This is a genomic window from Chryseobacterium sp. BGA-UO-ETr-SB22 (genome assembly GCF_059567885.1).
The window spans coordinates 1,672,338-1,730,008 of the sequence record NZ_JCAQOV010000005.1 but is presented as its reverse complement, the minus strand read 5'-3'; the positions used below and the strand labels follow the sequence as shown (position 1 = coordinate 1,730,008).

General features: G+C 35.5%; 59 protein-coding genes. 54 read left to right on the top strand and 5 right to left on the bottom strand.

Annotation, left to right across the window (positions count from 1 at the left end):
* The first annotated feature begins 317 nt into the window (after nucleotides 1-317).
* The 3 genes from AC57AW_RS15185 to AC57AW_RS15175 all read left to right on the top strand — a co-directional run bounded on the left by AC57AW_RS15185 (nucleotide 318) and on the right by AC57AW_RS15175 (nucleotide 2,453).
* On the top strand, nucleotides 318-974 hold the full coding sequence (locus tag AC57AW_RS15185; protein WP_413930255.1) for an outer membrane beta-barrel protein: 657 nt from the start codon (nucleotides 318-320) through the stop codon (nucleotides 972-974).
* Nucleotides 975-1,049: 75 nt separating this feature from the next.
* On the top strand, nucleotides 1,050-1,718 hold the full coding sequence (locus AC57AW_RS15180) for an outer membrane beta-barrel protein (RefSeq protein ID WP_496352556.1): 669 nt from the start codon (nucleotides 1,050-1,052) through the stop codon (nucleotides 1,716-1,718).
* A 72-nt stretch (nucleotides 1,719-1,790) separates the two neighbouring features.
* Nucleotides 1,791-2,453: a porin family protein gene (locus AC57AW_RS15175; RefSeq protein WP_496352555.1), complete on the top strand. Its 663-nt coding sequence runs from the start codon at nucleotides 1,791-1,793 to the stop codon at nucleotides 2,451-2,453.
* A gap of 72 nt (nucleotides 2,454-2,525) precedes the next feature.
* On the opposite strand, the gene ffh is transcribed toward AC57AW_RS15175, so the two are convergent.
* On the bottom strand, nucleotides 2,526-3,884 hold the full coding sequence (ffh, locus tag AC57AW_RS15170; RefSeq protein ID WP_318845571.1) for a signal recognition particle protein: 1,359 nt from the start codon (nucleotides 3,882-3,884) through the stop codon (nucleotides 2,526-2,528).
* 157 nt (nucleotides 3,885-4,041) lie between these two features.
* Between ffh and AC57AW_RS15165 the strand changes: the two genes are divergently transcribed.
* The 36 genes from AC57AW_RS15165 (at nucleotide 4,042) to AC57AW_RS14990 (ending at nucleotide 37,567) form a co-directional block, all read left to right on the top strand.
* The gene (locus AC57AW_RS15165) at nucleotides 4,042-4,413 is read left to right on the top strand and encodes a hypothetical protein (RefSeq protein ID WP_318845572.1); all 372 of its coding nucleotides are present in this window, start codon (nucleotides 4,042-4,044) and stop codon (nucleotides 4,411-4,413) included.
* Nucleotides 4,414-4,472: 59 nt separating this feature from the next.
* Nucleotides 4,473-5,570, top strand: coding sequence for a F0F1 ATP synthase subunit A (atpB, locus tag AC57AW_RS15160; protein WP_496352554.1), 1,098 nt, complete (start codon nucleotides 4,473-4,475; stop codon nucleotides 5,568-5,570).
* A gap of 47 nt (nucleotides 5,571-5,617) precedes the next feature.
* Nucleotides 5,618-5,812: an ATP synthase F0 subunit C gene (atpE, locus tag AC57AW_RS15155; RefSeq protein ID WP_002979108.1), complete on the top strand. Its 195-nt coding sequence runs from the start codon at nucleotides 5,618-5,620 to the stop codon at nucleotides 5,810-5,812.
* A gap of 82 nt (nucleotides 5,813-5,894) precedes the next feature.
* On the top strand, nucleotides 5,895-6,392 hold the full coding sequence (locus tag AC57AW_RS15150; RefSeq protein WP_077416951.1) for a F0F1 ATP synthase subunit B: 498 nt from the start codon (nucleotides 5,895-5,897) through the stop codon (nucleotides 6,390-6,392).
* A 2-nt stretch (nucleotides 6,393-6,394) separates the two neighbouring features.
* Nucleotides 6,395-6,934 carry an ATP synthase F1 subunit delta gene (gene atpH / locus AC57AW_RS15145; RefSeq protein WP_105682137.1) on the top strand — a complete coding sequence of 180 codons (540 nt, stop codon included), beginning with the start codon at nucleotides 6,395-6,397 and terminating at the stop codon, nucleotides 6,932-6,934.
* Between the two features lie 16 nt (nucleotides 6,935-6,950).
* Nucleotides 6,951-8,528: a F0F1 ATP synthase subunit alpha gene (gene atpA / locus AC57AW_RS15140; protein ID WP_318845574.1), complete on the top strand. Its 1,578-nt coding sequence runs from the start codon at nucleotides 6,951-6,953 to the stop codon at nucleotides 8,526-8,528.
* 86 nt (nucleotides 8,529-8,614) lie between these two features.
* On the top strand, nucleotides 8,615-9,478 hold the full coding sequence (gene atpG / locus AC57AW_RS15135; protein WP_496352553.1) for an ATP synthase F1 subunit gamma: 864 nt from the start codon (nucleotides 8,615-8,617) through the stop codon (nucleotides 9,476-9,478).
* A gap of 269 nt (nucleotides 9,479-9,747) precedes the next feature.
* Nucleotides 9,748-11,106, top strand: a complete 1,359-nt coding sequence (locus AC57AW_RS15130) for a hemolysin family protein (RefSeq protein ID WP_318845576.1) — start codon at nucleotides 9,748-9,750, stop codon at nucleotides 11,104-11,106.
* A 10-nt stretch (nucleotides 11,107-11,116) separates the two neighbouring features.
* Nucleotides 11,117-11,422 (top strand): ATP-dependent Clp protease adaptor ClpS, encoded by a 306-nt coding sequence (locus AC57AW_RS15125; RefSeq protein WP_318845577.1) that lies wholly within the window; start codon nucleotides 11,117-11,119, stop codon nucleotides 11,420-11,422.
* 209 nt (nucleotides 11,423-11,631) lie between these two features.
* Nucleotides 11,632-12,246, top strand: a complete 615-nt coding sequence (gene udk, locus AC57AW_RS15120) for a uridine kinase (RefSeq protein WP_045497309.1) — start codon at nucleotides 11,632-11,634, stop codon at nucleotides 12,244-12,246.
* A gap of 5 nt (nucleotides 12,247-12,251) precedes the next feature.
* Nucleotides 12,252-12,608: an FtsB family cell division protein gene (locus AC57AW_RS15115; protein WP_318845578.1), complete on the top strand. Its 357-nt coding sequence runs from the start codon at nucleotides 12,252-12,254 to the stop codon at nucleotides 12,606-12,608.
* A gap of 105 nt (nucleotides 12,609-12,713) precedes the next feature.
* Complete coding sequence (locus tag AC57AW_RS15110; RefSeq protein ID WP_496352552.1) at nucleotides 12,714-13,877, top strand: methylmalonyl-CoA mutase family protein; 1,164 nt, start codon at nucleotides 12,714-12,716, stop codon at nucleotides 13,875-13,877.
* Between the two features lie 13 nt (nucleotides 13,878-13,890).
* The gene (locus AC57AW_RS15105) at nucleotides 13,891-14,340 is read left to right on the top strand and encodes a hypothetical protein (RefSeq protein ID WP_496352551.1); all 450 of its coding nucleotides are present in this window, start codon (nucleotides 13,891-13,893) and stop codon (nucleotides 14,338-14,340) included.
* Nucleotides 14,341-14,349: 9 nt separating this feature from the next.
* Nucleotides 14,350-14,790: a DinB family protein gene (locus tag AC57AW_RS15100; protein WP_496352550.1), complete on the top strand. Its 441-nt coding sequence runs from the start codon at nucleotides 14,350-14,352 to the stop codon at nucleotides 14,788-14,790.
* Between the two features lie 66 nt (nucleotides 14,791-14,856).
* Complete coding sequence (locus AC57AW_RS15095; RefSeq protein WP_496352549.1) at nucleotides 14,857-15,240, top strand: GxxExxY protein; 384 nt, start codon at nucleotides 14,857-14,859, stop codon at nucleotides 15,238-15,240.
* A gap of 217 nt (nucleotides 15,241-15,457) precedes the next feature.
* Entirely contained in the window at nucleotides 15,458-16,603 is a 1,146-nt protein-coding gene (locus tag AC57AW_RS15090) for a class I SAM-dependent methyltransferase (protein WP_496352548.1), read from the top strand.
* 138 nt (nucleotides 16,604-16,741) lie between these two features.
* Complete coding sequence (locus AC57AW_RS15085) at nucleotides 16,742-17,011, top strand: hypothetical protein (RefSeq protein ID WP_496352547.1); 270 nt, start codon at nucleotides 16,742-16,744, stop codon at nucleotides 17,009-17,011.
* 157 nt (nucleotides 17,012-17,168) lie between these two features.
* Entirely contained in the window at nucleotides 17,169-18,548 is a 1,380-nt protein-coding gene (locus tag AC57AW_RS15080) for a dipeptidase (RefSeq protein WP_077416971.1), read from the top strand.
* A gap of 210 nt (nucleotides 18,549-18,758) precedes the next feature.
* A complete protein-coding gene (locus AC57AW_RS15075; protein ID WP_496352546.1) occupies nucleotides 18,759-19,679 on the top strand; it encodes a T9SS type A sorting domain-containing protein in 921 nt (306 codons plus the stop codon).
* A gap of 210 nt (nucleotides 19,680-19,889) precedes the next feature.
* Complete coding sequence (locus AC57AW_RS15070; protein WP_496352545.1) at nucleotides 19,890-20,813, top strand: T9SS type A sorting domain-containing protein; 924 nt, start codon at nucleotides 19,890-19,892, stop codon at nucleotides 20,811-20,813.
* A gap of 80 nt (nucleotides 20,814-20,893) precedes the next feature.
* Nucleotides 20,894-21,601, top strand: coding sequence for an SDR family oxidoreductase (locus AC57AW_RS15065; protein WP_496352544.1), 708 nt, complete (start codon nucleotides 20,894-20,896; stop codon nucleotides 21,599-21,601).
* Nucleotides 21,602-21,750: 149 nt separating this feature from the next.
* The gene (locus tag AC57AW_RS15060) at nucleotides 21,751-22,497 is read left to right on the top strand and encodes an electron transfer flavoprotein subunit beta/FixA family protein (protein WP_076351723.1); all 747 of its coding nucleotides are present in this window, start codon (nucleotides 21,751-21,753) and stop codon (nucleotides 22,495-22,497) included.
* Nucleotides 22,498-22,539: 42 nt separating this feature from the next.
* Nucleotides 22,540-23,487, top strand: coding sequence for an electron transfer flavoprotein subunit alpha/FixB family protein (locus AC57AW_RS15055; protein WP_496352543.1), 948 nt, complete (start codon nucleotides 22,540-22,542; stop codon nucleotides 23,485-23,487).
* A 189-nt stretch (nucleotides 23,488-23,676) separates the two neighbouring features.
* On the top strand, nucleotides 23,677-24,276 hold the full coding sequence (locus AC57AW_RS15050) for a bifunctional nuclease family protein (RefSeq protein WP_318845590.1): 600 nt from the start codon (nucleotides 23,677-23,679) through the stop codon (nucleotides 24,274-24,276).
* 22 nt (nucleotides 24,277-24,298) lie between these two features.
* Nucleotides 24,299-25,681 (top strand): nucleoside permease, encoded by a 1,383-nt coding sequence (locus tag AC57AW_RS15045; RefSeq protein WP_496352542.1) that lies wholly within the window; start codon nucleotides 24,299-24,301, stop codon nucleotides 25,679-25,681.
* A gap of 114 nt (nucleotides 25,682-25,795) precedes the next feature.
* Nucleotides 25,796-26,350 carry an RNA polymerase sigma factor gene (locus AC57AW_RS15040; RefSeq protein ID WP_496352541.1) on the top strand — a complete coding sequence of 185 codons (555 nt, stop codon included), beginning with the start codon at nucleotides 25,796-25,798 and terminating at the stop codon, nucleotides 26,348-26,350.
* On the top strand, nucleotides 26,316-27,023 hold the full coding sequence (locus tag AC57AW_RS15035) for a hypothetical protein (RefSeq protein ID WP_496352540.1): 708 nt from the start codon (nucleotides 26,316-26,318) through the stop codon (nucleotides 27,021-27,023). The genes AC57AW_RS15040 and AC57AW_RS15035 overlap by 35 nt, the downstream gene beginning before the upstream one ends.
* Before the next feature lie 78 nt (nucleotides 27,024-27,101).
* Nucleotides 27,102-28,196 (top strand): hypothetical protein, encoded by a 1,095-nt coding sequence (locus AC57AW_RS15030; RefSeq protein WP_496352539.1) that lies wholly within the window; start codon nucleotides 27,102-27,104, stop codon nucleotides 28,194-28,196.
* Between the two features lie 149 nt (nucleotides 28,197-28,345).
* Nucleotides 28,346-28,750, top strand: coding sequence for a hypothetical protein (locus AC57AW_RS15025; protein WP_496352538.1), 405 nt, complete (start codon nucleotides 28,346-28,348; stop codon nucleotides 28,748-28,750).
* Between the two features lie 2 nt (nucleotides 28,751-28,752).
* The gene (locus AC57AW_RS15020) at nucleotides 28,753-29,163 is read left to right on the top strand and encodes a hypothetical protein (RefSeq protein ID WP_496352537.1); all 411 of its coding nucleotides are present in this window, start codon (nucleotides 28,753-28,755) and stop codon (nucleotides 29,161-29,163) included.
* Nucleotides 29,164-29,221: 58 nt separating this feature from the next.
* Nucleotides 29,222-30,400 carry an acetyl-CoA C-acyltransferase gene (locus tag AC57AW_RS15015; protein WP_318845597.1) on the top strand — a complete coding sequence of 393 codons (1,179 nt, stop codon included), beginning with the start codon at nucleotides 29,222-29,224 and terminating at the stop codon, nucleotides 30,398-30,400.
* Between the two features lie 106 nt (nucleotides 30,401-30,506).
* Nucleotides 30,507-31,997, top strand: a complete 1,491-nt coding sequence (locus AC57AW_RS15010; RefSeq protein ID WP_318845598.1) for an MFS transporter — start codon at nucleotides 30,507-30,509, stop codon at nucleotides 31,995-31,997.
* A gap of 261 nt (nucleotides 31,998-32,258) precedes the next feature.
* Nucleotides 32,259-34,337, top strand: coding sequence for a M12 family metallo-peptidase (locus tag AC57AW_RS15005; RefSeq protein ID WP_496352536.1), 2,079 nt, complete (start codon nucleotides 32,259-32,261; stop codon nucleotides 34,335-34,337).
* Between the two features lie 133 nt (nucleotides 34,338-34,470).
* Complete coding sequence (locus AC57AW_RS15000) at nucleotides 34,471-35,397, top strand: mevalonate kinase family protein (protein ID WP_047425449.1); 927 nt, start codon at nucleotides 34,471-34,473, stop codon at nucleotides 35,395-35,397.
* A 10-nt stretch (nucleotides 35,398-35,407) separates the two neighbouring features.
* Nucleotides 35,408-36,337 carry a UbiA family prenyltransferase gene (locus tag AC57AW_RS14995; RefSeq protein WP_496352535.1) on the top strand — a complete coding sequence of 310 codons (930 nt, stop codon included), beginning with the start codon at nucleotides 35,408-35,410 and terminating at the stop codon, nucleotides 36,335-36,337.
* Between the two features lie 63 nt (nucleotides 36,338-36,400).
* Nucleotides 36,401-37,567 carry a proline dehydrogenase family protein gene (locus tag AC57AW_RS14990; protein WP_496352534.1) on the top strand — a complete coding sequence of 389 codons (1,167 nt, stop codon included), beginning with the start codon at nucleotides 36,401-36,403 and terminating at the stop codon, nucleotides 37,565-37,567.
* Nucleotides 37,568-38,056: 489 nt separating this feature from the next.
* Here AC57AW_RS14990 and AC57AW_RS14985 read toward each other — a convergent pair whose 3' ends face one another.
* Nucleotides 38,057-38,593: a helix-turn-helix transcriptional regulator gene (locus tag AC57AW_RS14985; protein WP_496352533.1), complete on the bottom strand. Its 537-nt coding sequence runs from the start codon at nucleotides 38,591-38,593 to the stop codon at nucleotides 38,057-38,059.
* 970 nt (nucleotides 38,594-39,563) lie between these two features.
* On the opposite strand from AC57AW_RS14985, the gene AC57AW_RS14980 reads away from it, so the two are divergent.
* Both AC57AW_RS14980 and AC57AW_RS14975 read left to right on the top strand, forming a co-directional pair.
* The gene (locus AC57AW_RS14980; RefSeq protein WP_496352532.1) at nucleotides 39,564-40,673 is read left to right on the top strand and encodes a M14 family zinc carboxypeptidase; all 1,110 of its coding nucleotides are present in this window, start codon (nucleotides 39,564-39,566) and stop codon (nucleotides 40,671-40,673) included.
* A 48-nt stretch (nucleotides 40,674-40,721) separates the two neighbouring features.
* Nucleotides 40,722-41,123, top strand: a complete 402-nt coding sequence (locus AC57AW_RS14975) for a hypothetical protein (protein WP_496352531.1) — start codon at nucleotides 40,722-40,724, stop codon at nucleotides 41,121-41,123.
* A 174-nt stretch (nucleotides 41,124-41,297) separates the two neighbouring features.
* Here AC57AW_RS14975 and AC57AW_RS14970 read toward each other — a convergent pair whose 3' ends face one another.
* Complete coding sequence (locus AC57AW_RS14970) at nucleotides 41,298-41,795, bottom strand: DUF4920 domain-containing protein (RefSeq protein ID WP_496352530.1); 498 nt, start codon at nucleotides 41,793-41,795, stop codon at nucleotides 41,298-41,300.
* Nucleotides 41,796-41,937: 142 nt separating this feature from the next.
* On the opposite strand from AC57AW_RS14970, the gene AC57AW_RS14965 reads away from it, so the two are divergent.
* The 6 genes from AC57AW_RS14965 (at nucleotide 41,938) to AC57AW_RS14940 (ending at nucleotide 49,968) form a co-directional block, all read left to right on the top strand.
* Nucleotides 41,938-43,350 carry an APC family permease gene (locus AC57AW_RS14965; protein ID WP_496352529.1) on the top strand — a complete coding sequence of 471 codons (1,413 nt, stop codon included), beginning with the start codon at nucleotides 41,938-41,940 and terminating at the stop codon, nucleotides 43,348-43,350.
* Nucleotides 43,351-43,510: 160 nt separating this feature from the next.
* Complete coding sequence (locus AC57AW_RS14960; RefSeq protein WP_047374475.1) at nucleotides 43,511-43,951, top strand: GPW/gp25 family protein; 441 nt, start codon at nucleotides 43,511-43,513, stop codon at nucleotides 43,949-43,951.
* A gap of 24 nt (nucleotides 43,952-43,975) precedes the next feature.
* On the top strand, nucleotides 43,976-45,859 hold the full coding sequence (locus AC57AW_RS14955; RefSeq protein ID WP_318845607.1) for a type VI secretion system baseplate subunit TssF: 1,884 nt from the start codon (nucleotides 43,976-43,978) through the stop codon (nucleotides 45,857-45,859).
* Between the two features lie 306 nt (nucleotides 45,860-46,165).
* Nucleotides 46,166-48,997 (top strand): excinuclease ABC subunit UvrA, encoded by a 2,832-nt coding sequence (gene uvrA, locus AC57AW_RS14950; RefSeq protein WP_496352528.1) that lies wholly within the window; start codon nucleotides 46,166-46,168, stop codon nucleotides 48,995-48,997.
* A gap of 317 nt (nucleotides 48,998-49,314) precedes the next feature.
* Nucleotides 49,315-49,719 (top strand): hypothetical protein, encoded by a 405-nt coding sequence (locus AC57AW_RS14945; protein ID WP_413958412.1) that lies wholly within the window; start codon nucleotides 49,315-49,317, stop codon nucleotides 49,717-49,719.
* Nucleotides 49,720-49,833: 114 nt separating this feature from the next.
* Nucleotides 49,834-49,968, top strand: coding sequence for a bacteriocin-like protein (locus tag AC57AW_RS14940; RefSeq protein ID WP_431609833.1), 135 nt, complete (start codon nucleotides 49,834-49,836; stop codon nucleotides 49,966-49,968).
* Between the two features lie 30 nt (nucleotides 49,969-49,998).
* On the opposite strand, the gene AC57AW_RS14935 is transcribed toward AC57AW_RS14940, so the two are convergent.
* Nucleotides 49,999-50,547 (bottom strand): nuclear transport factor 2 family protein, encoded by a 549-nt coding sequence (locus AC57AW_RS14935; protein WP_496352527.1) that lies wholly within the window; start codon nucleotides 50,545-50,547, stop codon nucleotides 49,999-50,001.
* A 191-nt stretch (nucleotides 50,548-50,738) separates the two neighbouring features.
* On the opposite strand from AC57AW_RS14935, the gene AC57AW_RS14930 reads away from it, so the two are divergent.
* From AC57AW_RS14930 to AC57AW_RS14915, 4 genes are all read left to right on the top strand, one after another.
* On the top strand, nucleotides 50,739-51,251 hold the full coding sequence (locus AC57AW_RS14930; RefSeq protein ID WP_496352526.1) for a DUF421 domain-containing protein: 513 nt from the start codon (nucleotides 50,739-50,741) through the stop codon (nucleotides 51,249-51,251).
* Between the two features lie 5 nt (nucleotides 51,252-51,256).
* Nucleotides 51,257-51,748 (top strand): GNAT family N-acetyltransferase, encoded by a 492-nt coding sequence (locus AC57AW_RS14925; protein ID WP_318845613.1) that lies wholly within the window; start codon nucleotides 51,257-51,259, stop codon nucleotides 51,746-51,748.
* A gap of 163 nt (nucleotides 51,749-51,911) precedes the next feature.
* Nucleotides 51,912-52,091 carry a quinol oxidase subunit 4 gene (locus AC57AW_RS14920; RefSeq protein ID WP_496352525.1) on the top strand — a complete coding sequence of 60 codons (180 nt, stop codon included), beginning with the start codon at nucleotides 51,912-51,914 and terminating at the stop codon, nucleotides 52,089-52,091.
* 116 nt (nucleotides 52,092-52,207) lie between these two features.
* On the top strand, nucleotides 52,208-52,429 hold the full coding sequence (locus tag AC57AW_RS14915) for a hypothetical protein (protein ID WP_318845615.1): 222 nt from the start codon (nucleotides 52,208-52,210) through the stop codon (nucleotides 52,427-52,429).
* Between the two features lie 36 nt (nucleotides 52,430-52,465).
* Here AC57AW_RS14915 and AC57AW_RS14910 read toward each other — a convergent pair whose 3' ends face one another.
* Nucleotides 52,466-52,780: a DUF4286 family protein gene (locus AC57AW_RS14910; protein WP_318845616.1), complete on the bottom strand. Its 315-nt coding sequence runs from the start codon at nucleotides 52,778-52,780 to the stop codon at nucleotides 52,466-52,468.
* Between the two features lie 149 nt (nucleotides 52,781-52,929).
* Between AC57AW_RS14910 and gyrA the strand changes: the two genes are divergently transcribed.
* From gyrA to AC57AW_RS14895, 3 genes are all read left to right on the top strand, one after another.
* Entirely contained in the window at nucleotides 52,930-55,515 is a 2,586-nt protein-coding gene (gene gyrA, locus AC57AW_RS14905) for a DNA gyrase subunit A (RefSeq protein WP_496352524.1), read from the top strand.
* A 30-nt stretch (nucleotides 55,516-55,545) separates the two neighbouring features.
* Nucleotides 55,546-56,583: a tetratricopeptide repeat protein gene (locus tag AC57AW_RS14900; protein WP_496352523.1), complete on the top strand. Its 1,038-nt coding sequence runs from the start codon at nucleotides 55,546-55,548 to the stop codon at nucleotides 56,581-56,583.
* 223 nt (nucleotides 56,584-56,806) lie between these two features.
* On the top strand, nucleotides 56,807-57,643 hold the full coding sequence (locus AC57AW_RS14895; protein WP_047429929.1) for a 1,4-dihydroxy-2-naphthoyl-CoA synthase: 837 nt from the start codon (nucleotides 56,807-56,809) through the stop codon (nucleotides 57,641-57,643).
* The last annotated feature ends 28 nt before the right edge of the window (nucleotides 57,644-57,671 follow it).

Sequence of the window (57,671 nt, the reverse complement as noted above, 5' to 3'; positions counted from 1 at the left end):
TATAAACAATTGTTTAAATTTTAAGAGTTAATAACTTTAAAATTAGTACTTTAGGTTAATTAATTTAGAGTTTTTCCAGAATCCATGGGGTTTTAGAAAAAAAGTGAAAATTTTAAAAAGTAAACATATTGGCCTCATGTTAATAAAATGGAGTTTTTTTATTCATAATATTGTGAAAAACTCAATAACCCCTCTTAACTATGATTTTTTTTTACAAAACGCTAAATTTTAACAATGATATTAATCACATTAACAAATTTTAATATTACTGGGGACCACTGTAAATTTGCCCTCAGAAAGTATTAAAATTTTTTAAAATGAAAAAAATATTATTAGCGGGTGCAGTTGCACTTTTTGGTTTATCAAACGCTCAGATTGCTAAAGGAACTACATATTTATCAGGATCTGTTGGTTATTCTCAAGTAGAATCTAACAACGGTAACGATAAAAAAGAAAACTTCAACGTATTACCTACAGTTGGATATTTCGTAAACACTAACTTAGCAATTGGATTAGGAGTTGGTTACCAAACTGAAAAAAACACCCTAACTACAACTACAACTTTAGGAAACACTACAATCGTAAACGAAGGTGTTGTTAAAACTCCTGCTTTTGTTGTTGCTCCATTCGTAAGAAAATACTGGACTTTATCTGACAAGTTATATTTCTTCGGACAATTAGCAGTGCCAATGCAGTTTGGTAAAACTGAAACTGAAAACAGTTCTGTAGCTACTAACGGAAATACAGTTGTTACAAACTCTACTTCTACTGAAGCTAAATACACTAAAATTGGTGTTACTGTGAAGCCAGGTTTAGATTATTTCTTAAACAAGAACTGGTCTATCGAAGCTACTATCGGTGAGTTCGGTTATAGCAACTACAAGCCAAAAGATGGTGATGCTACAAACAACTATAACTTCGGATTGAATTTATCTTCTGTAACTTTCGGAGTTAAATATGTATTTGCAAAATAATAAACAAAGCATATAGCAAGAAAGCCCTGAGGAACTCTTAGGGCTTTTTTTTATAAAAAAACTAATATAATAATCATGAAAAAAATCGCATTGATGGGCGCTGTCGCGCTTTTCGGTTTATCAAACGCGCAGATCGCTAAAGGAACTTCTTATCTTTCAGGACAGGTAGGGTATTTTCACAATGAAAGTCATGAGTCCGCATTCAAAAGAAAAGACGATATTATCAGAATTCTTCCTACAGCAGGTTACTTCGTTACTACCAATTTAGCCGTAGGATTAGGAATAGGGTATAAGAGTGCTGTCACAAAAAACAACATAGGAAATGATAATCTGGGTAATGTGGTGCAGACTAAAGATACAGATAACGCATTTGTAGTCGTTCCATTCGTAAGAAAATACTGGACTTTATCTGACAAATTATTTATCTTCGGACAACTGCAGGTTCCTGTAGAATTTGGTAAGGAAAAACTGGATGCAAACAGTTATATTTACTCGGGAGATCCTTTCCTTGATCCTTCTTCTTCAAGAAAAAATAGCTATACCAATGTAGGCGTTAATATCAGACCGGGTCTGGATTATTTCATAAGCAAAAACTGGTCAGTAGAAGCTACTATTGGTGAGTTTGGATATAATAGTTACAAAAGAGATATTGACGGAGCCAGAAGAGCAGGTGATTATAAAGTAGGAATCAGCTTAGCTTCTGTAACTCTTGGAGTTAAATATGTATTCGTGAAAAATAAATAAAGTATACAAACGGGTCCTGAGAGTTAATCTCAGGACTTTTTTTATCCAAAACTATTTAAATACAAGATAATCATGAAAAAAATCTTACTAGCGTCTGCAATCGCTTTATTTGCAGGTTTAAATGCACAGACTACGTTTGGTGTAAAAGCGGGTTACGCTTTATCAAAACTGAACTCTAATGAAAATGATGTTGAGTTTGGAGGAATTGAAGGAGGTTTAAAATCCAAGTCTGGGTTTTATGTTGGAGGATTGGTTGAACATAAATTCAATAATAAGTTTGCTGTTCAGGGAGAGCTGGAATATGCTAATCTTGGAGGAAAGGCAGAGGTTGCATTACCTGGCATTACAGTAACTGAAAAGATGAACCTGAACAGAATTATAATTCCTGTATCTGCAAGATATTATGCAACACCTGAACTTGGAATTTATGCAGGTCCATATGTGAGTTTTAGGACCAATAACAAAGTGAAATTTGAAATGAGCGGTCCTAATGCGGTTATGACAAACCCCGCGGGAATCAAAGAAGGAGAGAGGTATGTAGAAAAGTTCCTTGATGACTCTTTAAAATCTACAGATTTTGGTTTATTCCTAGGAGCTGATTATAATATTCATAAAGGATTATTTGTAGATGCACGCTACAGTTTTGGTCTTACGAATATGATTAAAAATCCTGTAGATGGAGAAACATTAAAAATGAATTTCTTTCAGTTAGGAATAGGGTATAAGTTTAAATAAACAGATCTTCCTATATAAATAAAAAAACTCTCAGAAATTCTGAGAGTTTTTTTATGAATGATTTTGTCTTTTTTATTTTCCCATTCCGCCCATTCCAGGCATATTTGGCATTTTGCTCATCATCTGCATCATCTGCTTTCCTTGAGGCCCCTGCATCATCTTCATCATTTTACCCATTTGATCGAATTGTTTCATCAGTTGATTCACATCTTCTACTTTTCTTCCGGCACCTTTAGCAATTCTTCCTTTTCTCTGCGTATTGATGATAGAAGGTCTTCTTCTTTCTTCAGGAGTCATAGAGTAGATAATCGCTTCAATGTGCTTGAATGCATCATCACTGATTTCTACATCTTTGATCGCTTTTCCAACGCCGGGAATCATTCCCATCAAGTCTTTCATGTTACCCATCTTCTTGATCTGGTTGATCTGCTTTAGGAAATCATCAAAACCGAATTCGTTTTTAGCGATTTTTTTGTGAAGTTTTTTAGCTTCTTCTTCGTCAAACTGCTCCTGAGCTCTTTCTACTAAGGAAACAACGTCTCCCATTCCCAGGATTCTGTCTGCCATCCTTTCCGGGTAGAAAAGATCTAAAGCTTCCATTTTTTCTCCTGTAGAGATGAATTTGATTGGTTTTTCAACAACAGAACGAATCGTTAAAGCTGCTCCACCACGGGTATCACCATCTAATTTTGTTAAAACAACCCCATCAAAGTTCAAAGCATCATTGAATGCTTTAGCCGTATTCACAGCATCCTGACCTGTCATTGAGTCAACAACGAATAACGTTTCATCCGGCTTAATGAAGTAATGAACAGATTTAATTTCGTTCATCATCTGCTCATCAATTGCCAAACGACCTGCTGTATCCACAATCACAACATCATGACCGTTTGATTTTGCAAAACTAATTGCGTTTTCAGCAATCGTAGAAGGATTTGTAGAACCTTCTTCTGTGAAAACAGGAACCCCGATTTGTCCACCCAAAACTTTTAGCTGGTCAATTGCAGCAGGACGGTAAACGTCACAAGCTACCAATAGAGGTTTTTTATTTCTTTTTGTTTGTAAATAATTAGCAAGCTTTCCTGAGAATGTAGTCTTACCAGAACCCTGAAGACCTGCAATAAGGATTACTGAAGGCTTTCCTGAAAGATTGATTCCCTCCTGAGAACCTCCCATCAGGTCTACCAATTCATCATGAACGATTTTCGTCATCAGCTGTCCAGGAGTAAGGGAAGTAAGAACGTTCTCTCCTAATGCTTTATCCTGAACTCTTTTAGTAAGATCTTTTGCAACTTTATAGTTAACGTCGGCATCTACCAATGCTCTACGGATCTCCTTTACGGTTTCCGCTACATTGATTTCGGTAATTTTTCCTCTACCGGAAATATTATGTAATGCCTTGTCTAATTTATCCTGTAAACTATTAAACATATTGATTGTAAATTATAGGTTTGCAAAAATAAGGAATTTTTAGCATATCTAAAGTGTTCGGGACGTAATATTATATAGATAAGAAAAAATGATATATATCAAATCTTATCATAATACGATAGAAAAAGTCTATTTTTGCGGTCAATTAAAATTTAGAATGAAAATCAATCCCAATATTCTTGTTGTCATTTTATTCTTTCTGACGTTCCTGGTGCATTTTTCTCTTTGGAAATTTGTTTTTCACCTGGATGAGATCGTGATCATTAAATTTTATCTTTTTCTAAGTGTCATGTTTATGATGATGATCACTATGATTATCTTAATCAATAGAGTGGTGCCGGAATTTTTAGGATTGTCTGTCATTGGTTTGATTCTTTTAAAATTCGGTTTGATGTACTTAATCAGAAAAAAACTGAACTTTGAAGTGATTCCAGGCTATAAATTTCATTTCATTATACCTTATTTTATCCTGACAGCACTACTTACATACTATGCCATCAAGCTGATTAATCATGATAAAAAACAGTAAAATAATTTATTGAAACTAGAAAAAATATCATATTTTTGCACAACGAAAAAAACCTATCAATGTTTAAGAAATTCGCAGTTTTATTCTACAGTATTTTTGTATTAAACTTAGTGTCTGCACAGCACGGCGAGGCTACTGCTGGGGCAGCTCCTGCTCAAGAGCTTTCAGAGAAAGATAAAGTGAGCAAAGAAAACAAAGAGTTCATCGATCATCACTTGTTGGATGCACATGATTTCACATTGATGGTTGATAAAGACGGTCACCACATCGGTTTCCCTCTTCCTGTTATTGTATATGACAACGGTTTTCACTCTTTCATGAGTAACAAAGAAGGGTTTATGCATGGAGAGCCTACTGAAGTAGATGGAGCTTACTATGTATTACACCATGAGAAAATCTATAAGACTGATGCTGCTGGAACTATAACTCTTGATGATCACGGTCACCCAACAAACGTAAAGCCTTTAGATCTTTCTATTACAAAGAGTGTGCTGATGATTTTATTAGTATCAATCTTTATGTTAGTTTTATTCGGAGGAATGGCTAGATCTTATAAAAAATCAGTTGTTCCTACAGGTGCAGCAAGATTTTTAGAGCCGCTAATCGTTTTTGTAAGAGATGAAGTTGCTATTCCAAACATCGGGCATAAGTATAAGAGATTTATGGGTTATTTATTAACTGTATTCTTCTTTATTCTTTTCCTTAACGTTTTAGGATTAATGCCTTTCGGAATCAATGTTACAGGTAATATTACAATGACATTCTTCCTTGCAATCCTTACGTATTTGATTACAACATTCTCAGCTAACAAAGATTACTGGAAACACATCTTCTGGATGCCGGGAGTACCAGTTCCAATGAAACTGATTATGCTTCCTATCGAATTATTAGGAACAATCACGAAGCCATTCGCATTGATGATCCGTCTTTTTGCCAACATGACTGCAGGTCACATCGTAGTAATGAGTTTGATCGGGTTGATCTATGTGTTTAAGAATGTTATTGCAGGTGTTGCATTCCCGTTCCTTACATTGGTAATTTATTTACTGGAAGTTTTAGTAGCATTCTTACAGGCTTATATCTTCACGATGTTATCCGCTTTGTTTATCGGAATGGCTGTACAGGAGCACGAGCACGAACATCATGCTGCTCACTAATTGAAATTGTAAATTAAAGTAAAACAAATTTTTTAAAATTATATATTATGGAAATCCCTAAAATTGTAGGTGCTGGTATCGTAGTACTAGGTGTAGGTATCGGTCTTGGTAAAATCGGAGCTGCTGCTCTTGAAGCTATCGCTAGACAACCTGAGCAATCTGGAAAAATCCAAACTGCGATGCTTATCGCAGCTGCACTTGTAGAAGGTGTTGCATTTGCTGCTCTATTCGCAGTAAACTAATTAAAATCAGACCATTATCTGTGACGGTTGGTTACAGGTAATGGTTCTTTAAAAAAGTAATAATTATTTATACATTTATATAATGGAATTAATTCATCAGTTTTCGTCAGGATTATTTATTATCCAGTCTGTTATTTTTCTAGCATTATTATTTTTGTTAGGTAAATTCGCTTGGAAACCTATTTTAACGTCTATCAATGACAGAGAAACATCTATCGTTGACGCTCTTAATCAAGCTAAATTAGCTAGAAAAGAAATGGAAACTTTAAAAGAGGATAACGAAAGAATCATTCGTGAAGCTAAAATAGAAAGAGATGCTATCCTTAAAGAAGCTAGAGAAATTAAAGACAGAATCGTAGGGGAAGCTAAAGATGTTGCTAAAACGGAAGGAGACAGAATGATCGAAGCTGCTAAACAGACTATCAATGCTGAGAAAAATGCTGCTATGGCAGATATCAAAACTCAAATTGGTACTTTATCTGTGAACATTGCTGAGTCTATCTTGAAACAAAAATTAGACAACAGCGAAGCTCAAAACGAATTAGTTCAAAATTATTTAAACAAATCAAACCTTAACTAAGAATGCTTACATCTAAAGTAGCTAAAAGATACGCACAAGGTTTACTTGATTTCACAAATGAGTCAGGTCAAACGGCTACTGTATTTTCTGAAATGAAAGATGTAGTAAAGATCATGAAAGAGTCTGCGGACTTAAATAAATTCTTCATGACTCCTTATATCGATTCTAAAAAGAAAATAGAAGTAGCAAACGAAATTTTCAAAGGTTTATCTGTCTCTTCTCAAAATCTGATCAGATTGGTGATTAAGCACGGACGTGAAACCCAATTGAAAAATATCGCTCAGGAATTCATCAATAAAGTAGAAGACCTTAGCGGTGTACAGAGAGTAACACTTACTACAGCAACTCCTCTTTCAAAAGAGAACCTTGATCAGATTTTAAGATCTACAAATCTTGTAAACGCTGATTCAAACTTTGATCTGAAAGTAAATGTGAAACCTGAAATTCTTGGAGGATATGTTCTAAGAGTAGGTGACCAGCAGGTAGACGCGTCTGTGAAGACAAAATTGAACCAAGTTAAAAAAGATTTCCAATTAAATTAAGAAAAACAACCATACAATGGCAGAAATAAATCCGGCAGAAGTATCTGCGATCTTAAAACAGCAATTGGCCAACTTCGATACTCAATCCAACGTTGAGGAAGTAGGTACAGTTTTAACCATCGGTGATGGTATTGCTCGTGTATACGGGTTAGAAAACGTACAATACGGAGAGTTGGTGAAATTTTCTAGTGATGTAGAAGGTATTGTACTTAACCTTGAAGAAGACAACGTAGGTGTTGCTTTACTTGGTGAAAGTAAATTAGTAAAAGAAGGTGATACAGTAAGAAGAACAAACAGAATCTCTTCTATCAAAGTAGGAGAAGGTATGTTAGGAAGAGTAGTAGATACTCTTGGTAACCCTATCGATGGTAAAGGTCCTATTACTGGGGATTTATACGAAATGCCATTAGAAAGAAAAGCTCCTGGAGTTATCTTCAGACAGCCGGTAACTGAACCTTTACAGTCAGGTATCGTTGCAATTGATGCGATGATTCCTGTAGGAAGAGGACAGAGAGAGCTTATCATTGGTGACAGACAAACAGGTAAAACTACTGTTGCAATTGATACGATCATTAACCAAAGAGAATTTTTTGATGCAGGTAATCCTGTATATTGTATATATGTTGCAATTGGTCAGAAAGCTTCTACAGTAGCACAAATCGTTAAAACACTTTCTGATAAAGGAGCTTTAGCATATACTGTAATCGTTGCGGCTAATGCATCAGATCCAGTTCCAATGCAGGTATATTCTGCAATGGCAGGAGCTTCTATCGGTGAGTTCTTCAGAGACACTGGTAGACCAGCTTTGATCGTTTATGATGATTTATCTAAACAAGCTGTTGCTTACCGTGAGCTTTCTCTACTATTGAGAAGACCACCGGGCCGTGAAGCTTATCCTGGAGACGTTTTCTATCTTCACTCAAGATTATTGGAAAGAGCTGCAAAAGTTATCGCTGATGACAATATTGCTAGCCAGATGAATGATTTACCTGAGTCTTTAAGACCAATCGTAAAAGGAGGAGGTTCATTAACGGCACTTCCAATTATCGAAACTCAGGCTGGTGACGTTTCTGCATATATTCCTACCAACGTAATCTCTATTACAGACGGACAGATCTTCTTGGAGTCTGATCTATTCAACTCAGGGGTTCGTCCTGCGATCAACGTAGGGATCTCTGTATCGAGAGTAGGAGGTAATGCTCAGATCAAATCAATGAAAAAAGTTTCTGGTACATTGAAGTTAGACCAGGCTCAATATAAAGAACTTGAAGCGTTTGCTAAGTTTGGTTCTGACCTTGATGCTTCTACTTTAGCAGTTATTTCTAAAGGAGAAAGAAACGTAGAGATCCTTAAGCAGCCGGTAAATGCACCACTTCCTGTAGACAGTCAGGTAGCAATCGTATATGCTGGAACAGAAAACTTAATGAGAAACGTTCCTATCAGAAAGATCAAAGAATTCCAACATGAGTACATCGAATTCCTAAGATCTAAGCACCCTGATACGATGGCAGCTATTAAAGCAGGTAAAATCGATAACGATATTACAGCAGTTCTTAAGCAGGCAGCTAACGATTTAGCTTCTAAATATAACTAAAAATTAGTTGATGATTGTTGGTTGATAGTTGACAGAAATATCTAAAACTAGCAGCCAACAACCGACAACCAACAACTAAACCCAATATGGCAAACTTAAAAGAAATACGAGGCAGAATTACGTCAATTTCATCTACGATGCAGATTACACGTGCTATGAAAATGGTTTCGGCAGCGAAACTTAAAAAAGCACAGGATGCAATCGTAATGTTAAGACCTTATTCTGAAAAATTACAGGAGCTTATCCAGAATGTAAATTCTAGCTCAGATCCTGATCAGATTTCTGTATATGCTCAGAAAAGAGAGGTTAAAAGAATACTATTGATCGCTGTTACTTCAAACAGAGGTCTTGCAGGAGCTTTTAACTCTTCTATCGTAAAAGAGCTTAACCTTCAGTTCCAGAACAACTCTCAATACGAGATTGAAGTTCTGCCGGTAGGTAAAAAAGTATATGATGCTGTAAGAAGAAACCGTTCTGTATATGCTAACGGAAGCTCTGTTTATGATAACCTTAACTTTGATGCAGTTGCTCATATCACTGAAGGTGTAATGACAAGTTTCAGAGAAGGGAAATTTGACGAAGTATATGTTATTTATAACAAATTCGTGAATGCAGCAACTCAGGAAGTAACTACAGAAAAACTTCTTCCGATTTCAATGCCTGAAAATACTGAACCACAGGTTGAAACAGATTATATTTTTGAACCTAACAGAGCTGAGATCCTGGATAATTTGATTCCAAAATCGATCAAAACTCAGGTTTTCAAATCAATTCTGGATTCAGTAGCATCTGAGCACGGAGCGAGAATGACTGCAATGCACAAAGCTACAGATAACGCAGAAGCGTTGAGAAATGATCTGAAGATCTTCTACAACAAAGCAAGACAGGCTGCAATTACCAATGAAATTTTGGAAATTGTTTCCGGAGCAGAAGCTTTGAAAAATTCATAAAGAATTACTTTAAGATACATTCAAAAGCACCGAAATTTTCGGTGCTTTTTTGTTGATATAAGGCTGATAATGTTATTTACTACCCAAAAAGCCTTTCTTTTGCTGAGAAATGAATGTATCCTTCACTTATTTTTTTTATTGGGAAATTACGATATCCTATCACTTCATTTTTTCTTAAAAAAAATCCTCAATCAAAATTATCTATCCCGGATTCAGGTTATTTTTATTTTACATATCTTTGTACCTAATAAAATTTATACAACCTCTAAATGGACTCGGACATAGTCAGGCTTTTGCTGGCCTTATTTCTTGTTTTACTAAATGGCTTCTTCGTAGCCGCAGAATTTTCAATTGTTAAAGTTCGTTACTCACAGATTCAGTTAAAAGCCGCAGAAGGCAATTCTATGGCTAAACAGGCAGAACATATCATCAAACATCTTGATGAATATCTTTCCGCTACACAATTAGGAATTACTTTGGCATCCCTTGCCCTTGGTTGGGTAGGAGAAAGTGCCCTGCATCATGTAGTTGAAAATACTTTCCACTCATTGAATATAGACTTGACTCAGACAACGATTACTACAATTTCAGTAGTGACAAGTTTTGTGTTAATCACTATTATGCACATCGTATTTGGTGAGCTTATCCCAAAATCAATTGCCATCAGAAAATCTGAAGCAACTACAATGGCAACTGCCGTTCCGCTGAGGGTTTTTTATACAGTTTTTAAACCATTTATCTGGTTGATGAACTCAATGTCAAATGGTTTCCTTAGATTGGTTAAAATTCACCCGGCTTCCGAGCAGGAAATTCACTCTACTGAAGAACTTCAGCTTTTGGTAAAACAAAGTGCAGACAGCGGAGAGATTGAAGAAGAAAACTATGAGATCATCAAAAATGCATTTGATTTTACAGATCATTCTGCTAAACAGATCATGGTTCCAAGGCAAAATATTACTTCTATCGATTTTGAAGAAGATGTGAATGATATTATCAATAAGATTATGGATAGCGGGTATTCCCGTATTCCTGTATATATTGACTCCATTGACAATATTATCGGGATTTTTTATACAAAAGAAATCATCAGAGAATTTGTTAAAAGAAAAGGAAATCTGGATCATGAAGACCTTAAAGATTTAATGCGTGATGCCTTTTTTGTAGTAGAAAGTAAAAAAGTATCAGACTTACTGAAAACATTCCAGCTTAAAAAGCAGCATATCGCTATCGTTATTGATGAATTTGGTGGAACTGAAGGAATTATCACATTAGAAGATATTCTGGAAGAATTGGTAGGGGAAATTCAGGATGAAGAAGATGATGAAGAAAAAATAGTTGATAAAATTTCAGACAATACCTATTGGGTGCAGGCTACACAGCCTTTGGATGAGATCAATGAATTCCTGCCTAAAAGACTTCCGCTTTCAGAAGAAAGTGAGTACAATTCATTAGCTGGATTTATTCTTTATGAGCTGGAAGACATTCCGGAAGAAAATCAGGAGTTTGAACTAGAGGACTATCAGTTCAAAATTCTGAAAATGAATAATAAGAGTGTGGAACTTGTAGAGCTGGTCTATCAGGAACCCAATGCTATAGATCATTTGGCAGATAAAATTGGAGAAGTTTAAAACAGTTAGGATGAATTTTTATAACAGCATAAAAGATTACGAAGACCCAAAACGCCAGTATGAGGAAGAAGTCCTCGTTATGGATGATACGGATGAAGTCTACAAACTGGTACTGCATAATGACGATACTCATACATTTGATTACGTAATAGACTGCCTGATCGAAATATGCAAACATACCCTGGAACAGGCTGAGCAATGTACAATCCTTGTTCACTACAAGGGCAAATGTACCGTAAAAACAGGCTCAATGGATGTTTTGAAACCTATGCATGAAAAATTAATTTCGCGTGAATTAACAAGCGAAATTGTATAAAATAAAAAACCGGCAAATTTATTGCCGGTTTTTTTATTAAATCCGAAGAGGAAAGTTCAGGAATAACAATAAATAGCAAAGACTGGCAGGCTTCCACAGGATCTTTTAATTTTTAAATGCTTTAATCTTTTAATTTCTCAATACTCTTACATTGTCATATTTTATCTAAAAGAGTATATTTGTACCAACTATAAAGAAACAAAAAAATAATGCTTGTAATAGGAATTGCCGGTGGTACAGGATCCGGCAAAACTACAGTTGTTGACAAGATACTTCAGCAGCTTGATATTGAGGGAATGAATATCCTTTCTCAGGATAATTATTATCACGACAACCAAGGTCTTACATTGACGGAAAGAGAAGCTCTGAATTATGACCATCCCAAGTCGATAGATTTTGAATTATTAATAAAACATGTGAAAGCTTTAAAGAATAATGAGCCTATTGAACAGCCCATTTACAGCTTTGTCACTCATTCCAGAACAGGAGATCATGTCACTGTAGAACCTAAAAATGTATTGGTAGTAGAAGGAATTCTGGTTCTTACCAACAAAGAATTACTGAAAGAATTTGATTTGAAGGTATTCGTTCACGCAGATTCTGACGAAAGGCTGATCAGGAGGATCAGGAGAGATACTCAGGAAAGAGGAAGAGATCTGAGCGAGGTATTACACCGTTATCAGACTACATTGAAACCAATGCACCAGGAATTCATAGAGCCGTCTAAAAATGATGCCGATCTTATTATCCCAAATATGAAGCAGAATTCCGTAGCGATTGATTTTTTAACTACCGTTATTAAAAACTCGTTGAAAAAACATTAAAAAAAATGGAAGAAAACAATCTTATCAAAGACATTCAGCCGAAATCTGAAACATTCAAACTTATACAGAAATATGTTTTGAATAAGTATACCATTACGATCTGTATGTTTTTGGTATGGATGGTTTTTTTCGATAAAACTTCATTTCTTGTAATTAACGAACTGAATGGTGAGATCAAAAAATATGAAGAGCAGCTAGACTTTTACAAAAAAGAATACGAAAAAAATGATGCTTTTTATAAAAAACTGATGAACAACAAGTCAGAGAAAGAAAAATACGCAAGAGAAAATTATTTTATGAAAAAACCGAATGAAGAGATCTTCATTTTGGTGGTAGACAGCACAAAAGTTGCTAAAAAGTAATAAAAGTTGAATAGAATGACGTTAATGATGAAAGGAATTTTTAGTTTTTAAAAATTCACTTGCGAAGCAGAATTCACCATTGACCATTCACAAATAAAAAAACTAATGTCAAATACAGATATATTTTCAAACTGGGAAAATTTAGTCAAAAAACAGCTTAAAACAGAGGATATTTACCCTGTTTTAGAAAAGCCGAATTTGGAAGGAATAGAGGTGAAGCCTTTTTACACAGAAGTTCAGAAACCTTTGGTAAATCTGCCCAGAGTTGAAGAAAGTACCCATTTGGTAGCAAGATACCATGAAAGTTTAGAAGAAGAAGTATTTGCATTTGTCCTTGATCATAATGTAGAAAATCTTGATCAGAAAACTATTTTTGTCAACAACAAAGAACTTGCAGGACACATCAGTCCTAAAGAAGAAGACCAGTATTTTTCATTGATTGATATTTTTAATGAAAAAGAAGGAAGTATAGACGACCAGCTGGCAAAAGAATTACTAGCAAAAGACTTTAAAAGAAGTATTTGTGTCGATATTTCACTGCACCAGAATGCAGGAGCAGCTATTTATCAACAGCTTGGTATTGCACTGGCAAAAGCTAAGGAATTGATAGAGGTCTATGGTGCCGAAATTTTAAATAAACTCATCTTCAGAATAGCAGTAGGAGGAAATTATTTCTTTGAAATGGCAAAGCTGAGAGCCTTTAAAATCGTTTTCAACCAGCTTTCCAAGGAATATGGGATGGATGAAGTTCCATACATCTTTGCAGAGACTTCACTGAGAAATAAAGCCGTTTCTGACAATGAAAACAACCTTATCCGCTCTACACTAGAGCTTGCTTCAGCAATGATTGGTGGAGCAGATGCTGTTTTTACCAATAATTATCTGGTAAGCAGGAGTACTGATAATTCAGAAGAGATTTCTTTCAAACAGCAGATTGTTCTGGCTTACGAAAGTATCATCAATGTATTTGAAGACGCTTCCAACGGAAGTTATTATATTGAAGATATTACAAAGCAGTTTGCAGAAAAATCATGGGCATTATTTGTTGAAATTGAAGAAGCAGGAGGTTACCTTGAATTGTTAAAACAAGGCGTTGTTCAGAAAAAGATCTATGATCATGCGGTTGAAGAACAGCAATGGATTAAAGAAGGGAAAATAAAGCTGATTGGAGTGAATTTATACCCTAAATTAGACGTTAAAAAGTCTATTGGAGATCTTTACAACGAAAAAGAAATAAAAGCCGTTCGTTGGGCTGAAATGTTTGAGTAAAACTAATTATACTGTGAAAAAAAGTATCTTACTTATCTTTTTGCTGTTTTTCGGCTTATGCTTTTCACAAACAGAAAAGGATCTGTATGGAAAATGGGGCGGAACTGATGCTGGAAGTTATGGATCATTTACCTTTTTTCCCGATGGTTATGCAAAAGTTGAGTTCAACGGATTGAATGTTGACGGAAGAAACTATGAAATACCTAACGGTCCCAATAAAGGTAAAATAGGACATGTAAAATATACGGCTGACTTTTCAAAAAACATTATTAAATTCAGCTTAATTGCTTCATACAATGATTTTAATAATAAACTTGAAGAAAGTAAATTTTTAGGCGGACTTATTAAATTTATTAATGAAAATGAATTTTTGTTGTTCCTCGACTTTGAAAATAAAAATCCGGCCGATATAGATCCCACGTCCCCAAATGTAATGACAATGCATAAAGAATCAAGTTTATAATTCCTGGTAATGAAAGAAAAACTGATTGATTTATTTGAGTACACCAATCATTTCAACCTTGAGATGATTAAAGTTATTTCTGAAAACAGAGAACTTGTCGACGATAAAACCATCAGTCTGATGAATCATACCCTTAATGCACAACAGATTTGGAATGCCAGAATACTAGGAGAAATAACTTTTGAAGTCTGGCAGATCAATCCTTTTGAATCCCTTATAGAGATTAATCATAAGAATTTTCTTAAAAGCATTGACATTATCAGTAATCTTGATTTGGATAAAAGGATAGAATATCAGAATTCAAGAGGAACAAAGTTTGAAAACAGTATTTTTGAAATGCTTTTTCATGCAGTTAATCATTCTACCTATCATAGAGGGCAAATCAATTCTCTACTTAAGCAAAACGGTATAACTCCTATATTGACGGATTATATTTTTTACAAAAGATAATTTGATTACGTGATCATTTTCAAATAAGATTTTGTGTAGATTTATGAAACACAAAACACAAATGTTATGAAAGAAAATGAGATAAGTTTTTATATCAGAAAATCTATTTTTTCTGTGTATAATGAGCTTGGACCAGGGCTTTTAGAAAAAGTTTATGAGAAAGTTTTGGCTTACGAACTGGAGAGTAATGGTTTAAAAGTGAGAACCCAAGTTCCAATGAAGATTAAATTCAGGGATATTACTATTGATTCAAGCTTTATTGCAGATATAATTGTTGAAGATAAAATTATCATAGAAGTGAAAGCCGTAACGGAAATAGCAAATATTCATCATCAACAGGTATTAACCTATCTAAAGTTAACAGGATTGAAACTAGGAATTTTGGTTAACTTTAATACTGATTATATTAGCAAAAGTATTTTTCGGAAAATAAGAGGAAATTTAGATTAGTATTCTAAAATTGACCACGGATGACACAGATTTTCACAGATGATTGCAAGTATTTTTCTAATAGTTAATAATAAAACTACTAACAATATATCTGCATTGGAATATGGAAAAAAATAAAACATAAACATCTGTGAAAATCTGTGTCATCTGTGGTTTAAAATAGAACTGAATAGAATTCAACAATAAACATAAACATCTGTGAAAATCCGTGTTATCTGTGGTTAAATTAATAAACAAAGACATTCAAAACTATATCAATGCAAATCTGAATGCAGATCTGCACACATTACTGTTGAAGAAATCTCCCTTTCCGGATGTTTCTATGCAGGAAATTGTACAGCAGATCAAAGGAAAACAGGTTGCTGAAAGAAAATTTCCTTTTCTCTTGAAAGAAGGGGTCATTTTTCCACCACAACTTAATCTGGAGCAGTCATCATCAGAAAAAACTGCCCTTTATAAATCCAAAATCTTGAAGGGAAATACATTTATTGACCTCACGAGCGGTTTTGGTATTGATGCCTATTATCTGTCTCAAAACTTTGATCATGTTACTTTGGTAGAGCAGAATACAGAGCTTTTAGAAATTGTTGAGCACAACTGGAATACCTTAGGGCGCAAGGCGAGATTTATTAATCTTAAACTTGAAGATTTTCTAACTGAAAATCAGGAACATTTTGATGTTATTTACCTTGATCCTGCCAGAAGAGATCAGCAAAAAAATAAAGTCTTTCTTTTAGAAGACTTGTCTCCCGATATTCTCGAAATTCAAGGAAAATTACGGTCTATTTCCGATCAGGTAGTCATTAAACTCTCTCCGCTCATTGATCTTAAATATCTTGTGTCAGTACTTTCAGGTATTTCAAGGATAGAGATCATTGCGCTGAGAAATGATGTAAAAGAAGTTGTTATCTTTCTATCCAATGAAAATACAGATGAGATTATGTGCAGCTGTGTGAACCTTGAGAGTGGAGAATCTGCCTTTACCTTCAAATTTGGAGAAGAAGAAAATGCGGAATCTGAATATTCTGAGCCTGAAAAATACATTTACATCCCGAATAACTCTATTTTAAAAGCGGGAGTCTTTAATTTGATTTCACAAAAATTCGGATTGAAAAAGCTGCATCCTAACAGTCATTTTTATACCTCCAATGAAAAGAATGAAGACTTTCCCGGGAGAATTTTAGAGATGGAATCTGTTGATTCTAAAAATATTAAGAAAAAAGAACAGTTTAATATCATTTCAAAAAACTACCCCTTAAAACCCGAAGAAATCAAGAAAAAGTATGGGTTGAAAGATGGGGGAGATCATTATCTTATTTTTACACAATCCAAAAAAGGGAAAATAATATTAAAATCAGTATAAAAATGTTGCCGAAAAAAGCAGGATTTCTTACTTTTGGGCAATCAAAAATTTAAACATGAAATCGCCCGCTGTTTGGATACATCAGAATAGGCTAAAATAGTGCGGTTTCATATGATCTTAAAAAAAATAATTTTACATATGAAAAAATTAGTTATATGTTTAGCGATTGCAACAGTAGCGGTAAGTTGTAAAAAAGTACCAGCTGGTGGAAACAAAGGGACTTTGAAACTGGAAGAAGGAGTAGACAGATATTCTGATGCTGAACAGGGAGAAGGACACGCACATGCAGCTGCTGCAGAGCATAAGGAAGAAGTTGCTGCAAAACCGGAAGCTGCAGCTCCTAAAACAGACAGTACTGCTGCTGCAAAACCTGCTGAAGCTGAAAAGGCTCCAAAAGCTGAACACTAATTAGAAGTACAAAATATACAAGTGCCCTGTTTTTGCAGGGCATTTTTTATTAAAAAAGATAGCTATAAGGCTCATTAACATAAGGTTTGGAAAATCCTGCCTTTTTGTTTGTCCCTGCCATGCATTTTTTTTAATTTTAACAAAATAAATTTTTACAATGCAAGAGACATTAAATTACATTAACGAAAACAAACAGCGTTTCGTGGATGAATTATTTGAGTTATTGAGAATTCCTTCTATTTCTGCAGATCCGGCGTATAAAGATGACGTTTTGAAATGTGCAGATGTAGTGGCGGCACACCTTAAAAATGCAGGAGCTGATAATGTTGAAGTTTGCCAGACCAAGGGTTATCCAATTGTTTTCGGGGAAAAGATTTTAGATAAAAGTTTACCTACGGTATTGGTGTATGGACATTATGATGTTCAGCCGGCAGATCCATTGGAATTATGGACAAAACCACCTTTTGAACCTTATATTGAGAAAACTGAACTACACCCTGAAGGAGCTATCTTTGCCAGAGGTTCTGCGGATGATAAAGGACAGTTCTTTATGCACCTGAAAGCTTTCGAAGCTATGATGAAGACCAATGCTCTTCCTTGCAACGTTAAATTTATCTTGGAAGGAGAAGAAGAAGTCGGTTCTGTAAGCTTAGGAGACTGGGTGAATGAAAATAAAGAGAAATTAACTTGCGACTGTATTTTAATTTCCGATACTCATATTTACAGCAACGAACAACCAACTGTTACAACAGGATTAAGAGGTTTAAGTTATGTAGAAGTAGAAGTGGAAGGTCCAAACAGAGACTTACACTCTGGTCTTTACGGAGGGGCAGTTCCCAACCCTATTCACGTTCTTTCAAGAATGATCGCTAATCTGATTGATGAAAATGGTCATATTACAATTGATGGGTTCTATGACAACGTAGAAACCGTTTCAGATGCAGACAGAGCTGATATGAACAAATTGAAAGACAATCCTGAAGAATTCAAAAAATCAATAGGATTAAGCAATATAGAAGGCGAAAAAGGATATACAACGTTAGAAAGAACGTCTATCCGTCCTACTTTAGACTGCAACGGAATCTGGGGTGGTTATACCGGAGAAGGCGCAAAAACTGTAATTCCTTCCAAAGCTTTTGCTAAAATTTCAATGCGTTTGGTTCCTTACCAGACTCCTCAGGAAATCACGGAAAAATTCACGAAATATTTTGAAAAAATCGCTCCGGATACAGTGAAAATTAAAGTAACGCCTCACCACGGAGGTATGCCTTACGTTTTACCAACAGATACCAAAGAATTTGCAGCTGCAAAACAGGCAATGGAATCTGCATTCGGAAAAGAAGTTCTTCCATACAGAGGAGGAGGAAGTATTCCAATTACAGCGATGTTTGAGCAGGTTTTAGGAGCTAAGTCAGTTTTGATGGGCTTTGGGTTGGATTCTGATGCAATCCACTCTCCAAACGAGCACTATGGATTATTTAATTTCTATAAAGGAATTGAAAGTATTCCGTTGTTCTTTGAAAATTATTCAAAGTAATTCAACGAAAATAAGATAGGGTAAGGTATTTCTGGAAAGAGATACCTTATTTTTTTGCTCTGAATTGAGCTATGACGTCCGTTTAGAAAGATGTTTTTACTGAGTTTAAAAATTAAATTCACTGAAAACAAAAGCGTTATTTTTTATTTGCAATAAGTTATTTCACCATTCGTTGAAAGTTTATATTTTTAATACAAAACTTGATTTACTATGAAAAAATACTACTCAATTGCATTTTTACTATTATCAGTATGCGTTTTTGCACAGCAGGCTGTATCCTTTGAATTCAATGAAGGATTTAATGTTGGAAATATCCACGGCCAGGCGGGGTGGATCAGTACTCCCACAGGAGGAGTTCCTGCAAATGTAACCCACCAGACCATCAGTGTAGATAAAGCCAGTGATGGGAACAGTTCTCTCAAAATTGTCAAAGAATCGACCTACGGAACCCAGTCTGATCCTATTATAGGAGGATTTTATAATCTGTCAGCTCCTCTGGCTTACAATAACTTTTCTGTGTCATTTGATATCAATATATCGCAGATCAACGGCTCTGATTTTGGTTTTCAGGGAGTGAATAATATTGACGATCAGTTTGTTGTGAGATTAGACTTTGATAAAACCGGACTGTTCAAGATCCTGAATACAGTATTAGGTATACCGGATTTGATTTCCATACCTTCAGCATGGCTCCCTAATATCTGGTATAGAGTGAAAGTCATAGGAACTGCCACAGATGTCAGATACTATCTTAATAATATTCTTATTTACACAGGCACAGCCGCTGGTTCAATGAATATAGATCAGCTGCGCTTTGTACATAATAATGCGTTAGGGTCAGCTTATATTGATAATATTAAAGTGAATAGTGAACTATTGGTTTTAGGGATTAAAGATTCTAAAGTTACCACCAAAGAAATATCTGTTTATCCTAATCCTGCAACTGATTTTATACATATTAATTCTCTAGGTACAGTAAAAAGTATTGAAATCTATGACGAGGCAGGAAAGCTGATAAAAACTGAAAAGAATAATAACAGGATGGATGTAAAAGGGCTGTCTGCAGGTGTATATATGGTTAATATCAAAACTGAAGGAAGGAATTTCACAGAAAAAGTAATCATCAGATAAATTATTCATTAATTCTGAGAACCTGTGTTCTTTGTAGCCTGCGACTGTATTTATGGATGATTTTTTTGAAATGATGCTTTTCTTTAGGTTTAATATCTTTATTTGTTTAGGTTAAATTATATTATGTTAATTAATTATTAGGTTTAAAATATTCGTTGATTTTGTCTTTTTTATTAAAATACATATATTTGCTCAAAACTAAAAAATATCATGAAGAAACTTTACATTTTCGCAATTTCGTTGATTTCTATATCGTCTTTTGCTCAGCAGACCATCTCTTTTGAAGCTAGTGAAGGTTTTACAACAGGAAATATTAATGGACAGCAGGGTTGGATTAGTACAAGTAATGGAGCGACACCACCAGTATATTTGACAAGCCAATTGGTATCAGCTGAAATGGCAAGCCAGGGTTCAAATAGTTTAAAAATTACACCAGATTTGCCTTATGGACCACAGCAAAGCCCTGTAATGGGTGGTTTCTATACCTTTACTACACCATTAACCTATAATAGCTTCACACAATCATTTGATGTAAGACTTACGCAAAAAAGTTCATCAAGTTCAGATTTCGTGTTCAGAACAGTGAGTACAACTGGTGCTGGAGGGATTGTTACTTATATTGATTTTTCTTACGATGGATCAATTTTAATTGCAACAGCGGGTTCAACTAACCTGGTAAATACCAACCAAACCTGGAATGCCAACACATGGTACAGAATGAAAATAGTTTCTACTGCTACAGGAATCCAGTATTTCCTGAATGATGCTCTTATCTATACAGGACAGCCATTCAGTAACAACAATATTAACAGGATGGATTTTGTGCATGATAATTATGGAGGTTCTGCTTATATTGACAATATCAAAATCAATAATGAAGCATCACTGTCTACAAGAGACGCCGTTAAAAACGATGTGAAACTATCCATCTATCCAAACCCTGCTACTGAAGTGATAAAAATAACAACTCCTGGCAAGATAAAGCATGTTGAAGTATATGATATGTCTGGAAAAAGAGTAGATGTAACCTTAAACGGTGATCAGGTGAATGTAAGAAACTTATCTTCCGGAGCCTATTTACTGAATGTAGAAACAGAGGGAAAAAACTTCACAGAGAAATTTATAAAAAAATAATTCCTGATAAATCTTAGTATCAGCAAAACGTTCCAATTGGAGCGTTTTTGTTATTTTAGAGAATTAAAATTTGGGAATCAATGTCAGAGAATAAAACAGCTTATATAACAGGAGGAACCAAAGGTATCGGTTTCGGAATTGCGAAAATTTTACTTGAAAATGGAATCTCAGTAGCATTTTCAGGAAGAAAAAGAGAAGATGTCATGAAGGCGGAAGAAGAACTTAAGCAATACTCAGAAAATGTTTTGGGAATTGTTTCTGACGTAAGAAGCCTGGAAAGCGAACAGGAAGCAGTAAAATATACCGTTGAAAAGTTCGGAAGACTGGATTATATCATTGCTAATGCAGGATTGGGGATATTCAAGCCCGTAGACGAACTCACTGCAGAAGAGTGGAATGATATGATAGAAACCAATCTCACAGGTGCTTTCTATACCTTAAAAGCCTCTGTAGAAGAACTGAAGAAGACAGAAGGTTATTATATTACCATCTCAAGTCTCGCAGGATCCAACTTCTTTGAAAACGGAACAGGATACAATGCTTCAAAATTTGGAGTGGTAGGTTTTACACAGGCTGCAATGATTGATTTAAGGAAATACAATATTAAGTCTACGGTCATTATGCCAGGTTCGGTAGCTACTCATTTTAACGGAAATATTCCGTCAGAAAAAGACAATTGGAAGATTCAGCCTGAAGATATGGGGAATCTTATATTGGATATTTTGAAGATGAATTCAAGAGTTTTGCCAAGTAAAATAGAGTTTAGGGCAACAAAACCAGCGAAGTAACTACATCTAATGTATTGAATAATAATTTAATAAGTATTATGCATGCATAATATATTTTTTATTTATATTAGCAAAAATTAATTCAAACAAAATCTCTGCATAAACTGTCATGATTTTATGCACCAAAGGGAAAAAATAAAATAGTACACATGAAAATATTAGTTTGTATTAGTAGTGTTCCGGATACTACTTCCAAAATTAACTTTACAGCAGATAAATCTGCTTTCGACAAAAACGGAATTCAGTGGGTAATCAATCCATTAGACGAATTTGCGTTGACAAAAGCAGTTAAACTTCAGGAATCTCAGGGAGCAACAGTAACAGTAATCAACGTAGGAGATGCTGGTACAGAACCTGTGATCAGAAAAGCTTTGGCAATTGGTGCTAACGATGCAGTAAGAGTAAATCTTGATCCTAAAGACAGCTATTCTACAGCAAAAGAAATTGCTGCTGTAGCTCAAAACGGAGGATATGACCTTATCCTTTGCGGAAAAGAATCTATCGACTATAATGGAGGTTCTGTTCCTGGAATGGTGGCTCAGCTATTGAACCAGCCTTTCGTAAATGCTTCAGTAGGATTGGACGTAAACGGAAGTGAAGCTACTGCAGTAAGAGAAATTGAAGGAGGAAAAGAAACTATTTCTGTAAAATTACCAGCTATCATTGCTGGTCAGAAAGGTTTGGTAGATGAAAAAGACCTTATCATCCCGAATATGAGAGGAATTATGTCTGCAAGAACAAAACCTCTACAGGTAGTAGAGCCTACTTCTTCAGAAGTAAAAGTTCAGGGAGTATCTTATGACAGCGTTCCACCAAGAGCAGCTGTGAAAATGGTTTCTCCTGACAATCTGGATGAATTGGTAAGATTACTTCACGAAGAAGCGAAAGTAATCTAATCTTTAAATTTTTCAATCTTTTTAATTTTTAAATGTAAAACAATGGCAGTATTCGTATACGCAGAAAATATAAACGGAGTTTACAAAAAAGCAGCTTTCGAAGCAGTTTCTTATGCTAAAGCTGTTGCTGATAAAGCCGGAGATACCGTTACGGCAATCTCTGTAAACCCTATAGATTCTTCAGATTTATTATATAAATATGGAGCATCAAACGTAATCAACATTAAAGACGAAGGTCTTAAAAACTTCTCAGCAAAAGCGTTCGCACAGGCTGTAAGTGAAGTAGCAGACGGAAATATCATTGTTTTCCCTCACACAACTGATGCTTCTTCAATTGCGCCAATGTTTGCGGTGATGAAGAACTATTCTTTAATCACTAACGTTTTAGAAGCTCCTGAAAGCCTTTCTCCTTTCCAGGTAAAGAGAAGAGCATTCTCAGGAAAAGGATTTATGCATGCAAAAGCTGAAGGAAACGGAGTAATTGTTACGGTTTCTCAAAACGCTTTCGGTGTTAAAGAAAATGCAGTATCAGGTTCAGAAGAAGTGAAAAACTTATCAGTAGCTAATGAAGATACTAAAGTGATTTCTCACGAGCAGAGCTCAGGTAAACTGGACCTTAAAGAAGCTGAAGTTGTAGTTTCTGCCGGTAGAGGACTGAAAGGACCTGAAAACTGGGGAATGATCGAAGATTTAGCAAACGTTTTAGGAGCAGCTACAGCATGTTCTAAACCGGTTTCTGACATCGGATGGAGACCTCACACAGAGCACGTAGGACAAACAGGTAAAGCAATTTCACCGAATCTTTACATCGCTGTAGGGATTTCAGGAGCAATTCAGCACCTTGCCGGAGTAAACTCTTCAAAAACTATCGTAGTAATCAATAGCGATCCTGAAGCACCATTCTTCAAGTCTGCTGACTATGGAGTAGTAGGAGATGCTTTCCAGATTATTCCTGCATTAACAGAGAAAATTAAAGCAATAAAAGGATAAGAAAGTGAATTGTGAATAGTCAATTCGCTTTGCTCGTCAATTTTTAATTAAATAATTCACTTGCGAAGTAAAATTCACTATTGACGTTTGACAATCATCAACAATACAGATAAAAGCTCGGCTTTCCGGGCTTTTATTTTTGCGTAAAAAAGTAAAATCACAATAAAAAATTAATCTATATTTGTAGCTATGGATTATAAACAGCTAATTATTCGCGGAATATCGTATAGCCAGACCCAGTCGGGGGCTTACGCATTGTTACTGGAGCATGAAGAAACACACATAAAATTACCTGTTGTTATAGGAAATTTCGAGGCCCAGTCTATCTCTCTCGGATTGGAAAAAGACATCCATCCACCGCGTCCTCTTACTCATGATTTATTTACAAAATTTATAGTCTCTGCCAACTATGAGCTGATTTCTGTTATTATTTATCAGATTGTAGACGGAGTATTCTTTTCAAATATCAACTTTAAAAATAAAGCGAACGAAGAAGAATTGATCCTTGATGCCAGAACTTCTGATGCTGTTGCAATGGCGGTAAGATTTGATGCACCTATATTTACAACACAGCAGGTTCTGAATGAAGCAGGGATTTTATTAGAACTGGAAGATGTTGCCAAAGAAGACCAATCTTTCTCAGAAACTGTACAGACAGAAGACAACTTAAAATCTCTTTCTATGGAAGAACTTCAGAAATTACTGGAGGATGCCGTTAAAGAAGAAGACTATGATACTGCTCTTGAAATTCAGGAAGAAATCAAGAGAAGGAAAAAGACAATTGACTAAAGAGATACTTTTTATATAAACTATGAATTTAAAATTACGACTGACCATCCTCAGTTTTCTCCAATTTTTTGTTTGGGGAGCATGGCTGATTACGATGGCAAACTTCTGGTTTGGTACAAAACATTGGGAAGGAACTCAGTTTGGAGCCGTGTTCGGAACCATGGGAATTGCTTCCATCTTTATGCCAACCATTACTGGAATTATCGCTGACCGCTGGATCAATGCGGAGCGTATCTTTTCAGTATTACACATCCTTTATGGGGTTATTCTTTTCATATTGCCTCATTCTGCAGACCCGAATTCTTTCTTTTCGGTAATGCTTGTGGCTATGTGCTTTTATATGCCTACCATTGCACTTGCGAACTCCATTTCTTATACAATCCTGAAAAATAACAATCTGGATGTAGTAAAAGACTTTCCGCCGATTCGTGTATGGGGTACCATTGGTTTTATTGTAGCAATGTGGATCACTAACCTTAGTGGCAACAAAGCTACAGAAGGGCAGTTTTATATTGGAGGTGCTGTAGCAATAATCTTAGGAATTTATGCTCTTACCTTACCAAAATGTCCACCACAAAAACTGATTGATAAAAATTCACCATTATCAGAACAACTAGGATTGAATGCATTTAAGCTTTTTGGAAACTATAAAATGGCTTTGTTCTTTTTATTTTCAATGCTTTTGGGAGCAGCACTTCAGCTTACCAATGCATATGGAGACGTTTTCTTAAGTGAATTTGCGCATTTCCCTAAGTATGCTGACTCATTTGTAGTACAGAGATCTACCATTATCATGTCAATTTCTCAGGTATCAGAAACCCTGTTTATTTTGGCGATTCCTTTTTTCCTGAAGAAATTCGGAATAAAAAAAGTAATGTTGATGTCTATGCTGGCTTGGGTATTAAGATTCGGATTCTTTGCATATGGTGTTCCGGACGGATTTGGACTTTCCCTGATCATCCTTTCATGTATTGTATACGGAATGGCATTTGATTTCTTTAATATTTCAGGATCGCTTTTCGTAGAAACAACTACCGATAAAAAAATACGCTCTTCAGCTCAGGGATTATTTATGATGATGACCAACGGTTTCGGAGCTGTTTTTGGAAGTTATATTGCAGGCTGGGCGATTGATAAATTCTTTACTCATAAATTCACAACCGCTTCAGATTTGTCCACTTATCTGGAAACTACGCCTGATAACCCTACTTTCCTTGAAATTCTGAAAAATAGTTTCAATGCAGCAGTTAATTCAGACGGAACTCTTTCATCTGTGGTGATGGTAAAAGACTGGCAGCAGATATGGCTTTCATTTGCCATTTATTCGCTGGTACTGGCTATATTCTTTGCCGTATTGTTTAAACACAAACACAACCCAGAAGATGTTTCATCAGTAAAACATTAAGTTAAAACTAACATTATTAAGATATTAAATTGCATTTTTGAAAAAAAATGCAATTTTTTTTATTTTCAGGCAACCTTTTGAGAAATACTCCGTCTTATAGATAGAAACTGAAACATGAAGAATATCGAAGAGAATTTTTTATTGGCTAAAAAACAAGATCGGAGAGGGCAGAAAGCCCTTTACGAGATGTTGGCTCCCAAAATGCTGGCCATTGCAAATTCTTATGTCAATAACCTTCATGATGCGGAAGATATCCTCCTGAATGCATTTATGAAATGCTTTACCAGAATACATGAATGCAGAGACTGGAAAAGTTTTCCGTTTTGGCTTAGAAAAATTATTGTGAATGATTCTATCACCTTTATTCGAAAGAATAAAAATATTCTCTATGCAGATGTAGAAATTGCCGATGATTATGGTGAATCAACCGATGAAGAATATCCTGAGGAAATAAATATTGAAGAAATATTTTCCCAGATGCCGGTAGGATATAGATTGATTTTTAATCTATACGTGTTTGAGGATAAAAAGCATAGTGAAATTGCTGAAATTCTTAATATCTCTGAAGGAACAAGCAAAAGCCAGTTGAGCAAGGCAAAAAAATGGCTTGCTGAATTTTTAAAAGCAAAAGAAAATGAAAAAAGAAATACTGAAACAGTTAAAATCTGATTACGAAAAGCTTGAAATAAAGCCTTCCGCAGATCTTTGGGACAGAATAGAACAAATAGACCAGGAAGAAGTGAAAAGCATTGTTATGAGCCCTAAAAAGGCTTTACAGTGGTGGAGATATGCTGCCGTAGTAGTTCTGTTGGTTTCTGTAGGAGCATTACTTTATTTTAATAGAAGTTATCCTGTCAATACAGAGAATCCGATCGTTCATACAAAACTGCCGGAAGAAGGCATAGAAATATCATTTATAAATCCGCAAATACCTACTGTTGAAAGTAAAAAAACAGTAAAAAATGCCAATCAAGAGAACGTAAAAGTAATTCCAGATGTTCCTATAGCTTACCAACACAAAGAAATCTCACAGAAAGAAGGATTAAGCAACAGTAAAGAAGAGCAGATTATAGTGGCTGATTATGAGATTAAAGCCCCGGTATTAGACAAAAATATAATTTCTATAGCAGACAAAACTTCTCCTGTAGAAAGTAAAAAGACTGAATACATCAATGCTGATGAACTCCTGCAGGGAAGAGAATTTCAAAAAAAGAGAGAAGAGAACAGGACCGATACCAGAAAATTTGGAACGCTTGATATGACTAAAATTAAAGTTAAAAGTCCCAATTCTCTTAAAATATTTGGCGTCACAGTCTACAGTGACTCACTGCAAAGCAAATAAACAATCCTCCTTTATATCACAGAAAACTGCCCCGGTACAGGGACAGTGATGAAATATGGTCTTAAAATTAATAAAAATATGAAACGAAAATTACTATTGATGGCTGCTGTAATAGCTTTTAGCTATGGATTTGGCCAGGAAACTCAGGATAACAACCTGAGTGTCTATTCAAAAAAAATTGACAGTATAGTGATGTCTGAAAAAAGCAAAATGAATGTAGAGCTGGATCAGATTGATAAGAGTTTTAAAGAAAAGAAAATCACACCTGACGAAAAGCAAAAGCAGCGCACAGCAATTGCTTCAAAATATGAGCAGATTATTAATGAAAAAATAGATTCCCAAAAGCAGGATCTTGAAATGGCAACCAAAGAACTCGTTAAAGATGCTGTTTTTAAATCTGAAGATTCCGTAAAATCTGGAAGAAATCAGCTTTGGCTGGGACTAAATGGATTTAATATGAAACTCAATGAGAAGAAAAAAAAGAATAATCCGAAAAACTATCTAGAAACCTTAGAACTTTCTGTGGGTATGGGCGGGGCGGGATTAACTTCAAAGAATAAACCTTTTGAATTTTACAGTAAGAATTCTGATATAAAAAGCAGTGTTATCAATTCCTGGCAGCTGACATTATGGTACGGTAATCAAATCGGAAGTTATACCAGTCCTTTTTTCTACCGTTTCGGATTGGGAGTGCGGTCAGACCAGCTTACCCCAAAATATGAGCAGGCATTCAAGCAGGATAAATACAACTTATTCGTTGGTGATTTTGACCGTGGAAACCTTAAAAAGAGTATGCTTTATAATACTTATCTAACCATTCCTGTAGACCTTAAATTTGTTTTAAATCCAAAATACAAAGACTATGAGGGGGTTAAGTATCTGGATAACAACAGGAATCAGTTGTGTGTTATTCTGGGTGTTTATGGAGGTGTAAAAATAGGAAGTGTGAATTATACCAAGTATTCCAATGAGTTTTCTGATAGAATTGTTGAAAGAGAAAAAGTGATGCATGGGGTGAACGATCTTGTTTTCGGAGGGAAATTGGGAATCAGTTATGCCGGGTTCAATCTGTTTGTTCAGAAAGACTTTACTCCCGCTTTCAATGACAATGCTTTGCTGAAGAAAAAATATGGACTTCAGATTGGGATAGAGATCGCAAATGTTAATTTTTAATTTGATATCAAATAGCTTTTTTCTTTATATAATAAATAAAAATATTGGATATTTTTTATAACTAACAAGCGTTCGGGTATGGAAATCCTATTTTTAAAACACACTATTTAAAAGTGTGTTTTTTTTTGTATTTTGGCACTTTAGTAAATATGAAAAATATTCAGTTATTAGGATTACTGTTAGTGATTATAGGAAGCTTTTTACCTCTGGTACATGTGCCTGTTATTGGGAACTGGAACTATTGGAAACTTGATCATTATCTGGCCATTGCATGCTGGCTATTTGCTGCATGTGCCGTTTTTGGAATTGTAAATAACAGCGCAAAAATCGTAAGGTTTTTTGGTATTCTGCTTATCCTTTTATTTGCTTTTACTTTATTCGCTGTGAAGATGCAGTCTTTGCAATACTTTAGCTTTTTACCTTTCAAATCCTGGCAGGAAACTTTTGCCGGAATTGTTAAATTGAAATGGGGCTGGGCTGTAGAATTTTTAGGCGCTTTCCTTTTGGTTCTTGCAGGAGGAAACAAGAAAGTAAATAACCGCACACAACTATAAAAATGAACTTCTTAAAAATATTTTCCGCAGGAATTTTGCTGGTGACAGCCGCACAGGCTAACGCTCAGAAAGCTGATCAGAAAAAACCGGACAATCCGGCTAAATGTGCCAATATAAAAGAAGGGAAATTTGTAAGACCCAATTATCCGGAAGGCATATGGCATATGACTATTAAAGATAATATTCAGACCGAATATTTCAATAATGGAAAAGACTATATCAAATCAACATTGGTTTTTGTTGATGACTGCAACTATAAAGCAATCATTATGGAGAAATCTGATAAAAATAATCCTGTACAGATAGGAGATGTCTTCAATAATAAAATCCTAGCAACTCAGGATAACCTTCTGAAAGTGAATATAAAAATTGAAGGAAATCAATTTGATGTGGTCTATGTAAAAGTAAAATAAATTCAATCTATAAAAATGGAACTTTTGTTCCGTTGAGTTAAAAATAAAAATTATATACATGAAAGAAGTATTCATCGTTTCCGCAGTAAGAACACCTATGGGGAGTTTTATGGGAAGTTTGTCAACGGTTCCGGCTACAAAACTGGGAGCAACTGCTGTAAAAGGAGCACTGGATAAAATCGGTTTAGATCCTAATGCTGTTCAGGAAATCTATATGGGGAATGTTCTGCAGGCAGGAGAAGGCCAGGCGCCGGCTCGTCAGGTAGCTTTAGGAGCAGGTCTTTCAATCAATACACCTTCTACTACAGTAAATAAAGTTTGTGCTTCAGGAATGAAGGCTGTAACAATGGCTGCTCAGGCAATCAAAGCTGGTGATGCAGACGTAATTGTTGCTGGAGGTATGGAAAATATGTCTTTAGTTCCTCATTATTACAATGCAAGAGTGGCTACAAAATTAGGCGATATCAAAATGCTTGATGGGATGGTACTTGACGGTCTTACAGACGTTTACAACAAAGTACATATGGGAGTTTGCGCAGAAAAATGTGCAGTAGACTATAACTTTACAAGAGAAGATCAGGATAACTTCGCTGTAGAATCTTATAAAAGATCTGCAAAAGCTTGGAGTGAAGGGAAATTCAACGAAGAAATTGTACCGGTTTCTATTCCTCAGAGAAAAGGAGAACCAGTAATCTTTGCTGAAGATGAAGAATATAAAGCAGTAAACTTCGACAGAATTTCAACTCTTCCTACAGTATTCAAAAAAGAAGAAGGAACAGTAACAGCAGCTAACGCATCTACTTTGAATGACGGTGCTTCTGCATTGATCCTTGTTTCCAAAGAAAAAATGGAAGAACTTGGGTTGAAGCCTCTTGCGAAAATCGTTTCTTACGCTGATGCAGCACATGAGCCTGAAAACTTTACAACTGCTCCGGCAAAAGCTTTACCTATCGCTCTTAAAAAAGCAGGATTAGAAGTTTCAGATATCGATTTCTTCGAATTCAACGAAGCTTTTTCAGTAGTAGGATTGGCGAACAATAAAATCTTAGGATTGGATGCTGCTAAAGTAAACGTAAACGGAGGAGCTGTAGCATTAGGACACCCACTGGGAAGTTCAGGTTCAAGAATTATCGTTACATTAATCAATGTTTTGAAGCAAAATAACGCAAAATACGGTGCAGCAGCAATCTGCAACGGAGGTGGTGGAGCTTCTGCTATCGTTATTGAAAATATCTAATATTCTGTTAAAGAATATATTACCATTAAGGAATCGATAATTTTTTTAAAAACTTATCCATTTCTTAATGGTTTTTCTATTTTTGTGCTACTAATATATATTTGAAATGTCTGAAACTGAGAACCGACAGCCTAAAAACATAAAGAATAATCCGAAGATTATGAAAGCCTGGGCTGTATATGACTGGGCAAACTCCGTGTATTCCCTGGTTATTACCTCTACCATTTTCCCTATTTATTACTCTATCCTTACCACAGCGTATGAGAAAAAAGAATATATAGCAGAAACCAAAAAATGGATTGATGTTCCCGTAAGGCATATGATCAAAATTTTTGGAGAAGAATATCAGCCGGATGCTGTATACGGGTATTCACTTACTATATCGTTCTTTATTGTAGTATTACTTTCACCGTTTTTATCTTCTTTGGCAGATACAATCGGAAACAAAAAATCCTTCCTACAGTTCTTTTGTTATTTAGGAGCTACATCATGTATGGGATTAGCCATGTTTACGGGGATGCATAACGTATTTCTGGGGCTTCTCTTCAGTATTACAGCAAGTGTCGGCTTCTGGGGAAGCCTAGTGTTTTATAACTCCTTTCTTCCGGATATTGCAACACCGGATAGGCAGGATGCACTTTCCGCAAGAGGATATGTCTATGGATATATTGGATCTGTAGTTTTAGTAGTAATTTGTTTAATCCTTATTCAGGTTTTTGCTAAAGGGGCAGCTCAGCAGTTATTATTTACAAGAATCAGTTTCTTGCTTACAGGAGCCTGGTGGTTTGGTTTTTCTCAATATACATTCAAACACCTTCCACAGTTTGGAGACGTAAAAGATAAACTTCCTAAAGATCTTGTATTATTAAACTATAAGAATATCTTCAAAAAGCATGAAGAACAGGGAGGTTTTTTTGAAGTATTGAAAGACAACCTTAGTTTCTATAAAGATATTGCGAAAGAAAGTTTCCACGAACTTTTTAAAGTAGGAGGAGAACTTTTCAAAGATAAAAACCTGAAATTCTTCCTGTCGAGTTTCTTCTTTTACAGTGTGGGAATGCAGACGATCTTCCTTATGGCAACCTTATTCGGGAAGAGTGAGATCAATCTGGCTCAGGATAAACTGATCGGAACCCTTTTGGTAATTCAGATCGAAGCCATTATCGGAGCAGTTATTTTCTCAAGGCTATCTAAGAGAATCGGAAACAAAAATGTTATTTCAATTGCTATTGTGCTGTGGATTGTTGCTTGTCTTTGGGCGTATTTCCTGAATAAAGAAAACCCAACGGTAGAATACCAGTTTTATGGAGTAGCTGCAGTGGTAGGTTTAGTAATGGGTGGTCTTCAGGCAATGTCTAGATCCACGTATTCTAAACTGCTTCCGGAGAACTCAATGGAAAACACTACGTATTTCAGTTTCTATGACGTATTGGAGAAAATTGCCATCATCATTGGAACATTCATCTTTGCAACATTGATCGAGCATTTCAATAATATGCGTATCGCGGCATTGTCTATGACCCTATTTTTTGCAGCAGGATTAGTTTTAATAAGATTCCTGAAGGTTAAAATGAGAACCGATAGAGAAACATTATAAAATTGAAAGACGTTATTTTTAACGTCTTTTTTTATTTTAATGAATAAAAAACATTTATTTGATTAATTGATTTGATTTATTTATAGAATTACCAGTAATACTAGAATATAGCTATGATTTTTCACTATGTGTTGATATTTTTTGTTTATTTGCAAAAATGACAAAATTATCAAAATCATGAAAAAGCTTCTATTAATTTGTTTTTTGCAATGTTTTATTCTTTGTTTCTCTCAAAATTTAAAACCCGTTGCCCAAAAAGTTTTGGAATTTCATAATCGAAAATCAGAACTTAAAACCTATGCCTTATTTGAGGCAGATAAATCTATAGATAAAATAACTGAATACAGAAGAGCAGCAACAGATATTACGGTGATGTCTTTGAAGCCTGCAGAACTAAAAAGATTAATCAAAGATAAACCTGATTTTCTTGAAATCTCTTTTCCTTTTGATGGTGGCAGACAGATCACTGTTGAAATGTACAGACATCAGATTTTAACCAACGATTTTAAAGTAGTTACAGATAAAGGAATAGGAGTAGAATATATGCCAGGAGTGTATTATCAGGGAATTGTAAAAGGAGATGATGCTTCTATCGTAGCTTTTAGCTTTTTTAATAATGATATTATAGGAGTTGCTTCTACCCCCGAATTAGGAAATATAGTCGTAGGAAAAGCTAAAAATTCTGAAGATTTTGTAAGCTATTCAGATTCTAAACTAACAGGATCTAATCCATTTTCCTGTGATGTAGACGGATTGAAAGAAAATCAGGTTCAGAGACCGGTTTTCAACCCTAATAATACCAGTAAAAAGAAAACAGACAACTGCGTAAGAATATATTATGAAGCAGGTTTTGGACCCTATACTCAAAATGGAAGCAATACTACCACTACTACGAACTGGGTTACCGCTATGCATAATAATGTTACAACATTGTACGCAAATGAAAATGTTAATGTAGCCTTAAGTGAAGTTTTTGTTTGGACAACCACTGATCCTTATACAGGGTCACCAAGTGCAATTCTGAATCAGTTCAGAACTACAAGAACTACTTTCAACGGAGATGTAGCACAATTATTAAGAAATCCTGCGACAACAAGTATTGCTTATGTCAACTCATTATGTACCAGTTACAAGTATTCTTATTGCGGAATGAATTTAAACTATCAGAATGTACCTACTTATTCGTGGAATATAGAAGTAATGACCCATGAACTTGGGCATAATCTAGGCTCACCACATACGCATTCTTGCTTCTGGAACGGAAATAATACAGCCATTGATGGATGTGGACCTGCATCAGGAAACAACGAAGGATGTACTGCGGCGCTTCCTCCGGCAGGTGGTGGTACCATTATGAGTTACTGCCATTTGCTAAGCAGCGTAGGGATTAATTTTGCGAATGGTTTTGGGGTACAGCCTGGAACATTGATCAGGAATACTGTAGATTCAAAAGGATGCCTTGGTACCAATTGTACAACCTCATGTCCTACATCGATCACCAATTTTACAATTAACAATATCACACAGACTTCTGCAAATGCTGCTTTTACAGATGCTCTTTCAACAACATGGAAATATAAGCTGACAACAGCAAACGGAGCGGCAGTATCTTCCGGAAATGCCAATACACCCTCTTTTAATTTTACAAATCTTCAACCGGCATCTTATTATAAACTAAGTGTAGGAACAGATTGCAGCGGGCCAAATGCATTCCAGTTATCAAAGCTTTTCCTGACTGATGGAGCATGGTGTGATGGAACTCCATTTTTAGATACCGGAGGTTCCACTGGGCAATATAAAGATAATGAAGACCTTGTAAAAACATTTTATCCTACTCCCGGCTCATCTATGACGATGACATTTACGTCATTCGATCTTGAACAGGGCTATGATTTTATGTATGTGTATAATGGACCTTCTACAGCTTCACCATTATTCGCCAATGGAAATAATCTGAGTGGAAGTACAGTTCCCGGTCCGTTTACATCAACAGATCCTTCAGGTGCCATAACAGTAAGATTTGTTTCAGATGGAGGCGTTACAGGAAACGGCTGGAATGTGAATTTCTCTTGTGGTGTTTTAGCAGTAGAAGATATCAATATCAAAAATAATGCAATAGATATCTATCCAAACCCTGCCAAAAATATGATCACTCTCTCTTCAAAAGAAAGATTAAAAGGATATAAAATCTATGATGAAGCAGGAAGGCTGGTTGCTTCCGATTCTTCTTTAAAAGGGAATAAACAGGAAATAAATCTTTCCTCAATTCAGACAGGAAACTATGTGATTACTGTAGAAACAGAGAAGCAGACCATTAATAAAAAGCTGATCAAACAGTAATTTTTAAATAAAACTTTGTAAAGCCTGATTTTATCAGGCTTTTTTTGTATATTTATATAGAAAAAATTCGGCCTGAGTTTTGCTTATATTCAGCGGAATAATTTTTAACTTTGCAAAAAGATTTATTGTCAATATGACCAACCCTTTATTTTATGCAAAAATAATCCTGTTTGGAGAATATGGAATGATTGAAGATTCCCAGGGGCTTGTAGTACCTTACAGCTTCTATAAAGGAACTTTGAAATTTTCAGATTTGAGTTCTGAATTTGAACTGAATTCCAACAGACATCTGCAGAAATACTCTGAATTTCTTACAGCACTTGATCTTTCCGACGATTTTAAGTTGGATATCGAGAGCTTCAAAAATGATATTTCTAACGGACTTTTCTTTGATTCCAATATTCCTCAGGGATATGGAGTGGGAAGTTCCGGAGCTTTGGTTGCTGCTATTTTTGAAAAATATTCAATCAGCAAACTCAACCCTGAGAATATCTCAAAAGATAATCTTAAAAAATTAAAAGCTGTTTTCGGTGAAATGGAAAGCTATTTCCATGGGAAAAGTTCAGGAATGGATCCTCTGATCTGTTATATGAATCTGCCAATCCTTATCGAAAATAAAGAAAATTTAGACAGGGTAAATATTCCTGAAGGAGAAAAAGGAAAAGGAGCTATCTTCCTTATTGATTCCGGGATAACAGGGGAAACAGGTCCTATGATTCAGATTTTCTTTGAAAAAATGAAGACAGAAGGTTTCCGAAAAACCCTGAAAGAAGAATTTATCCGTTACAACAACGCATGTATTGAATCTTTCCTTAAAAAAGATATGAATCCTTTCTTCAGAAATCTGAAAAAACTTTCTCATTGGGCTTATGAACATTTCCGTCCTATGATTCCTGAAAGTATTTTTAATATCTGGAAAAAAGGCCTGGATTCTAATGCTTATTATCTGAAACTCTGCGGAAGCGGTGGAGGCGGCTATATCTTAGGATTTACCAAAGACTATGCAAAAGCAGAAAAAATGCTTGAAGGCTTCCAAAAAGAAGTGATTTACAGATTTTAAACAGGTTGGAATGAATTCTGAAAAAGAAACTTTCCAATCTAAAAATTATGTATCAAAATCTTTATTATACAGATTTTCACAATTCGTGGGCTTTCTGCTCGGAGCGCGTTTTTTTGTAGCAGCTCTGTTAACATTTGCTCTCTATGTTTCCACTTTTTTCCTGTTCAATCAGGATGAATCTTTCAGAAATTTTGTCTTTGATTTCAAAGTACATGGTATTATTTTCTGTACAGTTCTAACCATTCTGGCGGGCGGAATCATCAATCAGTTCTATGATCTGGAAAAAGACCATGTTGTAAAACCTTTCAGAACCAGAGTTCAGAGTTTCATCAAGCAGAAATATTTTCTATACGCTTATCTCGCACTCAGTGCTATCTCTTTAGGAGTGGCCTGGATGATTTCTCATAATGTCTTTGTTTTTTTTGTAGTCTATCAGTTCTTTATGTGGTTTTACAGTCATAAATTGAGCAGAATACTTATTGTAAACAACCTTACCTTCGTCAGCCTTACCTTATATCCGTTCTTTGGAATGATGGTGTATTACGAAACCTTTTCAAAAAAGGTATTCCTGATGGCTGTTTTTCTTTTCCTTATTTTGCTGTGCATTGATATTGTGAAAGATACCCTGACCAAAAGTGTAGATAAAACGTTCGGATATACTACAATTCCTAATTATTTTAAAAGCAGGAATACAAAGCTTATCCTTACTTCTTTACTCATGGTTACCATGGCTGTTTCTATGAAACTTATTACCAAAACCGGGGTTACCGGAATCATGGCTTATTATTTTGCAGGGGGACTTTTTATCATGATAGTATGTATCTATCTTCTTATCAATGATTCCCGAAGGAGTAACTTCTTTACATTGAACATATTACGGTTTTGGGTTTTCGTAGGAATTATTGCGATGCTTTTAAACGGGATAGAGCATAAATTATAAAAAATTTCTTTAAATAAACTGAGGTTATTATTACCTTTGCGAAAATAAATTTAATAAATAGGAATGCCCATTTTTAATGATACTAAAGTTGCATTTGCAGACAAGTCTGATGCACAATTGAGAAAGGCTTACTGGATGTTTAAAATGATTGAACAGCCCGCTCTCACAAGCCTTGGAACATCTGTCCTGAATTTTACAGTACACAACAACTTTCCTTTCGTTACCGGAATTGTAAAAAATACCTTATTTGCACAGTTTTGTGGAGGAGAAACCCGCGAAGAAAGTATGAAAGTAGTAAAACAGCTGTTTAAGAGAGGAGTTGGAAGTATTTTTGATTACTCGATTGAAGGGAAAGAAGATGAAGCCACTTTTGATGCTGTTTGCAAAGAAATTAAAGATATCATTAGATTCTCAGTGGGAAATCCGGCGATTCCTTTTATCGTATTCAAACCTACAGCTTTTGGAAGAATTGATCTTTATGAAGCAGTTGGAAAAGGAGCTGAGCTTACTACCAGCCAGAAAGAAGAATGGGAAAGAGTGGTAAAAAGATTTGATGAAGTATGCCATCTTTGCCACGAAAATGATAAAAAAGTAATGGTAGATGCTGAAGAAACCTGGATGCAGGATGCAGCAGACCACCTTTGTGAAGAGATGATGGAGAAATATAACCAGCAAAAACCTATCGTTTGGAATACCATCCAGATGTACAGAACCGGAAGACTGGAGTATATGGAAGCTAATCTTCAGAGAGCAAGAGAGAAAAATTACTTCATCGGCTACAAAATTGTTCGTGGTGCTTACATGGAAAAAGAAAGAGCCAGAGCAGCAGAAAAAGGATATGCAGACCCCATTCAGCCAAGCAAAGAGGCTTCAGATAAAAACTACAATGCAGGAATTGACTTTGTCATGAATCATTTAGATAAAGTTTCTGCCTTCTTTGGTACCCATAACGAGGTTTCTTCAGAGCTGATTATGGATAAAATGAAAGCAAAATCTTTGGAAAGTGATAATCCACACGTTTATTTCGGACAGCTTTACGGTATGAGTGATAATATTACCTTCTATTTGTCTGATAAAGGCTATAATGTTGCTAAATACCTTCCATATGGACCCGTAAAGGACGTTGTGCCATATTTGACCAGAAGAGCCAGAGAAAACACCTCTGTAGCCGGACAAACCGGAAGAGAGCTGGGACTTATCAAAAATGAACTTGAAAGAAGAAAGAAATAATAATAGCGTTCTTATTATACCTATCAGGCCTGCAGATTTGCGGGCCTTTTTATTGGAATCAACTTCAATAGGCAAGTTTCGTTAATTTCTGAGGTTGCAGACTTAAGATTATAAATTAGAATTAATGATAATTTAGGCAATTATTATTTACATTAATCATATGTTAAAATAATATGATTTTTATTGCAGATTTGATTTTAAATATTTATATTTGATAGAGCCATAAAAAACCAATGCATGAAAATCTTTCCATTTACCTTTAGGATACTGCCCTGTAACAGAATCTCTCCGATACAACAAACGATAGTATTACCCTTATAAACAGCAAAATTATATAAAAACATATTGTGGATAGATAATCATCATATGATAAAAATTCTATCAGCCTGATGCCATTCAATTTCAAAAATAAAATAAAGCAATAGCTTTAGTTTTCTTCTTCAAATATTTTTTAACCTGATCATTTTCACTGATCAGGTTTTTTATTTTTTAAGGCTCAAAACTTTCAAATTTTCCATTTTCATAGAACAAAACGATACGTTTTATTTTATTAGTCTGATTACCAAGTATTTGACCTAAAATTTGATCACTTGAATTTTCTAATCGCTGAGATTCGGATATTTTTTCCGGAGCTTTATCTTGGGCCGGTATAAATGATTCTCCAGGACTTGATTTTGGAGCTTCCATTTCCGTTTCATCACTTCCAAATTCATCATCATCGTTCATCATCGTAAAAAGATCGGGTAGTGGAGTCGTTTTTATTTTCTCCTCTTCGATATGTTCTTCGTTAATTTCAGATTCAGGCAGCTGAGATTCCAGCATCTCACCTTCACCGGTAACCAGCCAGTCCCATAGAAGTTCAGGGAAACGTGATTTTATTTTTATGATAAACTCAAGAGACGGTTTGTTTCTTCCTGATGTAATATGCGAAATGGATGAACGCTGTACATCAATCTCATCAGCAAACTCAGAAGGAGTAAGTTGAGAATACTCTATAATTTTGGAAATTCTTTCATTTAAACTCATAAAAATAAGCCTTTAATTATTTTACAAATGTAACTTATATAATTTACAAATGCAAAATACAAATGTAAATAATCGGAATATTTATTTGTATACATTTGTAACAAGATAGTAATTTATTTTAAGTCAATAGATTATAGATAAATTACAATTGTATGTAGTAATGTTGATAATCTTCTATAAGGTTCTTATACATACTCTCAGATTACAATTTTGTTTCATTATTTACCTTTTATACTAGTTTAGAAATGTAAATCAGAGTGTTTTCAGGGGCTATTTTGTTCCTTAAATGACTTTCTATTTACTGTTTACATAATTAATCTGCCCAATTACTTTTCAGGAATCAAGATGCAGATAAATATCTATTTTAAGCAGTATAATGGCTGTTTTATAGTTGTTACATTGGTAAATTACTGATGTAAACACTCTGATTTTAGTCGATATAGCTCTCAATTGAAGGAAAGTTATACTCATATTAAACAACTTATTTTATTGTCTGCAAAATTGATCTTAAAAAACATAGATTGACTAAAATTCTGAAGAAGATTTTTAGTTTTCATGGCTTTTACATTTGTATAATAGAGTAAACAACAAAGTTTTCCACAATTTTTATGTTTGATAAAATAACTCTCAAATGGGCAATAATAGCCTTTTTTGCACTTCAAGTAGTATTATAAATATAATTTAAATAAACATTGTAACTAATTGAATTTAAGTGTTTTAAATATGCGTATTTAAATTATTCGCAATCCATAATTTTACCAACAGACAATTTGTCATTACAACCTGTTTAATAATGTTACAAGTGTTAATCTGTTTTGCCAGTTGAAAAGTATAAGTATTTAAACTTTGTAAATAGTAATTAAACAGTGTGTCAAATGTAAATTCCCGTATTTTGCCAATATTTACAAATGTTAATTTAAGTTTTTGCCTAAAAATGGTTAAATTTGATTCTTGTAAATTATTTCTCAAGATGAATTTTGAACAGATCTATTCTCAGACCCCCGATTTCTCTAATCGCTATATTTCCCCTGAAAAATTATTTTCTTATCTACAGACCAATCTCAGCGATTATATTCAGGAGATCGGAACATCCTATTTAGATAGGCCTATTTATCGGTTAACTATAGGAACCGGAAAAATTCAGGTATTGGCCTGGTCACAAATGCACGGAAATGAATCCAACGCTACTCATGCCATGCTGGACCTTTTAGTAAGTCTTGATAAAGCACCGGAAATGAAAGAGGATTTGTTCAGTAAAATTCAACTTGATTTTATATTCATGCTGAATCCGGACGGTTCTGAAAGATGGACGAGACTGAATGCTGCCAATATTGATTTGAACAGAGATTTTCATAATGAAGCCAGTAAAGAAATTAAGTTTCTGAAAAAGGCAGCCGCTTCAAAGAAATATGACTATGCATTAAACCTTCATGAGCAGAGAACCATCTTTACTACTGACGGTATTCATCCTGCTACACTTTCCTTTTTGGCACCTTCCGAAAATGTAGAACGTACCGTTACTGAGAACAGGAAAAAATGTATGGCGGTGATCGGAAGTATATACAACCATTTAAAGGAAATGATCCCGAATCAGATCGGAAGATATTCTGACGAATTTTATCCTACTTCCACAGGAGATAATTTTATCAAAGCCGGAATGCCAACTATCTTATTTGAAGGCGGACACTTTGTAGATGACTACACCAGAAAAGGAACCAGAAAATATTATACAATTGCCCTTTATTATGCACTGAAGGCAATCAGCGAATTGAACTCTGATATTACGGGTTGGGAAACTTACCTTGACATACCTGAAAATCAAGAAACGCATTATGATATTGTTTACAGAAACGTAAGACTAAATACAGATCATGAATGTATTTTGGATATAGCAGTTCAGTACAGAGAGGTCAAAGAAGAAGGGAAGGATGAAATCTCTTTCATTCCTTTTGTAATGGAGGCTGGAGACGTAAAGAAAAGAAAAGGCTGGCTGGAAATTGACTGCACCGGGAAGAAATTTATTTCTGCGACTAAATATCCGAAACTGGATTCTGTAGTGGATTTTAAAATTGAAGACTAAAACATTAGACACAGATCTCCGTTATTAAATCAAAAAAGGATTAATAATATGATGAAAATTTTTTTGATATGTATTCTGATGAGTATGGGGCTGCCTTTACTGGCACAAAATCAGTCAACGATTCCTTATAAAGCCAATGACAGTGTAATGGTGACGGTAGTCCTTCGCCATTTGCAGGAAAATCCTGTAGATTCTATTCAGGCCAGAGTAATGAAACAAAAATTTTATCAGAAGCTCAACAAAAGCCACTCGCGTATTGTATCATGGAATGTGGTGATGGGAATAGGGCAGATTATTACTTTAAGATTTAAACCTGAATATACCAGAGAAGTGAATCAGGTATTTGAAAGCGGAGCATGGGGTGGATTCAAAACAGAGTTTTATCCTTCATATGATTTCCTGCCGATTTATCCGGTAATGCTTGAAAAGGAAAAGAAAATAAGTAAATAGAATTATCAGATCTCATAAAAAACGTTCTCAAAATATTTTGAGAACGTTTTTTTATATGGTTTTCTATCTTTTCTGAAATTATAATAATCTTCAACAGGAATGGGTCTTAGTCCATTTACATTAAAATAAATATTCATCTGGCTTTAGCCAAAATCTAATTTCAGAATATAAAGTTTAGTTAACTACTTTAATTCCATTAGCTACAAACCTGATTTCTTCTTTAGGCTGTGTAATAGCATCAATTTCAGCTTGTGGCTTCTTAGCATCTTCTGCATAGTGTTTCTGCTCGTTCACAGAAGTTACTTTTCTTTCTGCATTCCCTTCCAATACTACATTTTTACCTTTTAAAGCTGTAGGCACAAAGAAAGCATAGTCTTTCATTTTTACAAAAAATTTAGAATTGTCCTCCGTCTGAATGGTAAGCCAGCATCCTTTTTTGTCGCAAACATCAGTCACTTTTCCTTTAATAGCTACATTTTCAACCTTTTTGTTATCTTTTTTAAGCTGCTTATTCAGTTTATCTACTGTGATAGCCTTGGATTCTGCAGAAGAAGTTACCTGGTCTCCGTAAGTATCACCTAACAAAGCTTTTCCTTCCGGTGGGCCAGATTGAGCAAATGCTAATGAAGAAGCTGTTAAAGCTGCTGCAAATAATATCGCTTTAAATTTCATGTTTAATATTTTTCTCAAAAATACTAATTAATATTGAATCATAACCGATTTAAAAATGATAAAAAGCAGCTGTTTTAAGGATTTTTCAATAAAATTCAAAATCAAAGACAGATTTGATTATATTTGACGCCTATACTTGACTATGCAAAAAAAACTGAAACTATGGGACGCCATCATGCTTGTGATGGGGTCTATGATCGGAAGCGGGATCTTTATTGTAAGTGCTGATATGACGCGAAACCTGGGATCTGGGTTTTGGCTGATTGTAGTATGGGTTATTACAGGAGTGATGACCGTAGCAGCAGCCATAAGCTATGGAGAGCTTTCTGCCCTGTTTCCGAAAGCCGGTGGACAATATACCTATCTGAAAGAGATTTTCGGCAAAAGGATGGGATTCCTTTATGGCTGGGGATTGTTCACCGTAATACAAACCGGAACAATTGCTGCAGTGGCAATGGCTTTTGGTAAATTTACAGCCTATCTTATTCCTTCACTTAATGATGCTGCCCCAATTTTTCAAAGTGGTGAATTTAAAATCACCTGGATACAGATTCTGGCGATTGCCGTTATTGTTTTGCTTACTTATATCAATACCAGAGGGGTAGAGAGTGGTAAAATCCTTCAGAACATCTTTACAGGTTCCAAAATCATTGCATTATTAGGCTTAATAGCTGCCGGGTTTATCTTGGTAGATATTTCTCATTTATCAGAAAACTTCAGCTGGGGAACAGATTCTTTTAGCAACCTTAAAAAAGATCTGAGTGGTAATTTCCTTAAAGAAGGCTGGGAACCGATTGGAGGAATGACTTTGCTGGGTGGAATAGCTGCGGCAATGGTAGGTTCTGTTTTCAGTTCTGTTGCCTGGGAAAGTGTAACATTTGTTTCCGGTGAAATTGAAAATCCTAAAAAAAATGTAGTAAAATCGATGATTTACGGGACTTCTGCGGTAATGATTCTCTATATAGCAGTAAACTACGTATACTTAAATGCCTTAGACAGAGATGGGATTGCTTTTGCAGCCAATGACAGGGTAGCGGTAGCAGCATCTCAGAATATTTTTGGAAGCGCAGGAACCATTATCATCGCCTTATTGGTGATGGTCTCTACATTTGGATGTAATAACGGATTGATTCTGGCAGGAGCGAGAGTTTTCCAGACCATGGCAAAAGACGGAATGTTTTTTAAGTCAGCAGTCAAAAACAATAAAAATGAAGTTCCTGAGAATGCTTTATGGATGCAGGGAGTATGGGCTTCAATCCTATGTTTGAGTGGGCAATATGGGAATTTATTGGATATGATCTCTTTCGTGATCGTTCTGTTTTATATGATTACAGTTTTTGGAGTTATTTATTTAAGAATGAAGCAGCCGGAACTGGAAAGACCTTATAAGACTTGGCTTTATCCGGTAACACCTGTTATTTACCTTATCATAGGAACATGTTTCTGTATTTTACTGTTAGTTTACAAACAGCAATATACATGGCCGGGCTTTGTATTGGTATTGCTGGGACTTCCGGTGTATTATTTTATCAACCGAAAAAAGGCGGACGCTTAAATAAAATAAAAGATATAACAGATTCAGGGCTTTCAATTCAATTTGAAGGCCCTTCTTTTTGAATAATATTTTAAGGTATTGTAACAATTATTTGATGAAAATGTGTATTTTGGTATTCCGTTTTTAAATAAGCGGAACCATGAAGTAAAAACTATAAGTTATGGATACACCAAATTACAGAATGCCTTTCGTACCGTCTACTTTAATGACCGAAGGCGGAAGTATCGATACCTGCGATATGGGAGAAAGTATTGCTCACAATATTATGCTGCTGATCACCACCAAAAAAGGGGAGAACAGATATGATGAAAACTATGGAAACGATGTTTGGAACCTTGAATTCGATAACGGAGTAACAAGTGCCATCTGGGAAAACGTTTTTGTCAAAAGCCTAAGGAGACAAATTCAGGAATATGAACCAAGAATTGTAAGCCCGCAGATAGATGCTCATATACAATTTGTAGAGCACAGCTACGATACTAAAGAACACACCGAAATTAAAAAGAAAGTAAGAATTGCCATCAATGCAAAAATGGAAGAAACAGGAGAACGTTTCAGTTTTTCAACAGAATTGTTTCTAAGCCCGATGTCTATTGATTAATATTTTTAACAGCGAAAGAAAATTATGAATTTAGATCAGAATATTTATTCCAAAGAATCTGTTAAAGCAAGAATGCTTCAGAATGCAACTAAAGTATGGGGACTTAGAAGCCCGCAGTCTTTAGATCCTTTTGTAAAACTGTTGATAGACGCGTTCAGTACAGAAGTTTTTAAAGCGAATAATGAAATACAGACGGTGAATGCCCGTATATTGGAAAAACTGGCAAAACTTCTTACACCGTCCATCTATACCCATCCTATTCCGGCTCATTCCGTAGCTTTTACACAGCCTTATGATTCTTCGGAAGTTTTATTAGAGCATACGGAGTTTTTCTTCCGTAAGCAAATGACCTCTACAGTAAAGTCAGAATCAGATAAGCAGCTGAATATCCCTTTTACTCCGGTAGGAAATGTAAGAATCAATAAAGTTCACACTTCCATCATGTTTGTAGGAAATACCTGCTACAGCATAGATGACCGATTTAATAAAATTCCTATTGCAAGATTTCAGGGAAAACCTGAAGATTACAGAAAAATAACAATAGGAGTAGATGTCAGCAAATATATAAGTGAGAACTTTCCTAAATATCTGAGCATATTCTGCTCCAATCCGGCTTTTGAACATCTTGATTTTGTCTATAAGCTATTGCCTTACATTTCGGTATCAAGCAATGGAAATCCTTTATTTGTAAGAGAAGGATTAAGTTATCTTACAGAAAGTCATACTGACGGCTACGAACAGATGTTCAAAGAGCAGTCTATCAGAAATAAGGTAATTAATGATATAAAAAGCATCTACCGCCATAAATTCATTGAAGTAACGGGAATTTCCCAAAGTCTGTTCTCAGAACCCGGACAACTTCCTCAGAATCTTGATTTCTTATCAGGAAAAGAAGAAGTTACAAAGTTCCTGGATAATAAAAGTTTCTTATGGCTTACTTTTGAATTCCCACCACAGTTTTCAGCGGAAATCCTTGATAACTTCTCGTTTGTATTGAATGCTTTCCCAATCTACAACAGAGGCTGGAAAAAAACAGAATACAGCCTTGATATCATGGGAAATAATATTCCTCTGGTAACAGATGAAGGAGAACACTTCCTTTATGTAGACGAAGTACAGGACGGCGACGGAAGAAAGTACACAGAAATTCCTTTTACACCGGCTGACGACCTTAAAAAAGGCTTGTACACCGTAAGGAAAGGAGGAATGGAACGTTTCACAAGCAGAAATGCAGTGGATATGATTGCCAATGTTCTTGAATTAACAAGAGACGAAATTGCAGCATTTTCTCTTTTGAACAGAGATAACGTAAAAGGTGTCCTCAGCGAAATGTCCGATAAAATGAAAACCATGGTGCAGAAAGTAAACAATGCCAAAAGGAATATCAGACAGGAACTGAATTACGTCATCATGGAACCCGTAGAAAAAACCGATCATACCTACGCTTCTTTCTGGGTTACCCATTGTACTTTAGCTAATCACATGAGACCGGGAACTGAACTTTCCAATCAGTTGAAGTCGCAGACGGTTGTATTGCTTACCGAAACATTGGGTGGTGCCGAAGAACAGAAAGGGACAGACAGTATTCAGGCTTATAAATATGCACTTACCACAAGAGATAAAATCATTTCTTTGGAAGACGTGAAAAACTATTGCCGCATGATTCTGAAAGATGAGGTAAGGGAAGTAAGGGTAAGAAGAGGAACCATGATCAGCAACAAACCTAAAGAAGGTTTTGTAAGAACTGTTGAGGTAGAAATCATTCCGCAGAATTATTCTTTCTATGGAAGAGCCTATTGGGAAAACATGGCCAATATTATCAGAAATCAGATCATTGCTAAAGCCATTGACGGAATTGAATATGTGGTAAGAATAAACAATGAAGATGTCGATTTTCAGGACATGTAAACCTTTAAAGAAATTAAAATAAGTTTAAAATATAAATGCCGTTGTTGATACGGCATTTTTTGAATGATATCAATATAAACGGGCTTTAGTCCGTTTTTTATTAAATAAGATTTCGATTGGCTTTAGCAAAAACATACTATCCAGAATATATGAAATCATTGAGTAAAATTCAATACTATAAGATCCAATCCATTAACAAAGCCTAAGAATTTTTTATGAAACTTTTATCGATCTAATATTCAGAAAAAGTCTATAAAATTTCGTATTTTTGCACGTCGTGATTTTCAGGCAAGATCACTCCGAATTATGAGCAAATCAACAGAATATATAGAAGTTTACGGAGCACGTGAACACAACCTTAAAAATATTAATGTTAAAATTCCACGCAACGAATTGGTCGTTATTACAGGCCTTTCCGGAAGCGGGAAATCCTCATTGGCTTTTGATACTATATTTGCGGAAGGCCAGCGTCGTTATATCGAAACATTCTCAGCCTATGCACGTCAGTTTCTAGGCGGATTGGAGCGTCCTGATGTCGATAAAATTGAAGGACTTTCACCGGTTATTGCGATCGAGCAGAAAACAACCAACAAAAATCCCCGTTCTACCGTAGGAACTGTTACAGAGCTATACGATTTTCTTCGTCTTTTGTATGCAAGAGTTTCGGATGCATACTCTTTGTCTACCGGACAAAAATTGGTGAGCTATACAGAAGATCAGATCCTTGAAACCATCAAAGAAAACTATAAAAAAGAGAAAATCATGCTTTTGGCACCAGTCGTGCGTTCCAGAAAAGGGCATTATCATGAACTCTTTGTACAGATGGCCAAAAAAGGCTACGGACAGGCAAGAATTGATGGCGAATTGCAGGATATTGAATATGATTTAAAACTTGACCGTTATAAAACCCATGATATCGATATTGTTATCGACCGTTGGATTATCGGGGAAAATGCTTCAGAAGGCAGAATGGAGAAATCATTGCGTACTGCAATGGAAATGGGAGAAGGAATTATCGGAATTCAGAAACTGGGAGGTAAAGACATTGAATACTTTTCCAAAAACCTGATGGATGCGGAAACAGGACACTCTCTGGCGCTGCCGGAACCGAATACTTTCTCATTCAACTCGCCAAAAGGAAGCTGCCCGAACTGTAAAGGATTGGGAATGATCAAAAAGATCAATACCGACTACTTTATTGATAATCCAAAACTATCCATCAATCAGGGAGGATTATTGCCGTTGGAAGATATAAAATCTAACAAATGGATTCTTTCACAGATCAAAAATATTCTTGAGATCTTCGGACTGGGATTAACAACATCTTTGCAGGATATTCCTGAAGAAGCACTGGATTATATCTACAACGGATGTCATAAAGAATTTAATAAAGATCTTAAATACGCAGGAATTACCAAGAAAATTAAGATTGGTTTTGACGGTCTGATTGCTTTCATGGAGGAAATCATTGATGAAAGAGAATCTTATGAAGCAATTTTGCTGGAAAGACACTTCACAACAGAAGAAATATGTCCGGAATGCCATGGAACACGTCTTCAGCCTTCAAGTTTAAGCTTTAAAATTGACGGGAAAAATATTGCTGAGGTCAATGGATTAAGCTTAGCAGATTTAAAAGACTGGTTAGCTGACGTTAAAGATAAGTTTTCAGAAAAAAATAAAATCATTGCTCACGAGATCTTAAAGGAGATTGAAACCAGACTTCAGTTTTTGTTGGATGTCGGGTTGGATTATTTAAGCTTGAGCAGAAGTTCAAAAACCCTTTCTGGAGGAGAATCACAGAGAATCCGTCTGGCAACACAGATAGGGTCTCAGTTGGTCAATGTCTTATATATTCTTGATGAGCCGAGTATCGGACTTCACCAGAGAGATAACGAAAGACTGATCCATTCCCTGAAAAACCTCAGAGACATTGGAAACTCTGTATTGGTGGTAGAACATGACAAAGACATGATTATGGAAGCCGATGAGGTATTGGATATTGGTCCAAGAGCCGGAAAATTCGGTGGAGAAATCCTTTGGCAGGGAAAACCAAAAGATTTGTTGAAGGCAGATACCATTACAGCTCAATATATCAATGGAAAAAGAAAAATTGCAATTCCTGAAGAAAGAAGAGCAGGAAACGGTAAAAATATTGTTTTAAAAGGAGCAACAGGGAACAACCTTAAAAACGTAACCCTTGATGTTCCTCTTGGAAAACTGGTAGTAGTAACCGGAATTTCAGGAAGCGGAAAATCTTCCTTGATTAACGGAACATTATATCCGATTCTTAACAAGCATTTCTACAGAGCAGTTCAGGAACCTTTACCTTACAAAAAAATTGAAGGATTAGAGAATATTGATAAAATCGTAGACGTAGATCAGACTCCAATCGGAAGAACACCACGTTCTAATCCTGCTACCTATACAGGAATGTTTACCGATATCAGAAACCTTTTTGCAGAACTTCCAGAAAGTAAGATTCGTGGTTATAAACCGGGAAGATTCTCTTTCAACGTAAAAGGCGGAAGATGTGAAACCTGTCAGGGTGGTGGATTGAAAGTGATCGAAATGAATTTCCTTCCGGATGTATATGTTCATTGCGAAACATGTAATGGAAAACGTTTCAACAGAGAAACCTTGGAAGTTCGTTACAAAGGAAAATCAATCTCTGATGTTCTGGATATGACCATTGATGAAGCGGTAGATTTCTTCCAGCCGATTCCTAAGATTTTTGCCAAAGTAAAAACGCTGCAGGATGTAGGATTAGGATATATTACCCTGGGACAGCAGTCAACAACCCTTTCAGGAGGTGAAGCACAGCGTATCAAGTTAGCAACCGAATTAGCAAAAAGACAAACCGGAAACACTCTTTATATCCTTGATGAACCTACTACAGGATTACACTTTGAAGATGTAAAAATCCTGATGGATGCCATCAATCAATTGGTAGAACTTGGAAACTCGTTCATTATCATCGAACATAATATGGATGTTATTAAATTAGCCGATCACGTTATCGATGTTGGTCCGGAAGGAGGAAAATATGGAGGAGAGATTATTGCTAAAGGAACTCCTGAAGAAATTGTGAAGTCTAAAAAGAGTTTGACTGGGAAGTTCTTGAAGAGGGAGTTAGAGTAAGTAGCATAAATGTTGTGCGGTATTTTGTCATTCCAAAGGAATCTAAATGATTTCCGCTGCAATGTTTAGAAACTTTTAAAATAAAAAATCATATAATCTAGGCTAAACTAATCAGGTTTAGCCTTTTTTATGCCTAAAATTGCCTTCCAATATTAAATTTTCAATTATTTTTAAATTTTATTACACTGAAAATCAACTAATTAAATCATAATGTTAACTCAATGTTAACTGAATGTGAAATTAATATGAATTATTTTTAATAACTTTGGGTAAGAGATACAAAAAAAGGTTAGTATAATATTTAAAACCAATCAGTTATGAAAAATAGAATTCAAATATTGTTTGCTTCACTTTTCGTTTGTGGATTTGCTGCCGTTTTGAACACTGCCAAAGCCCAAACTACCAATCATAATACCATTGAGCCTATTCAGCTGAATAGGAGCGAGACTTTTACAGATATAAGAAATAAACTGGAAGCCAATTTTGATCTTACCAATCCTGATTACAAGCAGGGAACCGTAAACTCAGTAGTGAAATTTGATATTGCAAAAAATGGCAAAATTGTAAACGTTCACTCTACAGGAGACTGTAAAACCGTAAGCAAAGAAATTGAAACAGTATTAAGCGATCTTGATTATAAAGTAGACCGAAATAAACTGACTGATAATATGGTTGCTTACACTTACGTAATGCCTGTGACTGTAGAGATTCACAGCAGATAATATTAATTATGTATTATTCATAAAAGTGTGAATAATGAAAACTTATCACATTAAGTTGTAATAAAGAATAATCAGATAGATTTTAATCTTGTTCTACCATAAAATTAAAACTATATGAAAAATGTAAAGAAACTGACGAAGTCAGATTTAAAGTCAGTGTACGGAGGAGAACCTAAAAAATACTGTACGTTTTGCGAATGGGCAAATAAAGTAATTTGCAGTGATGTTCCAATCGTTCAATGTCCATAAAAAATTAAAGCCGCTTATAAAGCGGCTTTTTTATTGTTGTGTACTTTGAACAAACTCTGTTAATCTTGTTTTAAGATCCTTGGAATTTCCAATTTTGTCAAAAGTAATATTATCTATTCTCCATCCTTTTTCCGTATTGATGAGGTGTAGGGTATCTGTCCATGTCACTTTGGGTGTAGCCATATTGTATTCAAACCCTACCAGCACTTCTGCTATTTTATCATGTGTTGTAACGGACTTGATTGTATAACTGGTATAGCCTTCATATAAACTTGAAAACATTGCACCTTCGAAAATCAGGGGTTTCTCATCAGGATGATCGCTGTTTTTTACCTTTTCAATATCTGCTTTTGAAGCATGTATGGCTTCTTCCAAAACCTTCTTTAAATCTTTAGAAAATAAATCCCCGGAGATCGGCCGATTATATACAGCTTCATTAGATTTACCATATTGTGTGTAAAGCTCATTCACTTTTTCATGGATGGCTTTATCAGAAGATAATGTAGGTTGAGTTTCATTTTGTTTACAGGCAGCAAAAAACAGAAGGATGCCCAAGTATAAAAATAGTTGTTTTTTCATCTTTGAATTATAATAGTATGAAAGCTGTCAAATCTTATACCAATAGAAATATAATGGATATTCCTGTTAATTACCTTTTGTACTGAAGAACGGTAAAATCTCAACTGCTAAGCAGCAACTGTCAATATATTTATTTCGGCAACATTCATACAATAACAAAAAATCAATACATTTGAGTAGATAAAAAAATTGTGGATCCTATTCTTAACGTTGCTGTCCGTTCCCTCTGCGTTTACCTTTTCATGGTAATTGCAATCCGTTTATTTGGTAAAAACCAGCTTTCTCAGCTCAATGCAGGAGATGTCGTTTTGTTGCTGCTGATTTCAAATGCTGTGCAGAATGCAATGGTAGGACCGGATACTTCTCTCCAGGGAGGTATTATTGCGGCATTGGTTTTGTTTGTGGCTAATTTTATTTTAAAAAGACTGATGTTTTCCAGCCGCTCTTTTCAAACATTTATGGAAGATGAACCGGTAGTTCTCATAAGAGACGGAGTAGCAGACCAGGCAGCACTGAACCGTGTAAAAATTAGTGAAAGTGAATTGGAGGAAGCAATAAGAGAACATGGAATTGAAAAAATAAATAATGTAAAACTGTCTGTTTTGGAAGTTGACGGCAACATCAGTGTTGTTTCTGAAGATGAAAAAAGCAAACAGACCCATTATTCAAGGATTAAAAGAAAAATGAAAAGAAAATACTATTAAATACGATGAATTACGAATTAAGAGAAATGCTTCCCAATGACGAAGCCAGAGTACTGGAAATCTTCAGGCAGGGAGTAGACGGTGGAATCGCCACTTTGGAAACAGAAGTTCCCACAGCCGAAGCCTGGAGTATGGAATATTTCAATGATTGCCGCTGGGTATTGGAAAATGAAAATAATGAAGTGATAGGATGGTGCGCTTTAAAGCCGGTAAGCAAAAGAGAATCTTTTAAAGGAGTTGCAGAAGTAAGCATTTATTTTGATAACGAATACCAGGGAAAGGGATTGGGTTCCGTACTGCTTAAAAAGATAATTCTGGACAGCGAGGATCACGGATTCTGGACATTACAGACCAATATCTTCTCCGAAAATGAAATGGCCATCAAGTCTCATCAGAAAAACGGGTTCAGAGTGGTAGGAGTCCGTAAAAAAATCGGAAAGCTCAACGGCGAATGGAAAGATCTTATCATGATGGAAAAAAGAAGCGAAATCATTTAAAGAATTATAAATTTGTTTGATAAACAAACTAATCTCCATAACAAAATTCACTATTGACTTGCGAAGCAAAATTGACCATTGACAATAAAAGCTTAAACCTTGAACTTTGAATTTTTATTTTTTGGCACTACCATTGTAATAGTAAACTGAAAAAATAGAAATAATGAAAAATTTGTTTAAAATTACAGGAGTACTTATTGTGGTATTTATGTTGTCATCATGTGTAGTTCATGACAATGGAAGCCACGGTAAAACCCTTCCTCCCGGGCAGGCTAAAAAAGTGTATGGAGGAAGTGCAAAAGATTATGCTCCTGGGCAAGTGAAAAAAAGAAGCGGCTATTAACAGATCGTGTAAAATGAAAAACTAGAAGCAGGTTTTAACGTATATTAGCTTTATTTCAATTTCTTTTGGCATTAACATTGATATATTTCGCTATCGGAATTGAAAAAGTGAAAATAATGAAAAGTTTGTTTAAAATTGCTGGGGTAGGCATCGTTCTGCTAATGCTGTCCTCATGTGTGGTGAGTGAGCCTTATGGAAGAAGAATGCCGCCAGGTCATGCAAAAAGGTATTATGGAGGAAGTGCAAGATATTATGCCCCTGGCCATGTTCAGAAAGTATATATTTATGAAGATCGTGGCCACCATCACAGAGGCCGTGGTCATGGACATCACAGATAAAAAAGAAAAGCACTGAATATTTCAGTGCTTTATTTTTTATAATCTCGTTTTCTTTGGATTTAGGAAAGTATTGAAGATCATCACTTCCTGTCCGAATTTTTTCTCAATTATTTCAGAAATGTTTAAAAGTTCACTTTTAATGAAATCTTCCCTCAGTCCATCATTATCAAATATTAATAAAAGATTGTAATTCTTACCATCTTCAATAAAATCACTGTGTACCTCAGAAAGGATATATTTGTCTACATCCATCAGGTTTTCTGTCATTAAAACCAGTGTTTCATCAATATAATTTTCCCATTCTTCTAGGTTATCTTTCGTACAGTGGAAAGTTATACTTAATACGCTCATATTTTTATGAATTTTTAAGATTTTTTGGATAAATTCTACAGCAAAAATCGGCATTTTTTTCGTAAATTAGCCCGTTAATAAAAATCGGAAATAAATAATTTTCAGACTTACAGCTAAAGGTCTGACTATCATTATAATAAAATTTGTTTATGCAAAAAGAAGGAGAAAGACTGATTCCTATCAACATTGTTGATGAAATGAAGTCGTCTTATATCGATTATTCGATGTCCGTTATCGTTTCAAGAGCGTTACCGGATGTAAGAGACGGCTTGAAACCTGTTCATAGAAGAGTACTTTATGGTATGTATGGACTAGGGGTGTTTTCTAATAGAAAATATTTAAAATCTGCGAGAATTGTTGGGGATGTTTTGGGTAAATATCACCCGCACGGAGATTCCTCTGTATATGATGCAATGGTAAGGATGGCACAGAACTGGAGCTTACGTTATCCTCAGGTAGACGGGCAGGGTAACTTCGGATCAATGGATGGTGACCCACCTGCAGCAATGCGTTATACTGAAGCAAGATTGAAAAAAATCTCTGATGAGATTCTTTCAGACCTAGACAAAGAAACAGTAGATTTCCAGAATAACTTTGACGACAGTTTACAGGAACCAACAGTAATGCCTACTAAAGTTCCGAACCTTTTGGTAAATGGAACTTCAGGTATTGCAGTAGGGATGGCAACCAATATGGCGCCACACAACTTGTCAGAATCTATAGATGCAATCTGCGCTTATATCGATAATAAAGAAATTACGATCGATGAATTGATGCAGCATATTATTGCTCCGGATTTCCCTACAGGTGGTATCATCTATGGATATGATGGGGTAAGAGATGCATTCCATACAGGAAGAGGTAGAGTTGTTTTAAGAGCTAAAGTTAACTTTGACGAAATCGGAAACAGAAACGCTATTATCGTTACTGAAATCCCTTATCAGGTTAACAAAGCGGAAATGATCGCAAGAACAGCAGAACTTGTTAAAGACGAAAAAATCCCTGGTATCCATGAGATCAGAGATGAGTCGGACAGAAATGGACTTCGCGTTGTATACGAATTGAAAAACGATGCTATTCCGAATGTTGTTCTTAACCTATTATATAAATATACAGCACTTCAGACTTCTTTCAGTGTAAACAATATTGCATTGGTACACGGAAGACCGGAGCAGCTGAACCTTAAAGATATCATTCATCATTTTGTAGAGCACAGACACGAGGTTATCGTAAGAAGAACTCAGTATGAGCTTAAAAAAGCAAAAGAAAGAGCGCATATCCTTGAAGGGTTCATGAAAGTGATCGGAACTCAGGATGCTTTAGATAGAGCGATTTCTATTATCCGTCACAGTGCAAACCCTCAGGCTGCAAAAGAAGGCTTGATTGAGGCATTTGAACTTTCGGACATTCAGGCTCAGGCAATTCTTGATCTGAGATTGGCTCGTTTGACAGGAATGGAACTTGATAAGATCCGTGATGAATACGATGCGATCATGAAAGAAATTGAAAATTTGGAAGATATCTTAGCTAATGAGCCAAGAAGATTCCAGATCATTAAAGAAGAATTGATCGAAATCAAAGAAAAATACGGAGACGAAAGAAGAACTGAAATTGATTATTCAGGAGGAGAAATGTCTATTGAAGATATTATCCCGAACGAAGCTGTAGTTCTTACTATTTCTCACGCAGGATATGTTAAGAGAACTTCACTTTCAGAATATAAAATTCAAAGTAGAGGTGGTGTAGGAAATAAAGCAGCGACAACAAGGGATTCTGACTTCCTGGAATATATCGTTTCTGCAACCAACCACCAATATATGTTATTCTTTACAGAAAAAGGAAGGTGTTACTGGTTAAGAGTATTTGAAATTCCGGAAGGCTCCAGAACAGCAAAAGGAAGAGCGGTACAAAACCTTATCAACATTGAGCCGGATGATAAGATTAAAGCATATATCAGAACCAACAACCTGAAGGATTCAGAATATGTAAATCAAATGAGTGTAGTGATGGTAACCAAAAACGGTACAATCAAAAAAACTTCATTAGAAGCGTATTCAAGACCAAGAGTAAACGGGGTAAATGCAATTGAAATCAGAGATAATGACCAGTTATTAGGAGCTTACCTTACCAACGGAACTTCTCAGATTATGATTGCTACTAAAAATGGTAAATGTATCCGTTTCCCTGAAGAAAAAGTAAGAGAAGTAGGTAGAGGATCTATCGGGGTAAGAGGAATCTTGCTTGAAGACAGTGACGAAGCTATTGGTATGATTGTTGTGAACGATGTAGAGAACGAAACAGTACTTGTAGTATCTGAAAAAGGATATGGAAAGAGAACTGCAGTAGAAGACTACAGAATTACCAACAGAGGAGGAAAAGGAGTTATCACCCTGAACATTACCGAAAAAACAGGAAATCTGATTGCTATTCAAAACGTAACAGACGAAGATGGATTGATGATTATCAATAAATCTGGTGTTGCGATCAGAATGGGAATGGACGAAATGAGAGTAATGGGTAGAAATACTCAGGGAGTAAAACTGATCAATCTTAAGAAAAATGACGAAATTGCAGCTATTGCAAAAGTAGCAATGGACAAAGATGTAGAAGAAGATTCTGAAGAAACTGAAGAAGGAACAGACGTTGTATCTGATAACCAGGAAGACAATACAATACCTCAGGCTGAAAATGAAAATACAGCAGAGGGAAGTGAGAATTCTGATTCTGAAGAATAAATTATACAATATAAATATAAAATAGTTATTATGAAGAAACTAATTTTAGGAATGGCTATCGTAGCGTCAGCTTTTGCTTTTGGGCAGAAAAAAGATGCTGCTGCTTTGAATGCCCAGCTTCAGGAAGCTAATAAAGTTGCTATGGATGCATATAATGCAAAAAATTATGCAGCTGCAGCACCTAAGTTTATAGAAGTTTATGACTTATTGAAGTCTAATGGTCAGGACAACAAAATATATATGTATTATGCAGGACTTAGCCACGCGTTAGCAAATAACAGTGACCAGTCTATCAAAATATATACAGACCTTGTTAATTCTGGATTTACAGGAGTAGAAACCACTTATACAGCAAAAGAAAAGAAATCAGGACAGGTAGTGAATCTTGATAAAGCGACTTGGGAGCTTATGAAGAAGAACACTGACTATAGTGATTTCAAAACAGAGCAGACAAAAAGTGTAGAATCAGATTTATATGAAACATTGTCCTCTTTACTTCTTAATGCAAAAAAAGCGCCTGAGGCTCTTGTCGTTATCGAAAAAGGATTGGTTAAATTCCCAAACAATGCTAAACTTAAAGAAGCTCAGACTACAGCATATCTTCAGTCAGGAAACACAGATAAATTTGTTTCTGGATTGAAAGAACAATTAGCTAAGAACCCTAATGATGCAACAAACTGGTATAATCTAGGGGTAATGCAGGCTAAAAATCCTGCTACTGTTAATGATGCTTTAGAAGCGTTTAAAAAAGCAATTGAACTTAAGCCTGATTTCTCTGACGCATATCAAAACTTAGTGTATACAACTATTGGTGATGATGCTACAGTAGTAGGACAGATTAATGCATTGAGAAAAGACAAACCGGATGAAGCTTCTAAGCTGATCGATGCAAGAAGAGAAAGATTTGGAAAAGCATTGCCGTTTGCAGAAGGATGGTATAAAGTAAGCCCAAAGAGTCTTGATGCAGTTACTACATTAAAAGAAATTTACATGGTAACTAAAAACATGGATAAAGTTAAAGAAATGAAAGCTAAAGAAGCTGAGCTTAGTGCTACAGCTACAAAGTAATCATTCGATAACTCAACTATAAAAAGCCGGAGCAGCAATGCTCCGGCTTTTGTTTTTAAGAGAATAGGGTTAGGTTATTGCTTATTCAGAAAATACAATTTTGTCCAATCTCTGTAAACTGAAATTTTGAATGAAAAATTTCTCTTCCTTATTGAAATGATGGGTAAATTTCACACAGAGAATTTCTCTGTAATTCCGTATCTTTGAGAAAAATTTTTATAAGATGATCGAGTGGAAAACCGCCAAGGAATACGAAGATATTACCTATAAAAAATCTAACGGAGTAGCAAGAATTGCTTTCAACAGACCAGAGGTACGTAACGCTTTCAGGCCAAAAACAACTTCAGAATTATACGATGCTTTTTATGATGCCTATGAAGACCCTTCAATAGGAGTTGTATTGCTTTCAGGAGAAGGACCAAGCCCGAAAGACGGTGGATGGGCCTTTTGTAGTGGGGGAGATCAGAAAGCCAGAGGACACCAGGGATACGTAGGAGAAGATGGAAGACACCGTTTGAATATCCTTGAAGTTCAGCGTTTGATCCGTTTCATGCCTAAAGTGGTTATTGCAGTGGTTCCCGGATGGGCAGTTGGTGGAGGACACTCTCTTCATGTTGTATGTGATTTAACATTAGCAAGCGAAGAACATGCTATTTTCAAGCAGACAGATGCTGATGTTACAAGCTTTGATGGTGGTTACGGTTCTGCTTACCTTGCCAAAATGGTAGGACAGAAAAAAGCTCGTGAAATCTTCTTTTTAGGAAGAAACTATTCTGCTCAGGAAGCATTTGAAATGGGAATGGTAAACAAAGTAGTACCTCATGCTGAATTAGAAGATACTGCTTATGAATGGGCTCAGGAAATTTTAGGAAAATCTCCAATGTCTATCAGAATGCTGAAATTTGCAATGAACCTTACGGACGATGGGATGGTAGGACAGCAGGTGTTTGCTGGTGAAGCAACCCGTCTTGCCTATATGACAGAAGAAGCTCAGGAAGGTAGAAATGCATTCCTTGAAAAAAGAAAGCCAAACTTCGGAGAAGATCAATGGATATCCTAACATTAGTGATGGGTAATAAGTAATGAGC

Excerpts from the sequence above, each read along its gene's own strand:
- AC57AW_RS15095 (WP_496352549.1), top strand. The coding sequence starts at position 14,857 with ATGAAAGAAAATGAGATAAGTTTTTATATCAGAAAATCTATTTTTTCT.
- AC57AW_RS15085 (WP_496352547.1), top strand. The coding sequence starts at position 16,742 with ATGAAAAAATTAGTTATATGTTTAGCGATTGCAACAGTAGCGGTAAGT.
- AC57AW_RS15150 (WP_077416951.1), top strand. The coding sequence starts at position 5,895 with ATGGAATTAATTCATCAGTTTTCGTCAGGATTATTTATTATCCAGTCT.
- AC57AW_RS15130 (WP_318845576.1), top strand. The coding sequence starts at position 9,748 with ATGGACTCGGACATAGTCAGGCTTTTGCTGGCCTTATTTCTTGTTTTA.
- AC57AW_RS15185 (WP_413930255.1), top strand. The coding sequence starts at position 318 with ATGAAAAAAATATTATTAGCGGGTGCAGTTGCACTTTTTGGTTTATCA.
- AC57AW_RS14975 (WP_496352531.1), top strand. The coding sequence starts at position 40,722 with ATGATGAAAATTTTTTTGATATGTATTCTGATGAGTATGGGGCTGCCT.
- ffh (WP_318845571.1), bottom strand. The coding sequence starts at position 3,884 with ATGTTTAATAGTTTACAGGATAAATTAGACAAGGCATTACATAATATT.
- gyrA (WP_496352524.1), top strand. The coding sequence starts at position 52,930 with ATGCAAAAAGAAGGAGAAAGACTGATTCCTATCAACATTGTTGATGAA.
- AC57AW_RS14985 (WP_496352533.1), bottom strand. The coding sequence starts at position 38,593 with ATGAGTTTAAATGAAAGAATTTCCAAAATTATAGAGTATTCTCAACTT.
- AC57AW_RS15060 (WP_076351723.1), top strand. The coding sequence starts at position 21,751 with ATGAAAATATTAGTTTGTATTAGTAGTGTTCCGGATACTACTTCCAAA.
- AC57AW_RS14970 (WP_496352530.1), bottom strand. The coding sequence starts at position 41,795 with ATGAAATTTAAAGCGATATTATTTGCAGCAGCTTTAACAGCTTCTTCA.
- AC57AW_RS15025 (WP_496352538.1), top strand. The coding sequence starts at position 28,346 with ATGAAAAATATTCAGTTATTAGGATTACTGTTAGTGATTATAGGAAGC.
- AC57AW_RS14900 (WP_496352523.1), top strand. The coding sequence starts at position 55,546 with ATGAAGAAACTAATTTTAGGAATGGCTATCGTAGCGTCAGCTTTTGCT.
- AC57AW_RS14910 (WP_318845616.1), bottom strand. The coding sequence starts at position 52,780 with ATGAGCGTATTAAGTATAACTTTCCACTGTACGAAAGATAACCTAGAA.
- AC57AW_RS15125 (WP_318845577.1), top strand. The coding sequence starts at position 11,117 with ATGAATTTTTATAACAGCATAAAAGATTACGAAGACCCAAAACGCCAG.
- AC57AW_RS15075 (WP_496352546.1), top strand. The coding sequence starts at position 18,759 with ATGAAAAAATACTACTCAATTGCATTTTTACTATTATCAGTATGCGTT.
- atpE (WP_002979108.1), top strand. The coding sequence starts at position 5,618 with ATGGAAATCCCTAAAATTGTAGGTGCTGGTATCGTAGTACTAGGTGTA.
- AC57AW_RS14940 (WP_431609833.1), top strand. The coding sequence starts at position 49,834 with ATGAAAAATGTAAAGAAACTGACGAAGTCAGATTTAAAGTCAGTGTAC.
- AC57AW_RS14935 (WP_496352527.1), bottom strand. The coding sequence starts at position 50,547 with ATGAAAAAACAACTATTTTTATACTTGGGCATCCTTCTGTTTTTTGCT.
- atpH (WP_105682137.1), top strand. The coding sequence starts at position 6,395 with ATGCTTACATCTAAAGTAGCTAAAAGATACGCACAAGGTTTACTTGAT.
- AC57AW_RS15070 (WP_496352545.1), top strand. The coding sequence starts at position 19,890 with ATGAAGAAACTTTACATTTTCGCAATTTCGTTGATTTCTATATCGTCT.
- AC57AW_RS15035 (WP_496352540.1), top strand. The coding sequence starts at position 26,316 with ATGAAAAAAGAAATACTGAAACAGTTAAAATCTGATTACGAAAAGCTT.
- atpB (WP_496352554.1), top strand. The coding sequence starts at position 4,473 with ATGTTTAAGAAATTCGCAGTTTTATTCTACAGTATTTTTGTATTAAAC.
- AC57AW_RS14955 (WP_318845607.1), top strand. The coding sequence starts at position 43,976 with ATGAATTTAGATCAGAATATTTATTCCAAAGAATCTGTTAAAGCAAGA.
- AC57AW_RS14965 (WP_496352529.1), top strand. The coding sequence starts at position 41,938 with ATGCAAAAAAAACTGAAACTATGGGACGCCATCATGCTTGTGATGGGG.
- AC57AW_RS14960 (WP_047374475.1), top strand. The coding sequence starts at position 43,511 with ATGGATACACCAAATTACAGAATGCCTTTCGTACCGTCTACTTTAATG.
- AC57AW_RS15180 (WP_496352556.1), top strand. The coding sequence starts at position 1,050 with ATGAAAAAAATCGCATTGATGGGCGCTGTCGCGCTTTTCGGTTTATCA.
- AC57AW_RS15055 (WP_496352543.1), top strand. The coding sequence starts at position 22,540 with ATGGCAGTATTCGTATACGCAGAAAATATAAACGGAGTTTACAAAAAA.
- atpG (WP_496352553.1), top strand. The coding sequence starts at position 8,615 with ATGGCAAACTTAAAAGAAATACGAGGCAGAATTACGTCAATTTCATCT.
- AC57AW_RS14915 (WP_318845615.1), top strand. The coding sequence starts at position 52,208 with ATGAAAAGTTTGTTTAAAATTGCTGGGGTAGGCATCGTTCTGCTAATG.
- AC57AW_RS15165 (WP_318845572.1), top strand. The coding sequence starts at position 4,042 with ATGAAAATCAATCCCAATATTCTTGTTGTCATTTTATTCTTTCTGACG.
- uvrA (WP_496352528.1), top strand. The coding sequence starts at position 46,166 with ATGAGCAAATCAACAGAATATATAGAAGTTTACGGAGCACGTGAACAC.
- AC57AW_RS15080 (WP_077416971.1), top strand. The coding sequence starts at position 17,169 with ATGCAAGAGACATTAAATTACATTAACGAAAACAAACAGCGTTTCGTG.
- AC57AW_RS14990 (WP_496352534.1), top strand. The coding sequence starts at position 36,401 with ATGCCCATTTTTAATGATACTAAAGTTGCATTTGCAGACAAGTCTGAT.
- AC57AW_RS15020 (WP_496352537.1), top strand. The coding sequence starts at position 28,753 with ATGAACTTCTTAAAAATATTTTCCGCAGGAATTTTGCTGGTGACAGCC.
- AC57AW_RS14920 (WP_496352525.1), top strand. The coding sequence starts at position 51,912 with ATGAAAAATTTGTTTAAAATTACAGGAGTACTTATTGTGGTATTTATG.
- AC57AW_RS15030 (WP_496352539.1), top strand. The coding sequence starts at position 27,102 with ATGAAACGAAAATTACTATTGATGGCTGCTGTAATAGCTTTTAGCTAT.
- udk (WP_045497309.1), top strand. The coding sequence starts at position 11,632 with ATGCTTGTAATAGGAATTGCCGGTGGTACAGGATCCGGCAAAACTACA.
- AC57AW_RS14895 (WP_047429929.1), top strand. The coding sequence starts at position 56,807 with ATGATCGAGTGGAAAACCGCCAAGGAATACGAAGATATTACCTATAAA.
- AC57AW_RS15045 (WP_496352542.1), top strand. The coding sequence starts at position 24,299 with ATGAATTTAAAATTACGACTGACCATCCTCAGTTTTCTCCAATTTTTT.
- AC57AW_RS15065 (WP_496352544.1), top strand. The coding sequence starts at position 20,894 with ATGTCAGAGAATAAAACAGCTTATATAACAGGAGGAACCAAAGGTATC.
- AC57AW_RS14925 (WP_318845613.1), top strand. The coding sequence starts at position 51,257 with ATGAATTACGAATTAAGAGAAATGCTTCCCAATGACGAAGCCAGAGTA.
- AC57AW_RS15000 (WP_047425449.1), top strand. The coding sequence starts at position 34,471 with ATGACCAACCCTTTATTTTATGCAAAAATAATCCTGTTTGGAGAATAT.
- AC57AW_RS14995 (WP_496352535.1), top strand. The coding sequence starts at position 35,408 with ATGAATTCTGAAAAAGAAACTTTCCAATCTAAAAATTATGTATCAAAA.
- AC57AW_RS15050 (WP_318845590.1), top strand. The coding sequence starts at position 23,677 with ATGGATTATAAACAGCTAATTATTCGCGGAATATCGTATAGCCAGACC.
- AC57AW_RS15175 (WP_496352555.1), top strand. The coding sequence starts at position 1,791 with ATGAAAAAAATCTTACTAGCGTCTGCAATCGCTTTATTTGCAGGTTTA.
- atpA (WP_318845574.1), top strand. The coding sequence starts at position 6,951 with ATGGCAGAAATAAATCCGGCAGAAGTATCTGCGATCTTAAAACAGCAA.
- AC57AW_RS15015 (WP_318845597.1), top strand. The coding sequence starts at position 29,222 with ATGAAAGAAGTATTCATCGTTTCCGCAGTAAGAACACCTATGGGGAGT.
- AC57AW_RS14945 (WP_413958412.1), top strand. The coding sequence starts at position 49,315 with ATGAAAAATAGAATTCAAATATTGTTTGCTTCACTTTTCGTTTGTGGA.
- AC57AW_RS14980 (WP_496352532.1), top strand. The coding sequence starts at position 39,564 with ATGAATTTTGAACAGATCTATTCTCAGACCCCCGATTTCTCTAATCGC.
- AC57AW_RS15040 (WP_496352541.1), top strand. The coding sequence starts at position 25,796 with ATGAAGAATATCGAAGAGAATTTTTTATTGGCTAAAAAACAAGATCGG.
- AC57AW_RS15115 (WP_318845578.1), top strand. The coding sequence starts at position 12,252 with ATGGAAGAAAACAATCTTATCAAAGACATTCAGCCGAAATCTGAAACA.
- AC57AW_RS15110 (WP_496352552.1), top strand. The coding sequence starts at position 12,714 with ATGTCAAATACAGATATATTTTCAAACTGGGAAAATTTAGTCAAAAAA.
- AC57AW_RS15100 (WP_496352550.1), top strand. The coding sequence starts at position 14,350 with ATGAAAGAAAAACTGATTGATTTATTTGAGTACACCAATCATTTCAAC.
- AC57AW_RS15010 (WP_318845598.1), top strand. The coding sequence starts at position 30,507 with ATGTCTGAAACTGAGAACCGACAGCCTAAAAACATAAAGAATAATCCG.